This is a genomic window from Streptomyces sp. NPDC057702 (genome assembly GCF_042799315.1).
In the GTDB taxonomy this organism is placed as follows: domain Bacteria; phylum Actinomycetota; class Actinomycetes; order Streptomycetales; family Streptomycetaceae; genus Streptomyces.
Genome location: NZ_JBHVJC010000004.1, coordinates 119,035 through 176,705, shown reverse-complemented (window position 1 = coordinate 176,705; position 57,671 = coordinate 119,035). Strand labels below are relative to the sequence as shown.

Annotated in this window: 47 protein-coding genes and 5 tRNA genes (1 of these 52 running past the window's edge); 35 read left to right on the top strand and 17 right to left on the bottom strand. The window is 72.1% G+C overall.

All coding sequences use genetic code 11. The annotated features are described in order from the left end of the window. Positions 1–40 precede the first annotated feature (40 nt). Positions 41–1,639 carry a citramalate synthase gene (gene cimA, locus ACFVFR_RS04300; protein ID WP_383697940.1) on the top strand — a complete coding sequence of 533 codons (1,599 nt, stop codon included), beginning with the start codon at positions 41–43 and terminating at the stop codon, positions 1,637–1,639. Positions 1,640–2,103: 464 nt separating this feature from the next. Here cimA and ACFVFR_RS04295 read toward each other — a convergent pair whose 3' ends face one another. Continuing rightward, positions 2,104–2,769, bottom strand: a complete 666-nt coding sequence (locus ACFVFR_RS04295; protein WP_383697938.1) for a YceI family protein — start codon at positions 2,767–2,769, stop codon at positions 2,104–2,106. Positions 2,770–3,105: 336 nt separating this feature from the next. Between ACFVFR_RS04295 and ACFVFR_RS04290 the strand changes: the two genes are divergently transcribed. The 3 genes from ACFVFR_RS04290 (at position 3,106) to ACFVFR_RS04280 (ending at position 5,733) form a co-directional block, all read left to right on the top strand. Further along, on the top strand, positions 3,106–3,636 hold the full coding sequence (locus ACFVFR_RS04290) for a hypothetical protein (RefSeq protein WP_383697936.1): 531 nt from the start codon (positions 3,106–3,108) through the stop codon (positions 3,634–3,636). A 255-nt stretch (positions 3,637–3,891) separates the two neighbouring features. After that, positions 3,892–5,475 (top strand): acyl-CoA carboxylase subunit beta, encoded by a 1,584-nt coding sequence (locus ACFVFR_RS04285; protein WP_383697935.1) that lies wholly within the window; start codon positions 3,892–3,894, stop codon positions 5,473–5,475. 48 nt (positions 5,476–5,523) lie between these two features. Then, a complete protein-coding gene (locus ACFVFR_RS04280; protein WP_383698065.1) occupies positions 5,524–5,733 on the top strand; it encodes an acyl-CoA carboxylase subunit epsilon in 210 nt (69 codons plus the stop codon). 180 nt (positions 5,734–5,913) lie between these two features. On the opposite strand, the gene ACFVFR_RS04275 is transcribed toward ACFVFR_RS04280, so the two are convergent. The 8 genes from ACFVFR_RS04275 to ACFVFR_RS04240 all read right to left on the bottom strand — a co-directional run bounded on the left by ACFVFR_RS04275 (position 5,914) and on the right by ACFVFR_RS04240 (position 17,005). Next, a complete protein-coding gene (locus ACFVFR_RS04275; protein WP_176164313.1) occupies positions 5,914–6,492 on the bottom strand; it encodes an ATP/GTP-binding protein in 579 nt (192 codons plus the stop codon). Next, positions 6,473–7,279 (bottom strand): DUF742 domain-containing protein, encoded by an 807-nt coding sequence (locus ACFVFR_RS04270; RefSeq protein ID WP_383697933.1) that lies wholly within the window; start codon positions 7,277–7,279, stop codon positions 6,473–6,475. Before ACFVFR_RS04270 ends, ACFVFR_RS04275 begins: the two co-directional genes overlap by 20 nt. Positions 7,280–7,360: 81 nt before the next feature. Next, a complete protein-coding gene (locus tag ACFVFR_RS04265; RefSeq protein ID WP_383697932.1) occupies positions 7,361–7,774 on the bottom strand; it encodes a roadblock/LC7 domain-containing protein in 414 nt (137 codons plus the stop codon). Positions 7,775–7,784: 10 nt separating this feature from the next. Continuing rightward, positions 7,785–10,985, bottom strand: coding sequence for a nitrate- and nitrite sensing domain-containing protein (locus tag ACFVFR_RS04260; RefSeq protein WP_383697930.1), 3,201 nt, complete (start codon positions 10,983–10,985; stop codon positions 7,785–7,787). Positions 10,986–11,310: 325 nt separating this feature from the next. Further along, positions 11,311–11,889, bottom strand: coding sequence for an ATP/GTP-binding protein (locus tag ACFVFR_RS04255; RefSeq protein ID WP_383697928.1), 579 nt, complete (start codon positions 11,887–11,889; stop codon positions 11,311–11,313). Further along, the gene (locus ACFVFR_RS04250; protein WP_383697926.1) at positions 11,870–12,277 is read right to left on the bottom strand and encodes a DUF742 domain-containing protein; all 408 of its coding nucleotides are present in this window, start codon (positions 12,275–12,277) and stop codon (positions 11,870–11,872) included. Before ACFVFR_RS04250 ends, ACFVFR_RS04255 begins: the two co-directional genes overlap by 20 nt. Positions 12,278–12,375: 98 nt before the next feature. Further along, the gene (locus tag ACFVFR_RS04245) at positions 12,376–12,789 is read right to left on the bottom strand and encodes a roadblock/LC7 domain-containing protein (RefSeq protein WP_383698063.1); all 414 of its coding nucleotides are present in this window, start codon (positions 12,787–12,789) and stop codon (positions 12,376–12,378) included. A gap of 49 nt (positions 12,790–12,838) precedes the next feature. Continuing rightward, on the bottom strand, positions 12,839–17,005 hold the full coding sequence (locus tag ACFVFR_RS04240) for a nitrate- and nitrite sensing domain-containing protein (protein WP_383697924.1): 4,167 nt from the start codon (positions 17,003–17,005) through the stop codon (positions 12,839–12,841). 534 nt (positions 17,006–17,539) lie between these two features. Here ACFVFR_RS04240 and ACFVFR_RS04235 point away from each other — a divergent pair. From ACFVFR_RS04235 to ACFVFR_RS04200, 8 genes are all read left to right on the top strand, one after another. After that, positions 17,540–17,719: a hypothetical protein gene (locus ACFVFR_RS04235; RefSeq protein WP_383697922.1), complete on the top strand. Its 180-nt coding sequence runs from the start codon at positions 17,540–17,542 to the stop codon at positions 17,717–17,719. A gap of 1,367 nt (positions 17,720–19,086) precedes the next feature. Continuing rightward, positions 19,087–19,869 carry a fumarylacetoacetate hydrolase family protein gene (locus tag ACFVFR_RS04230; RefSeq protein WP_383697920.1) on the top strand — a complete coding sequence of 261 codons (783 nt, stop codon included), beginning with the start codon at positions 19,087–19,089 and terminating at the stop codon, positions 19,867–19,869. Continuing rightward, positions 19,862–21,328, top strand: a complete 1,467-nt coding sequence (gltX, locus tag ACFVFR_RS04225) for a glutamate--tRNA ligase (RefSeq protein ID WP_383697918.1) — start codon at positions 19,862–19,864, stop codon at positions 21,326–21,328. Before ACFVFR_RS04230 ends, gltX begins: the two co-directional genes overlap by 8 nt. A 460-nt stretch (positions 21,329–21,788) precedes the next feature. Beyond that, a tRNA-Gln gene (locus ACFVFR_RS04220) sits at positions 21,789–21,860 on the top strand. 38 nt (positions 21,861–21,898) lie between these two features. Continuing rightward, positions 21,899–21,971: transfer RNA gene (locus ACFVFR_RS04215), tRNA-Glu, on the top strand. 62 nt (positions 21,972–22,033) lie between these two features. Continuing rightward, positions 22,034–22,106 (top strand) — tRNA-Glu (locus ACFVFR_RS04210). Between the two features lie 13 nt (positions 22,107–22,119). Beyond that, positions 22,120–22,191, top strand: a tRNA-Gln gene (locus tag ACFVFR_RS04205). 12 nt (positions 22,192–22,203) lie between these two features. Next, positions 22,204–22,276, top strand: a tRNA-Glu gene (locus ACFVFR_RS04200). 491 nt (positions 22,277–22,767) lie between these two features. Here the strand turns inward: ACFVFR_RS04200 and ndgR are convergent. Next, complete coding sequence (gene ndgR, locus ACFVFR_RS04195; RefSeq protein WP_383697916.1) at positions 22,768–23,484, bottom strand: IclR family transcriptional regulator NdgR; 717 nt, start codon at positions 23,482–23,484, stop codon at positions 22,768–22,770. A gap of 146 nt (positions 23,485–23,630) precedes the next feature. On the opposite strand from ndgR, the gene leuC reads away from it, so the two are divergent. The 4 genes from leuC to ACFVFR_RS04175 all read left to right on the top strand — a co-directional run bounded on the left by leuC (position 23,631) and on the right by ACFVFR_RS04175 (position 26,842). Further along, positions 23,631–25,055 (top strand): 3-isopropylmalate dehydratase large subunit, encoded by a 1,425-nt coding sequence (gene leuC, locus ACFVFR_RS04190; protein ID WP_383697915.1) that lies wholly within the window; start codon positions 23,631–23,633, stop codon positions 25,053–25,055. A gap of 6 nt (positions 25,056–25,061) precedes the next feature. Then, positions 25,062–25,655 (top strand): 3-isopropylmalate dehydratase small subunit, encoded by a 594-nt coding sequence (leuD, locus tag ACFVFR_RS04185; RefSeq protein WP_383697913.1) that lies wholly within the window; start codon positions 25,062–25,064, stop codon positions 25,653–25,655. Positions 25,656–25,781: 126 nt separating this feature from the next. Continuing rightward, positions 25,782–26,027, top strand: coding sequence for a hypothetical protein (locus tag ACFVFR_RS04180; protein ID WP_383697911.1), 246 nt, complete (start codon positions 25,782–25,784; stop codon positions 26,025–26,027). Between the two features lie 125 nt (positions 26,028–26,152). After that, positions 26,153–26,842 (top strand): HU family DNA-binding protein, encoded by a 690-nt coding sequence (locus ACFVFR_RS04175; protein ID WP_383697910.1) that lies wholly within the window; start codon positions 26,153–26,155, stop codon positions 26,840–26,842. Between the two features lie 395 nt (positions 26,843–27,237). Here ACFVFR_RS04175 and ACFVFR_RS04170 read toward each other — a convergent pair whose 3' ends face one another. Together ACFVFR_RS04170 and cofC are read right to left on the bottom strand one after the other, a co-directional pair. Then, positions 27,238–27,441, bottom strand: coding sequence for a hypothetical protein (locus ACFVFR_RS04170; RefSeq protein ID WP_383697908.1), 204 nt, complete (start codon positions 27,439–27,441; stop codon positions 27,238–27,240). A gap of 402 nt (positions 27,442–27,843) precedes the next feature. Next, positions 27,844–28,524, bottom strand: coding sequence for a 2-phospho-L-lactate guanylyltransferase (cofC, locus tag ACFVFR_RS04165; protein WP_383698061.1), 681 nt, complete (start codon positions 28,522–28,524; stop codon positions 27,844–27,846). A gap of 179 nt (positions 28,525–28,703) precedes the next feature. Here cofC and ACFVFR_RS04160 point away from each other — a divergent pair, with 179 nt between their 5' ends. From ACFVFR_RS04160 to ACFVFR_RS04150, 3 genes are all read left to right on the top strand, one after another. Then, positions 28,704–29,477 (top strand): lysophospholipid acyltransferase family protein, encoded by a 774-nt coding sequence (locus tag ACFVFR_RS04160; RefSeq protein ID WP_383697906.1) that lies wholly within the window; start codon positions 28,704–28,706, stop codon positions 29,475–29,477. Further along, positions 29,474–30,475 carry an NAD(P)H-dependent glycerol-3-phosphate dehydrogenase gene (locus ACFVFR_RS04155; RefSeq protein WP_383697904.1) on the top strand — a complete coding sequence of 334 codons (1,002 nt, stop codon included), beginning with the start codon at positions 29,474–29,476 and terminating at the stop codon, positions 30,473–30,475. Before ACFVFR_RS04160 ends, ACFVFR_RS04155 begins: the two co-directional genes overlap by 4 nt. A gap of 364 nt (positions 30,476–30,839) precedes the next feature. Further along, on the top strand, positions 30,840–32,030 hold the full coding sequence (locus ACFVFR_RS04150; RefSeq protein ID WP_383697902.1) for a D-alanine--D-alanine ligase family protein: 1,191 nt from the start codon (positions 30,840–30,842) through the stop codon (positions 32,028–32,030). Positions 32,031–32,385: 355 nt separating this feature from the next. On the opposite strand, the gene ACFVFR_RS04145 is transcribed toward ACFVFR_RS04150, so the two are convergent. Beyond that, entirely contained in the window at positions 32,386–32,874 is a 489-nt protein-coding gene (locus ACFVFR_RS04145) for a DUF3515 domain-containing protein (RefSeq protein WP_383697900.1), read from the bottom strand. 20 nt (positions 32,875–32,894) lie between these two features. After that, entirely contained in the window at positions 32,895–33,128 is a 234-nt protein-coding gene (locus ACFVFR_RS04140; protein WP_349990187.1) for an Lrp/AsnC ligand binding domain-containing protein, read from the bottom strand. Between the two features lie 161 nt (positions 33,129–33,289). Between ACFVFR_RS04140 and ACFVFR_RS04135 the strand changes: the two genes are divergently transcribed. Together ACFVFR_RS04135 and thiD are read left to right on the top strand one after the other, a co-directional pair. Next, positions 33,290–34,264 carry a thiamine-phosphate kinase gene (locus ACFVFR_RS04135; RefSeq protein WP_383697899.1) on the top strand — a complete coding sequence of 325 codons (975 nt, stop codon included), beginning with the start codon at positions 33,290–33,292 and terminating at the stop codon, positions 34,262–34,264. A gap of 368 nt (positions 34,265–34,632) precedes the next feature. Beyond that, positions 34,633–35,457 (top strand): bifunctional hydroxymethylpyrimidine kinase/phosphomethylpyrimidine kinase, encoded by an 825-nt coding sequence (gene thiD, locus ACFVFR_RS04130; protein ID WP_383697897.1) that lies wholly within the window; start codon positions 34,633–34,635, stop codon positions 35,455–35,457. A 570-nt stretch (positions 35,458–36,027) separates the two neighbouring features. On the opposite strand, the gene rpmB is transcribed toward thiD, so the two are convergent. Further along, a complete protein-coding gene (gene rpmB, locus ACFVFR_RS04125) occupies positions 36,028–36,213 on the bottom strand; it encodes a 50S ribosomal protein L28 (protein WP_014628431.1) in 186 nt (61 codons plus the stop codon). Between the two features lie 244 nt (positions 36,214–36,457). Here rpmB and ACFVFR_RS04120 point away from each other — a divergent pair, with 244 nt between their 5' ends. The 13 genes from ACFVFR_RS04120 (at position 36,458) to ACFVFR_RS04060 (ending at position 53,986) form a co-directional block, all read left to right on the top strand. After that, a complete protein-coding gene (locus tag ACFVFR_RS04120) occupies positions 36,458–38,422 on the top strand; it encodes a DAK2 domain-containing protein (protein ID WP_383697895.1) in 1,965 nt (654 codons plus the stop codon). Between the two features lie 212 nt (positions 38,423–38,634). After that, positions 38,635–40,932, top strand: coding sequence for an ATP-dependent DNA helicase RecG (gene recG / locus ACFVFR_RS04115; protein WP_383697893.1), 2,298 nt, complete (start codon positions 38,635–38,637; stop codon positions 40,930–40,932). A 517-nt stretch (positions 40,933–41,449) separates the two neighbouring features. Beyond that, entirely contained in the window at positions 41,450–42,052 is a 603-nt protein-coding gene (gene rsmD / locus ACFVFR_RS04110) for a 16S rRNA (guanine(966)-N(2))-methyltransferase RsmD (protein WP_383697891.1), read from the top strand. Beyond that, the gene (gene coaD / locus ACFVFR_RS04105; protein ID WP_383697889.1) at positions 42,049–42,558 is read left to right on the top strand and encodes a pantetheine-phosphate adenylyltransferase; all 510 of its coding nucleotides are present in this window, start codon (positions 42,049–42,051) and stop codon (positions 42,556–42,558) included. Before rsmD ends, coaD begins: the two co-directional genes overlap by 4 nt. A 98-nt stretch (positions 42,559–42,656) precedes the next feature. Next, a complete protein-coding gene (locus ACFVFR_RS04100) occupies positions 42,657–43,853 on the top strand; it encodes a cell division initiation protein (protein ID WP_383698059.1) in 1,197 nt (398 codons plus the stop codon). 515 nt (positions 43,854–44,368) lie between these two features. Continuing rightward, on the top strand, positions 44,369–45,022 hold the full coding sequence (locus tag ACFVFR_RS04095) for a YceD family protein (RefSeq protein WP_383697887.1): 654 nt from the start codon (positions 44,369–44,371) through the stop codon (positions 45,020–45,022). 2 nt (positions 45,023–45,024) lie between these two features. Continuing rightward, positions 45,025–45,198: a 50S ribosomal protein L32 gene (gene rpmF / locus ACFVFR_RS04090; protein WP_009714764.1), complete on the top strand. Its 174-nt coding sequence runs from the start codon at positions 45,025–45,027 to the stop codon at positions 45,196–45,198. 19 nt (positions 45,199–45,217) lie between these two features. Further along, on the top strand, positions 45,218–46,111 hold the full coding sequence (rnc, locus tag ACFVFR_RS04085) for a ribonuclease III (protein WP_383697885.1): 894 nt from the start codon (positions 45,218–45,220) through the stop codon (positions 46,109–46,111). Positions 46,112–46,293: 182 nt separating this feature from the next. After that, on the top strand, positions 46,294–47,307 hold the full coding sequence (gene mutM, locus ACFVFR_RS04080) for a bifunctional DNA-formamidopyrimidine glycosylase/DNA-(apurinic or apyrimidinic site) lyase (protein WP_383697883.1): 1,014 nt from the start codon (positions 46,294–46,296) through the stop codon (positions 47,305–47,307). 211 nt (positions 47,308–47,518) lie between these two features. Next, positions 47,519–47,800 (top strand): acylphosphatase, encoded by a 282-nt coding sequence (locus tag ACFVFR_RS04075; protein WP_383697882.1) that lies wholly within the window; start codon positions 47,519–47,521, stop codon positions 47,798–47,800. A 360-nt stretch (positions 47,801–48,160) separates the two neighbouring features. Further along, on the top strand, positions 48,161–48,367 hold the full coding sequence (locus ACFVFR_RS04070) for a hypothetical protein (RefSeq protein ID WP_349990202.1): 207 nt from the start codon (positions 48,161–48,163) through the stop codon (positions 48,365–48,367). Between the two features lie 241 nt (positions 48,368–48,608). Next, a complete protein-coding gene (locus ACFVFR_RS04065; protein WP_383697880.1) occupies positions 48,609–52,322 on the top strand; it encodes an AAA family ATPase in 3,714 nt (1,237 codons plus the stop codon). A 236-nt stretch (positions 52,323–52,558) separates the two neighbouring features. Beyond that, on the top strand, positions 52,559–53,986 hold the full coding sequence (locus ACFVFR_RS04060; RefSeq protein ID WP_383697879.1) for a sugar porter family MFS transporter: 1,428 nt from the start codon (positions 52,559–52,561) through the stop codon (positions 53,984–53,986). 65 nt (positions 53,987–54,051) lie between these two features. On the opposite strand, the gene ACFVFR_RS04055 is transcribed toward ACFVFR_RS04060, so the two are convergent. Both ACFVFR_RS04055 and ACFVFR_RS04050 read right to left on the bottom strand, forming a co-directional pair. Then, complete coding sequence (locus ACFVFR_RS04055) at positions 54,052–55,083, bottom strand: LLM class flavin-dependent oxidoreductase (RefSeq protein WP_383697878.1); 1,032 nt, start codon at positions 55,081–55,083, stop codon at positions 54,052–54,054. Positions 55,084–55,164: 81 nt separating this feature from the next. Continuing rightward, positions 55,165–56,679, bottom strand: a complete 1,515-nt coding sequence (locus ACFVFR_RS04050; protein ID WP_383697876.1) for a purine-cytosine permease family protein — start codon at positions 56,677–56,679, stop codon at positions 55,165–55,167. Positions 56,680–56,867: 188 nt separating this feature from the next. Here ACFVFR_RS04050 and ftsY point away from each other — a divergent pair, with 188 nt between their 5' ends. Continuing rightward, positions 56,868–57,671, top strand: the 5' portion of a protein-coding gene (ftsY, locus tag ACFVFR_RS04045) for a signal recognition particle-docking protein FtsY (protein WP_383697874.1). It continues 411 nt past the right edge of the window; 804 of the gene's 1,215 nt are visible here — the first part of the coding sequence; its start codon is at positions 56,868–56,870; its stop codon lies beyond the right edge, outside the window.

Below are 57,671 nucleotides of genomic sequence, written 5' to 3'. Positions count from 1 at the left end.
CATTCCGGTAGACCGAGATCCCGACAGGAGCCAGATCAGCATGACGGATGCACTCGACGACAACTTCCACGTGTTCGACACCACGCTGCGCGACGGGGCGCAGCGCGAAGGCATCAACCTCACTGTCGCGGACAAGCTCACCATCGCCCGACACCTGGACGCGTTCGGCGTGGGGTTCATCGAGGGCGGCTGGCCCGGCGCCAACCCCCGGGACACCGAGTTCTTCGCCAGGGCCCGTGCCGAGATCGATCTGCGGCACGCGCGACTCGTCGCGTTCGGCGCCACCCGTCGGGCCGGGACGCGCGCCGAGGACGACCCGCAGGTGCGGGCGCTGCTCGACTCGCAGGCCCCCGTCGTCACGCTGGTGGCCAAGGCGCACGACCGCCACGTGGAACTCGCCCTGCGGACCACGCTGGAGGAGAACCTGGCGATGGTGCGGGACACCGTCTCCCACCTGCGCGCGCGGGGGCGCCGGGTCTTCGTCGACTGTGAGCACTTCTTCGACGGGTTCCGGGGCAACCCCGCGTACGCGACGCGGGTCGTGCGCGCGGCGCACGAGGCGGGCGCCGACGTCGTCGTGCTGTGCGACACCAACGGCGGCATGCTGCCCGCGCAGGTCCAGGAGGTCGTCGCCACCGTGCGCGCCGAGACCGGCGCGCGCCTGGGCATCCACGCCCAGGACGACACCGGCTGCGCGGTCGCCAACACCCTCGCCGCCGTGGACGCGGGCGCCACCCACGTGCAGTGCACCGCCAACGGCTACGGCGAACGCGTCGGCAACGCCAACCTGTTCCCGGTCGTCGCCGCGCTGGAGCTGAAGTACGGCAAGACGGTGCTGCCCGCCGGGGCACTGGCCGAGATGACGCGCATCTCGCACGCCATCGCCGAGGTCGTCAACCTCACCCCGTCCACCCACCAGCCCTACGTCGGCGTCTCGGCCTTCGCCCACAAGGCCGGCCTGCACGCCTCGGCGATCAAGGTGGACCCGGATCTCTACCAGCACATCGACCCGGAGCGGGTCGGCAACACCATGCGCATGCTCGTCTCCGACATGGCCGGGCGCGCCTCCATCGAGCTCAAGGGCAAGGAGCTGGGCATCGATCTGGGCGACGACCGCGCGCTGGTCGCCCGGGTCGTGGAGCGGGTCAAGGAACGGGAGCTGGCGGGTTACACGTACGAGGCCGCCGACGCCTCCTTCGAACTGCTGCTGCGCGCGGAGGTGGAGGGCAGGGAGCGCCGCTACTTCCGTGTCGAGTCCTGGCGCGGCATCGTCGAGACCCGCCCGGACGGCACGCACGCCAACGAGGCCACCGTGAAGCTGTGGGCCAAGGGCGAGCGCATCGTCGCCACGGCGGAGGGCAACGGCCCCGTCAACGCCCTGGACCGGGCGCTACGAGTGGGTCTGGAGCGGATCTATCCGCAGCTCGCCGGCCTGGAGCTGGTCGACTACAAGGTCCGCATCCTGGAAGGCCGGCACGGCACCGAGTCCACGACCCGGGTACTGGTCTCCACCAGTGACGCACGGGGCGAGTGGGCCACGGTCGGCGTCGGCGACAACGTGATCGCCGCCTCCTGGGAGGCGCTGGAGGACGCGTACACCTACGGGCTGCTGCGCGCGGGCATCGACCCGCAGGAGTAGGCGGTCCGGGTACGCGACACGGGGCGCGGTGGGGGACAGGCGGCGCGGTCGCACGAGGCGGGGCATGGCGGACGGCGCTGCCCGGACCAGGCGGCGGGGCACTGACGAGCGCGGGGTGCCTGGCGCGAGCGCGGGATCTCTGGCGGGAGCGGCGAGGGAGGACGACGGGAGCCGCCTCCCGCCGGTGACCCGTCCCTGGCCCCGTACGCGCGCCCGCTCCGTACCGGCGCGCCCCTCGTACCGGCCCCGTTTCCGTTCCCGTTCCGGCGGCGCCCCGTACCTGCCCCGTTCCCGTTCCGGCGGCGCCCCGTATGTCCTCGCCGCCGCCCCACCCTCCCGCCACTTCACGGGCGGCGCCGCGCCCCTCCCCGCGGGTGCGCCGCGCGGGTGCGGCACGCGGACATGCCACGGCCCCGGTCGGCCCACGGGGGGAGGGCTCGGCCGGGGCCGTGGCGGCTTGGGGGTCAGGCCGCGGGGGCGGCCTTGACGGCGGAGATGTCGAAGGTGAGCTTCACCTTGTCGCTGACCATGACACCGCCGGCCTCCAGCGCGGCATTCCAGGTCAGGCCCCACTCGGAGCGCAGGATGGTGGCGCTGCCCTCGAAGCCGACCCGCTCGGCGCCGTAGACGTCGGTCGCGGCACCGTTGAAGTCGAGGTCGATGCTCAGCGGGCGGGTGACGTCCTTGATGGTCAGGTCGCCGCTCACGCGGAAGCGCTCGTCGTCGACCTGCTCGACGCCGGTGCTGCGGAAGGTCATCAGCGGGAAGGTCTCGGCGGCGAAGAAGTCGTCACCGAGCAGGTGCGCGTCGCGGTCCTTGATGCCGGTGTCGACGCTGGCGACCGTGATGTCGATGGCGGCGGTGGAGCGGGCCGGGTCGGCGCCGTCCAGCCGCAGCGTGCCCTCGTGCTCGACGAACGAGCCCCGGACGTTGGTCACCATGGCATGGCGCACCGTGAAACCGACGCTGCTGTGCGCCGGGTCGATCGTGTACGTACCCGTGAGCCCCGCGAGAGCCGGGTTCGCCTGGGGCGCCGCGGCGTCGAGGACGCCGGTGCCGGTGGCCGTGCCGGCGGCGCCAACGGCCTGAGCGGTCGGAACGGTGTTGCGCTTGCGGTTGAACAGAGCCATGGCTCCTCCTCGGGGCGTTGTTGTTTAAGCTTCAACGAGATTCACCATAGAGGCATTCCGTTCAATTTTCAACCTTCTCTGGTTCGGGCGCTCGGATCGCGCCCCGGCGTGCCCGCAGATCCCCGCGCGCCGAACGCCGCGGGGGCGCCGCCCCGCCCCGCCGCGCGCGCCCGTCACCCCGCCCCCCACGCCCCTGGGATCGCGTCGCGTACCCGTGGTGCTCCGTTCACACGGGGGCCCTGGCGAACGCGCGCGGAGCTCGGGCATCATCCTGGGGCTCCACCTGCACCACAGACCCGCCCCACCGTCCGGTCCGTCCTCAGCAGGAGGTTCCCCGTGGATCACGTGTCGCCCGCCAGGCGTCGACCCCGTCGCGTCGTCCGTTCCCTGCTCACCGCTCTCGCGCTGGCGCTCGGCGCCCTGTTCGCGCCCGGCCTCGGCGCCGTCGCGAGCGCCACCGAGACCCAGGCGGTCGCCAAGCTCACCCACGCGCAGGCCGCCGACATGTTCCGCTCCTCCGGGATCACCTGGTCGTCCTCGGGCAACTGCTCCGACCGCAACAAGCCCAACTGCACCTCCTTCACGCAGCTGAACCGCAGCTCCGCGCAGGGCGCCCAGACGCTCAAGTCGGCCAGCCGCTGCGCGCTGAAGATCACCGGCGGCACCGAGACCGGGCACGCGAGCGGTACGTACAGCCACTGGAACGGCTACAAGCTGGACTTCAGCCTCTCCTCCTGCCTGACGAACTACGTCACCCGCACGTTCACCTCCATCGGCGGCTCGAAGTGGAAGTCGGCCTCCGGCAACATCTACTACCGTGAGAGCAACCACTGGGACGTGACCTTCCACAACTGCGGCGGCTGCTGACCCGGCACCCGGCCCACCGACCCCGCCGCCCACCCCACCGGGGCCGGAGGCGGGGTCGGCGCGTGCGGTCCTGTGGAGGTGGCACCAGGACGCCCCCTATGCTTTGTGGGGTATACACAGGGGAAAGCGGGGGTTAGCTTCTCGATAATGCGGGAACCGCGCCGTCCAGTTCTGCCGCCTGTGACACGAAAACGAGCACGACGTTGTAGGAAAACGACATGAGGTTCCCAGCCTCGGGGAACGTACCGTCTTGGCATGACCAATCTCGAAGGTGCGCCCGTAGCGGCGAGTGACGTCCGTGGGCGCGTCGCCGAGCTGCACGCCATTCGCGAGCAAGCTCGACGAGGTCCGAGCGAGCGGGCGACCGAGGCGCAGAAGGCCAAGGGCAAACTGACGGCCCGGGAGCGCATCGACCTCCTGCTCGACGAAGGCTCCTTCAACGAGGTTGAGCCCCTGCGGCGACATCGAGCGGTCGGCTTCGGTCTGGAGACGAAGAAGCCCTACACCGACGGCGTCATCACCGGCTGGGGCACCGTCCACGGCCGCACGGTCTTCGTCTACGCCCACGACTTCCGCATCTTCGGCGGCGCCCTCGGCGAGGCCCACGCCACCAAGATCCACAAGATCATGGACATGGCCATCGCGGCCGGCGCGCCGCTGGTCTCGCTCAACGACGGCGCCGGCGCCCGCATCCAGGAGGGCGTCTCGGCGCTCGCCGGCTACGGCGGCATCTTCCAGCGCAACACCCGCGCCTCCGGCGTCATCCCGCAGATCTCCGTGATGCTCGGCCCGTGCGCCGGCGGCGCCGCGTACAGCCCCGCGCTCACCGACTTCGTCTTCATGGTCCGCGAGACCTCGCAGATGTTCATCACCGGCCCCGACGTCGTGCAGGCGGTCACCGGCGAGAAGGTCTCCCAGAACGGCCTCGGCGGCGCCGACGTGCACGCGGAGACCTCGGGCGTGTGTCACTTCGCCTACGACGACGAGGAGACCTGCCTGGAGGAGGTCCGCTACCTGCTCTCCCTGCTGCCGCAGAACAACCGGGAGAACCCGCCGGTCGCCGAGGCGTCCGACCCCGCCGACCGGCGCGGCGAGGCGCTCCTCGACCTGGTCCCGGCCGACGGCAACCGGCCGTACGACATGCGCAAGGTCATCGAGGAGATCGTCGACGAGGGCGACTACCTGGAGGTCCACGAGCGCTGGGCGACCAACATCATCTGTGCGCTCACCCGCCTCGACGGCGCCGTCGTCGGCATCATCGCCAACCAGCCGCAGTCGCTGGCCGGCGTGCTGGACATCGAGGCGTCGGAGAAGTCCGCGCGCTTCATCCAGATGTGCGACGCGTTCAACATCCCGCTGATCACCCTGCTCGACGTGCCCGGCTTCCTGCCCGGCGTCGACCAGGAGCACGGCGGCATCATCCGGCACGGCGCCAAGATGCTCTACGCCTACTGCAACGCCACCGTGCCGCGGATCTCGGTCATCCTGCGCAAGGCGTACGGCGGTGCCTACATCGTCATGGACTCCCAGTCCATCGGCGCCGACCTCACCTACGCCTGGCCGACCAACGAGATCGCCGTGATGGGCGCCGAGGGCGCGGCCAACGTGATCTTCCGCAAGCAGATCGCCAGCGCGGACGACCCCGAGGCCATGCGCGCGCGCATGGTCAAGGAGTACAAGTCCGAGCTGATGCACCCGTACTACGCCGCCGAGCGGGGCCTGGTCGACGATGTGATCGACCCGGCCGACACCCGCGAGGTGCTGATCCGGTCCCTGGCGATGCTGCGTAACAAGCACGCCGACCTGCCGTCCCGCAAGCACGGCAACCCGCCGCAGTAACGCCGCAGTAATGGAGACGAAGAGCCTGTGAGCACCGCAGCCGACACCATCGCCCCCGCGCCGACCAACACCGTTGTCCGCGTGGAGCGGGGCCACGCCGACGCGGAAGAGCTGGCCGCCGTCACCGCGGTCCTGCTCGCCCGCGCCGCCGCCACCCAGCACCACGCGACGCCCCCCGCGCCCCGCCGCTCCACCGCGGGCTGGCGCCGACTGGAGCGCACGCCCGGCTTCCGGGCGCCGCACAGCTGGCAGGGCTGACCGCGCCCACACCCGCCGGCGCGTACCCCGCACCACACGAGAAGCCCCCGTCGCTCCAGGAGCGACGGGGGCTTCTCCGTCTCCTCGCCCACCGCGCGCGCCGGCACGCGGCCACGGGGCGCCGGACGGGCGCGCGGGACGGGCCGGCGCCCGGTTCGCGGTGGCCGCTGCCGCGAGGCGCTAGCGCAGACGGGCCATGAGGGCGTGCTCGACCAGGGTGATCAGCGCGCTCTTCGCCTCGTTCCGGTGCCGGGCGTCGGTGACGATGATGGGCGCGTCGGGCCCGATCTGGAGCGCCTCGCGCACCTCGTCGGGGGTGTACGGCTGGTGCCCGTCGAAGCCGTTGAGGGCGATGACGAAGGGCAGGCCGGAGTTCTCGAAGTAGTCGACGGCCGGGAAGCAGTCGGCCAGTCGGCGCGTGTCCACCAGGACGACGGCGCCGATCGCGCCCCGTACCAGGTCGTCCCACATGAACCAGAACCGGTCCTGACCGGGCGTGCCGAACAGGTACAGGATCAGGTCCTGGTCGAGCGTGATGCGACCGAAGTCCATGGCCACCGTGGTGGTGGTCTTGTCCGGCGCGTGCGTGAGGTCGTCGATCCCCGCCGATGCGGAGGTCATCACGGCCTCGGTGCGCAGCGGGTTGATCTCCGAGACCGCGCCGACGAACGTGGTCTTGCCCACGCCGAAGCCGCCCGCCACCACGATCTTCGCGGAGGTGGTGGAGCGAGCTGCACCGCTAGAGCTTGCGAAGTCCACTGAGCACCCTTTCGAGCAGTGTCACGTCAGGCTGACCGCCGGCGCTCTCGTCGCCGCCGGGCTGATGGATGGCGACGAGCCCCGCCTCGGCCAGGTCGGCGACGAGGATGCGGGAGACGCCAAGGGGGATGGAGAGGAGTGCGGAGATCTCGGCGATCGACTTGATCTCGCGGCACAGGTGGCAGATCCGCTGGTGCTCGGGCAGTTGGCCCTGGAGCTGGGACGGATCGGCGGTCGTGCTCACCAACGCCTCGATGGCGAGCTGGTAGCGCGGCCGGGTACGGCCGCCGGTCATGGCGTACGGGCGCACCAGCGGGTTGTGCGCGCCACCAGCCGGAGCCGGCTCCGGCTCGTACCGCTGCGGCGGCATCGGCTCGATGCGCGGACTGTGGGGCTGGTGCGGCCCCGTGGGCGGTTCGTAGCCCGGCTGGGGACGCTGCCGCGCCGGTCGGCGCGGCTGCTGGTAGGGCTGGCCGTAGTCCTGCCCGTACGGCTGCTGTCCGTACGACGGCTGCTCGTACGGCTGCTGCTCGTACGACTGCTGGGGGTACGGCTGCCGCTGTCGCGGGTCGGGGTTCCACGAACCGTTCGGCTGCTGAGCGGGGTACTGGCCCTGCTGGGGCTGGGCCTGGTGCGCCTGGTCGGCCGCGTCGGGCTGGTGCTGGGCCGTGGGCCGGACCCGACGGCTGGGCGTGGAGGGGAAGTTGAACCGGTTCAGCGGCGCCTGGCCCTGGGGGTCAGGCTGCTGCCCTTCGCCGTACGAATAGCCGCTCGGGGGCGTTGCCACGGTTCCTCCTCCAACTCGCCTGTCTGCCGGTCGCGCCACCGCACCCTATGGCGCGGTGGCGCGAAACGCACTGTTCGTTTGCTAGTTGAGAAGGCTCCCTTGCAGTTCCGCGCGGAGGTCCGGAGTGAGGACGCCGCCCGCGCGGTCGACGAGGAGAGCCATCTCGTAGCCGACCAGGCCGATGTCGCACTCGGGGTGAGCGAGCACGGCCAGCGAGGACCCGTCGGAGATGGACATGATGAAGAGGAAGCCGCGCTCCATCTCGACCACGGTCTGGTTGACGGAGCCGCCCTCGAAGATGCGGGACGCCCCGGAGGTCAGCGAGGTCAGACCGGAGGCTACGGCCGCCAGTTGGTCGGCCCGGTCACGGGGGAACCCTTCGGACATCGCCAGAAGGAGTCCGTCGGCGGAGACCACCACCGTGTGGGACACCCCTGGGGTGTTGTCCACGAAGTTGGTGATCAACCAGTTCAGGTTCTGCGCCGCCTGGCTCATCGGGCTCACACTAACGCTCCTGATCGTAGGTGCTGCCGGGGCCGAAGCCCTGTTGGTCATGCTGGTGGTGCGTGCTGTTGTCGACGCCAGCGTCGCGCCCCTGCTGGACCCCGCGGCGCAGGTTACTCAACCTGCCGCGGATGTCCTCCGGGGCCCGCGAAATCTGGGGTCCGCCCTGCTGGCTCTCCTCGGCGGTGCCCTCCACCAGGTTGGCCTTGGGGACGCGCCGGGGGAGGCCGGACGGGGTCACTCCGCCCGCCTTCGGCTCGCGGAGCTGCTCGGCACGGTGCCAGCGCTCGTCGTTCGCCGACTGCCAGCCGGAGTCCGTACGCCGCCGCTCCGGCTCCGCCCGCTCCTCGGGTGCTGGTTCGGTTGGCTCGGTGTGGTCCGCCGCCACGGCTGCGGAAGCGGCCCCGTCCGGAGCCCCCCACTGCTTGTCACGGCGCGGGAGGCCCGCCTCGGTGATCGAGTGGACGTCGCTGGGCGAGGGGCCCGGACGGTCGAACTCTACGCGCTCCGAGCCGTCTTCCGCAGCGCTCGAGAGGGGTTCCGTTTGGGCTCCGTACCCGTCGACGGGGCGCCGCTGGTACGGGTCCGCCGCCCCCCACTCACCCTGGTGACCCTGCCCGTCGTGGGCGGGGTAGGGCTGCTGTCCGGTCGTCGACTGATCCGCGTAGTCACCTTCCGGATACGTACCGTCGCCCAGGGCGTCGGTGGCGTGCCCGGCCGGCGCGGACGCGGCGTCCCGTGGCGCGGCGTACCCGGTGCCGTACCCGGCGGCGTATTCGCCCTCGTGCGCGTGCCCCGTGCCGAGGTCGCCGCTCCGCTCCGCGCCGTACGGGGCCGGCTGGGTCGCTCCGTACGCGCCGTCGTACCCGGCCCCGTACGGCGCGGCCGGGTCGCTGTCGTATGTCACCGGGCCGTTGTCGTACGCCGGGCTGGACTGGTCGGGGTAGGTGGCGTTGTGCGCGCCCGGGTCCGCGAAGCCCGGCTCGACGGCCGGGTGCGGGACGTCCGGTCCCCGCGACGCCGGGGGCGCGGGCTGCTCGGGGACGATCGGCGAGACGGCGAAGTCACCCGGGGACGGCTCGTCGTCGCCGCCACCGCCGTGCGTGATCGGCTCGGGCAGCATGACCAGCGAGGTGGTGCCGGCCTGCTCGCCCGCCGGGCGGAGCTGGACGCGGATGCCGTGCCGATTGGCCAGGCGACCGACCACGAACAGGCCCATGCGCTGGGAGACCGCCACATCCACGGTGGGCGGATGGGCCAGCCTGTGGTTGATGTCCGCGAAGTCCTCGGCGGTCAGGCCGATGCCCTTGTCGTGGATCTCGATCATCACGCGACCGTCGGGCAGCCGGGTGGCGGTCACCCGCACCTTGGTCTGCGGTGAGGAGAAGGTGCTGGCGTTCTCCAGCAGTTCGGCCAGCAGGTGCACCAGGTCCGTGACGGCGGTGCCGTGGATCTCGCTGTCCGGGACGCCGGCCAGCTCGATCCGCTCGTAGCTCTCCACCTCGGAGGCGGCGGCGCGCAGCACGTCCACCAGCGGCACCGGCTGGTTCCACCGTCGGCCTGGCTCCTCGCCCGCCAGGACCAGGAGGTTCTCCCCGTTGCGGCGCATGCGCGTGGCCAGGTGGTCCATCCGGAACAGGTTCTCCAGCTGGTCCGGGTCGGCCTCGTTGTTCTCCAGTGTGCTGATCAGCGTGAGCTGCCGCTCGATGAGGCCCTGGTTGCGCCGCGAGAGGTTGGTGAAGATCGCGTTGACGTTGCCGCGCAGCAGCGCCTGCTCGGCGGCCAGCCGCACCGCCTCCCGGTGCACCTGGTCGAAGGCGCGGGCGACCTCGCCGATCTCGTCCCGGCCGGCGATCGGGATCGGCGCGACCCGGGTGTCGGTGTGGCCCGGTTCGGCGCGCGAGAGCTGGTCGACCAGCTCCGGCAGCCGCTCCTCGGCCACCTCCAGGGCGGCGTTGCGCAGCCGGCGCATGCTCCGGCTCATCGAGCGGGCCATCAGCCCGGCCACGATGAACGCGGCCAGCAGGGCCAGCAGCACGATCGCGGAGTTGAGATAGGTGTCCCGCCGGGCGTCGGAGGAGATCTGCGCGGCCTCGTCCACGGCCTTGTCGACCAGGCTCACCTCGACCTCGCGGTAGGCGTCGAACTTCGCCGTCGAGAGGGTGAACCAGGACTCGGCGGTGATGCCCTGCTGGCGCAGCTCCGAGGGGGAAGCGCCGGTACCGATGGCCTTGGCCATCGTGTCCATCGACGGCGGGGTCTTGTACGTGTCCCCACGGGCCTCGGCCCGCTGCCGCGCGTCGGCCAGCTTCTTCGCGCCGCTCGCCTCGGCCTCCCTGAGGGCCTTGCGCAGATGCGCGGTGTCCTCGTCCATCCCGCCGGACTCGAACTCGAGCAGCGCGATCCGCTCCAGGTAGGCGTACGAGGAGAAGGCGGTGAGCTGGGCCTGTCGGTCCGCGTCGCCGGGGCCGGGCTTGGTCAGCAGGTGCGCGCCGATCGAGCGCTGCAACGATTCGGCGGCCTTGGCCAGGGACATGGCGTAGACCGTGCGGCCGTAGGAGGTGATGTTGCCGGTACCGAGGCCGAGCTCGTTGGCGAACTCCATCAGCGGGTGCTGGACGGTGACGTAACCCTCTTCGGTCTGCACACCGGGCAGCTGCGAGGTGAAGGCGTTCTGTCGCAGCGAGCCCAGCCGTGGCTCGACCGTGCGGAACGCCTTGAGGCGTCGTTCGAGGCCGGCCTCGCCCGGCATGTCGTCGGCGTACCGGTCGAAATCCCTGGCAGCCTCGTCGGTCTCCCGCCGCGCCTGCTTCATCTCGTCGGTCTCGCGGCCGGAGAGCAGGGGGACGGTGGACACGTCCCGCTCGTTGATCAGCGCCTGACCGTACGCCGCGGCGGCGCGCACCAGACGGGCGGTGCGCTCGGCGTCGCGTGCCTCGCGCCAGGTGTCCACGGACGAGGCGACGCGCAGGCCGCCGAAGACCAGTGCCACCAGGACCGGGATGAGCAGGATGACATTCAGCCGGACCGGGACCCGCCAGTTGCGCGGCGACCAGGGGCCGCCGTGGGGTGGTGGGGCCTCCGGTGCCTCGTCGGGCGATGCCCCCGTGCGCGTGGGCGGCGTGAAGTTGCCCCGTGCCCGACCCTGTGGGGTCCGTGGCTGGGGCGACCCCGTCGCGGGCGCCGTCGTGCTTCGCCTCACTAACCAACAACCTCTCGGCGTCGGCACTGGATGTCGTGCCGTTCTCTGCTGAGCCCCTACTGCTCAGTTCAGCGAATTCCAGCACGTGAGGCATGCGCATTCCAAACAGTGCCGCTTATGGATGGGACACTGTCGGCCACGCAGATAAAACGGGCGTTAAGGGCGAGAGTCAGCAAAACTGAGAGGATCCGCTTACTCGGTGGAGTCGCGAAATGGCTCAGGGTGATCGCTGGGCGGTAATTGCCTGTCGAAACGTTATGAATTTGCGGGCTAGCCGTGGCAAACGACACAACGTCGGCGCATCGCAACTGCCGGGTAACTCACGCTACTTGAGGCGGGCCATCAGAGCGTGCTCGACCAGGGTGATCAGCGCGCTCTTGGTCTCGTTCCGGTGCCGGGCGTCGGTGACGATGATCGGCGTGTCCGGACCGATCTGGAGCGCCTCGCGCACCTCGTCGGGCGAGTACGGCTGGTGGCCGTTGAAGCCGTTGAGGGCGATGACGAAGGGCAGGCCGGAGTTCTCGAAGTAGTCGACGGCCGGGAAGCAGTCGGCCAGTCGGCGCGTGTCCACCAGCACGATCGCGCCGATCGCCCCCTTGACCAGGTCGTCCCACATGAACCAGAACCGGTCCTGGCCGGGCGTGCCGAACAGGTACAGGATCAGGTCGTCGTCCAGGGTGATGCGGCCGAAGTCCATCGCCACGGTCGTCGTGGTCTTGTCCTGAACGTGGCTCAGGTCGTCGATCCCCGCCGACGCGGAGGTCATCACGGCCTCGGTACGCAGCGGACTGATCTCCGAGACCGCACCGACGAACGTGGTCTTGCCCACGCCGAAGCCGCCCGCCACCACGATCTTCGCGGAGGTGGTGGAGCGGGCCGCGCCGCTAGAGCTTGCGGAGTCCACTGAGCACCCTTTCGAGCAGTGTCACGTCAGGCGTGCCGCCCGCCTCCGAGCTGCCGGGCTGGTGGATCGCCACCATGCCGGCCTCGGCCAGGTCGGCGACGAGAATACGGGCCACACCGAGGGGTATCGCCAGCAGCGCGGAGACCTCGGCGACCGACTTCACCTCACGGCACAGGTGGCAGATCCGCTGGTGCTCGGGGAGCAGCCCCTGCAGGTGGGCGGGGTCCGCCGTGGTGCTCACCAGCGCCTCGATGGCGAGCTGGTAGCGCGGCCGGGTACGGCCCCCGGTCATCGCGTACGGGCGCACCAGCGGCTGGTCGCCCTCAACCCCGTACGACGCGTGATGAGAGGCGCCGTACGGGCCGGTCGAGGCTGCGGGCGGATTCATGGTTCCTCCGGTCGGGACAGCAAGCTGGTAGTGGTGCCGTCGGTCGGTGCCGGTGGGGGGCCTGGCAGTCAAGCTTGAGGACGGACGGTGGACGGGGGTCAGTTGAGCAGACTTCCCTGCAACTCCGCGCGCAGGTCAGGGGTCAGGACATTACCCGTACGATCGACGAGAAGCGCCATCTCATAACCAACGAGACCAATGTCGCACTCGGGGTGGGAGAGCACGGCGAGTGACGAGCCGTCGGAAATCGACATGATGAAGAGGAAACCGCGCTCCATCTCGACCACCGTCTGGTTGACGGAGCCGCCCTCGAAAATGCGCGAGGCCCCCGACGTCAGCGATGTCAGTCCCGAGGCGACCGCCGCCAGTTGATCGGCACGATCGCGCGGGAACCCCTCCGACATCGCCAGAAGAAGACCGTCGGCGGAGACCACCACCGTGTGGGACACCCCCGGGGTGTTGTCCACGAAGTTGGTGATCAACCAGTTCAGATTCTGCGCCGCCTGGCTCATCGGACTCAACTAACGCTCCTGCTGGTGAAGGGGACCGCGACCGCGAGACTCATGGCCGACCATCCGTTCCGGCCTGACGGCCCTGCTGAATGCCACGACGAAGATTGGTCAGCCGCCCGCGCACGTCGTCGGGCGCGCGGGAGACCTGGGGACCGCCGCGCCGCTGGCTGGGCTGCTCCTCGGCGGTGCCGTCCACGAGGTTGGCGCGCGGCACCCGACGGGGCAGACCGGAGGAGGTCACCCCGCCCGCGGCCGGCTCGCGAACCTGCTCGGCCCGCCGCCAGCGCTCGTCGTTGGGGGAGGAGCGCCAGGCCGCCGAATTGCCGTCGGCCCGGGTGTCCGTGGCCTCCGCCGCTCCGGCCCGCTGGCTCGGCTCGCGGCGCGGCAGCGGCGGCGCGGCGGGCTCGGGCGCGCGGTACGCGGCGCCCTCGTCCGGCGCGGGCTCGCCGGCCGGCACGGGGCCCTGCGGGCTCTGGAACCAGCGCGACTCGATCGTGTCGAAGATCGGGGTGCCGCCGTTGTCGAAGCCCTGCGGGAGCGGCAGTTCGCCGGTGAGGTGGTCGTCCTCGGGCGCGGGGCTCGGCTCCGGATCGACGGCGCCCGCTCCCAGCCCCACTCCGGGACCGCCCTGCGGCAGGTAGGCCCCGCCCCGTCCGGGCGGCGGGCCGTTGAAGTCCGGCCGCTGGAACTGGGTGGTGTCGCCGGACTCGCCCGCCGCGAGCTCCGGGCGCGGGTACTCGCCCGTGTCGCCCGGCCGCGCGTACTCGCCGGTGGCGGCGCCCAGGTCGTAGGCCGGCTGGGGGTAGCCGCCGGTGTCGGTGGGGCGCGCGTACTCGCCGGTGTCGCCGTACCCGCCCGTCCCGTTGGTCGGACGGGGGTACTCGCCGGTGTCCGCGGGGCCGTCGGGCCGCGCGAACTGCCCCGTGTCGGTGGGCCGCTGATAGGCGCCGGTGTCCTCCGGCCGCGGGTAGCCGCCGGTGTCCTCGGAGGTGCCCTGGGCGTACGCGTCGGGGTAGGCGTCAGGGGTCTCCGGCCGCGCGTACCCACCGGTGTCGTCCGGACGCGCGTACTCCCCGGTGTCGCCCGGGCCGGCGGGCAGGGCGAACTGGCCGGTGTCGGCGGGGCGCCGCGTCGGCAGCGCGTACTCGCCCGTGTCGCCCGGGCCGCCGGGCCGCGCGTACGCGCCGGTGTCGGCGACGTCGGGGCGACCGTAGCCGGCGTCCGCGCCACCGGGCCGTGTGTACGTCCCCGTGTCGCCGGCCCCGAGCGCGTCGTGCGGAGCGGTGGGGACGGCGAACTCGCCGGTGTCCCCGGGGCCGCCGGCGGCGCCCCGTGGGAAGGGCGGCGTGGTGTCGATCTCCTCGTGACCGCGCGGCGCGTCGCGGTCGGTGGGCCAGTCGTCCGCCGCGGCGGCACGCCGGGCGCCCCAGTTGGCACCCGGGGACTGCGGCTCACCGTCCGGAGCCGGCCCGTCGGAGGCGGCGGGGGACGGCACGGGGCCGGGGGTGCCGGGCAGTTCGGGCGCCGGGCCGCGCTGGGCGAGCTGCGGGCGCTGGCCGGACCCACCGGCGCGGCCCGCGTTCGCGGGGGCACCGGTCGGCGGGGCGACGGTGGGGCCGCCGTCCCGCGTGTCCTGGCCATCGCGCGTGGGCAGGGCGGGGCGGCCCGCGTCGGGCCGCTGGTCCTGGTCGGCCGCGCTGCGGGCGCCGGCCCGGCTGCCGCCGAAGAAGTCGCCGGTGGTCGCGGGGACGTTTCCGCCGCCGCTGGCCCGGTTGCCGCTGCCACCGCCGCCGAAGAAGTCACCGCCGCCCGGGTGGGCGCCGCCCGCCCCGTTGCCGTGCACCGAGGCACCCACGGGGCGCGTCGGCAGGCCGCTGCGGGTGGCGCCGCGCGTCGGCTGACCGCCGGTGCCCGTCGGGGGCACGGGGCCGGTCGGCGCCGGCTTGCTGCGCGGGCTCGCGCCGCCGCCGGCGAGCTCCGCGCGCGGGCCCGCGCCGGGCACCTGACGGCGCGTGCCGCTGCCCGCCGGGCCACTCGCCCCGTTGCCGCCCGGCTTGCCGAGCGCGGGAGTGCCCGTGGCGGGGGTGGCGGGCGCACCCGGGGCGCCGGGTGCGCCGCCGGGGTTCGCGGCGGGCTTCTTGCCGTTGCCCTGGGCCACGTCGACCGGGAGCATGACCAGCGCGGTCGTGCCGCCCGAGTCCGAGGGCCGCAGCTGGATGCGGATGCCGTGGCGCAGCGACAGCCGGCCGACCACGAACAGACCCATGCGGCGCGAGACCGAGACGTCCACGGTGGGCGGGCTGGCCAGCCGTTCGTTGATCGCGGCCAGGTCCTCGGGGGAGAGCCCGATGCCGGTGTCGTGGATCTCCACGAGCACCCGGCCGTCCGGCAGCGCGTGCCCGGTGACCTTGACCTTGGTCTGCGGCGAGGAGAAGGACGTCGCGTTCTCCAGCAGCTCGGCCAGCAGGTGCACGAGGTCGTTGACGACCCGGCCGGCCACCTCGGTGCCCGGCACGGAGCTGAGCTCGATCCGCTCGTACTGCTCCACCTCGGAGGCCGCCGCACGGAGCACGTCGACCAGCGGCACGGGGCGCGTCCACCGGCGCCCCGGCTCCTCGCCGGCGAGGACCAGCAGGTTCTCACCGTTACGACGCATACGCGTCGCCAGGTGGTCCAGCTTGAACAGCGAGGAGAGCTGGTCCGGGTCGGCCTCGCGGGACTCCAGTTCGGAGATGAGCGAGAGCTGGCGCTGGATCAGGCCCTGACTGCGGCGCGAGAGGTTGGTGAACATCGCGTTGACGTTGCCGCGCAGCAGCGCCTGCTCGGCGGCCAGTCGGACCGCCTCGCGGTGCACGTCGTCGAAGGCCGCGGCCACCTTGCCGATCTCGTCCCGGCTGTGCACGCCGACCGACTCGACGGAGGTGTCCACGTCCTGCGGGTCGTGCTCGGACAGCTCCTTGACGAGCTCGGGCAGCCGCTGCTGGGCGACGTCCTGCGCGGTGTCCTGGAGGCGGCGCAGCGAGCGCACCATGGAGCGGGAGACGACGAACGCGCCGACCAGCGAGATGCCGAGCACGAGGAGGATCAGCGCACCGTTGATGATGGCGTCCTGCTTGGCCTCGGAGCGCAGCTCACGGGCCTTCTGCTGCATCTCCGTCAGCAGCGTCTGCTCGATCTTGGACATCGCGACGAGCTTGATGCTGTCCTGGTCGTACCAGTCCATGTACGTGCGCTTGGCGGACGCCAGGCTCTCCGGGTTGCGTACCATCCGCTGCGCGTACTTGTTGGCCGCGTTGATGTCGCTGTTGCCACCGGTGAGGGGGTCGAGCAGCTCGGTGCTGTCGCCGCTGCGGATCTCCAGGAACCGGCGCAGCGCCTGGTCTTCCTTCTCCAGCGCCGTGGAGGTGTACCGGCTGTCGATCGCCGAGAGGCGGGGCTTGTCCGGGTGCGCCAGGGCCGCGCTGACCGAGGCACGCTGAATGGACGCGTACTCCTTGGCCGACGAGAACGTGGCCAGCGCCCGCGTCTTGTTGATCATCGCGCGGTTGCTGGTCGCCTGCGCCATGTCCTGGGAGAGCGAGAGCAGCGAGGTGATCAGCTCGTTGTACCCGAGGATCGTCTGCGAGGTGTAGTCGCGGTCCTTGTACGCCTGCTTACGGATCTCGACGACCTTGAGCAGCTGCTTCTTGATGTCGATCACCGTGGACTGCACACCGGTGATCGCCGGGTCGACGGGGTCGAGGTTGTCCGTGGCGTCGGCGAACGCGACGAGCGCCTGGTCGGTCGCCTCGCGGGGGGCGACCACCTGGTCGTCCTGGTCGTCGCCGACACCGGCCAGCGGGCCGGCCGACTGGTCGCGCTCCTCCTGGAGCGCGTTGGCCAGCTCGGTCGCCTGCTGCGTCATCTCGGTGAGCAGCTTCATCTGGTCGAGCTGCTCGATGTTGTCCAGCGAGTTGTGGATACGCAGGCCGCCCAGTGTGGTGGCGGCCACGACGGGAAGGGCGAGCAGCGACACGAGCCGGGTGCTGATCTTCCAGTTACGCAGGGCTATTCGCGGACCGGGCCCGGTGGGCCCCTTCGCCTTCGGCCGCTCGCCGGATGACTCTTCCCCGCTGGGCGCGGTCGACCGCGTACTGACCTCCGCACCGCGGTCGGTACCACCGCGCGGCTCGGAGTCCGCCGCGGCGTTGCCATCCTTCTTGAAACGTCCCTGCACTAGCGTCGCAACCTCTGGACCAGGCGTCCCGCCGTGCGTACGGCGAAACGGTGTCGAGTCGTGAGTGACCGGCGCGCTTGACCCTTTCCCTGTGGGGAGCGAGGCCGCCGCCGCTCGGCGCCCCGTCTGCGCCCCGCTGCGCGCCAGGTGAATCCTGTCGGCGGTCCGTGGAATTCCAGCACAGTGCCGGATGCTCCAACAAGAGCCGTGGGTCACGGTGTGGATGCGGTGACGGTACGTGGCAATAAAGTGACCGCATGTGGAAAACAATGGCCGTGATAACGGACTTTTATGCACGTTCCGCTCAGGAGTGGCGTGTGTCCGGGTCGCGATGATCAAGAGCGGAAAGTCGGCTTGAGCTAGGAATGCCGGATTCCGCCCAAGGTGATAGGTGCGCATGATGCGGCATTTGTCCGCCTCTTCGTGAGAGAACTCACATGCTGGGCGTGACTGGGCTCGCGGATTTCAGGGGAAGCGCGCGTTTAGCCTGACGCTTTACACCGTCCGCGACAACGACAAGACGAGGCAGATCCAGTGAAGACGACGATGCTGTTCCGCAACATAGCCAACCCGCGGCGCACCACCCTCGCCCACCTCAAGGATGCCGAAGAACTCCAGGCCGTGCCCGCCGAAGAGCAGCCGGCCCAGCGCGTTGAACTGCCCACTCAGACGGCCAACCCCCGTCGCACGATTCTGACCGAAGCCCCCGAGTAGCGGCCACCTCCCTGGTGGGCGGCGCCCCACGGCCCACTTGGAGCCCGCCGCCCCCGTCCGCCCCAACTCGATGCGCCCCCCAGCGCACGGTCGCAGGCCCCGCGCGTCCCAGAGCCTCTCTCCCTCGCCGCACCCCCCACTCACACCCCCGTACGCGGCCCGCGCCCACCCGTCTGGCGCCTGGCCCCGCGCCCGCCCGGCCTCTTTGCCCCCGCGCCCGCCTGGCGCCTGGCCGCGCGGCCGGCGCCGTGTCCACCCGGTCGGCCCCCGCACCCAGTCCGCCCCGGCTGGCGCGCCCACCCCGGGCCGCTTGGCCCGACCACCCCCGACCGCGACGGCGGCCCCTGCTGCCCAAGGCCGCGACGTACGCCTCTTGGCGCCAGCCCCACACCCCGCCGCGTGGACCCGAGGCGACGCGCCCCCGCTGCCCGCCGCGTCTCCCGGCCCGTCGACACGGCGTACGCCCCCGGTACGACGGCAAGCTGTCCCGGAGCCGACACCCACGCCCATGACACGGGCCAACCGACCTCCGGCGGCTCCATGCCGAGGCAGCGTGTTCCGCGCCCGAGTTCCGCGCCTGCGCTCCGTGCTCTGTCGTTCCCGCGTCTCGCGCCCACCTCTCGTGTTTCCGTGCGCGGCGCCGCGGGGATGCGGTGGGGCGCTGCGACGGCCCCCACGCGTCGCGCTCCGTGTCCCGGACCGGCTCCCGCCCCCGCGTCCGCGTGCTCCGGGCCGAAGCGACGCGCCCCGTGCCCCGTGCCTCGGCCTCTCGCATCGCGCTGCGGGGGCTTGCCCCGTACGCGTGCTCCGCCCCCCCGTTGCGAGGGATGCTCCCGCCCCGTGGCGCCCCGTGCCCCGGTGCGGGGGGCTGCCCTCCGTGTCCGCGCGGTGCCGAGCTCCGCGATGCCGCGTGGGCCGTCATGGGGTGCACTCGCGCGCCACCTCGCGCCCCGAACCCGCCGCCGCCCCGTGCCCCGTGCCCCGTGCCCCGTGCCCCGTGCCCCGTGCCCCGTGCCCCGTCTCGCGGTGGCGCGCCCTACCCCGCGCTCCCGTTTCGTAGTCTTCGCCCCCCGGCGGCGGGGGTGCCCGGGGTGGGACGGGGCGGTGTGGTCCCGCTCCGCCACTGGTCCGCTACGTTCCGCCATCGTGCTCGCGCGCGCCGTGTGGTGCTCCGTCGCGTCTCCTGGCGCCTGGCGTGGCTGGCCAAGTCCCGTCCGGTGTCGGGGGAACGGCGGGGCCGGGGGAGGGGGCGGCCGGGGAGCCGCCGAGGGGTGGCGTGCCGGGAGCGCGGCGGTGCCGAAACCGGAGCGATAGCCTGAAGCGGTCAGACCCCAGCCGGTGACCAGTAGTGAAGGGCAGCACTTCCCGTGCGCATCGCCAGATTCTCCATCGACGGCAACGTCGCGTTCGGAGTCGTGGAGGGGGACGCCGCCGCTGACGGCGGCCTCGTCCTCGACATCATCAAGGGGCACCCCTTCGCCGAATTCGAGCGCTCGGGCCAGAAGGTTCCCTTGGACAAGGTGCGCCTGCTGCCCCCGGTGCTGCCCAACAAGGTCGTGGGCATCGGCCGCAACTACGCGGAGCACGCCAGAGAGCTCGGCAACGAGGTCCCCGACGTCCCGGTCGCCTTCTTCAAGCCCTCCACCTCCGTGGTCGGCCCCGGCGACGCCATCGCCTACCCCTCCTTCTCGCAGGAGGTGCACTACGAGGCCGAGCTGGCCGTGGTGATCGGCCGGATGTGCCGGGAGGTCCCACGCGAGCGGGCCAGGGACGTCATCCTCGGCTACACCTGCGCCAACGACGTCACCGCGCGTGACGTACAGCGCCGCGAGCAGCAGTGGGCGCGGGCCAAGGGATTCGACACCTCGTGCCCGCTGGGGCCGTGGGTGGAGACCGACGTCGACCCCGGCGACCTCGCGATCATGTGCACCGTGGGCGGCGAGCAGCGACAACTGGGCCGCACCAGCGAGATGGTCCGTTCGGTCGAGGACCTGATCGTGCACATCACCGAGGCCATGACGCTGCTTCCCGGCGACGTCATCCTCACCGGCACCCCGGCTGGGGTCGGCCCGCTCAACGTCGGCGACGAGGTCGCCGTCACCATCGAAGGCATCGGCACTCTCACCAACAAGGTGATCAAGCGTGGCTAGCGCATCTCCCGTACGCGTCCGTTTCTGTCCCTCGCCGACCGGCAACCCCCACGTGGGCCTGGTCCGCACCGCCCTGTTCAACTGGGCGTTCGCTCGCCATCACGGCGGCACCCTCGTCTTCCGCATCGAGGACACCGACGCGGCCCGCGACTCCGAGGAGAGCTACGAGCAACTCCTCGACGCGATGCGCTGGCTCGGCTTCGACTGGGACGAGGGCCCCGAGGTCGGCGGCCCGCACGCCCCCTACCGACAGTCGCAGCGGATGGACATCTACGCCGACGTCGCCCGCAAGCTCCAGGAAGCCGGCCGCGCGTACGAGTGCTTCTGCACCACCGAGGAGCTCGACGCCCGCCGTGACGCCGCCCGCAAGGCGGGCAAGCCGTCCGGGTACGACGGGAAGTGCCGCGACCTGTCGGTGGAGCAGATCGCCGCCTACCGCGCCGAGGGGCGTACCTCGATCGTCCGTTTCCGGATGCCCGACACCCCGATCACCTTCACCGACCTGGTGCGCGGCGAGCTGACCTTCACGCCCGAGAACGTGCCGGACTTCGGCATCGTGCGCGCCAACGGGGCCCCGCTCTACACCCTGGTCAACCCCGTCGACGACGCGCTGATGGAGATCACGCACGTCCTCCGCGGCGAGGACCTGCTCTCCTCCACGCCGCGCCAGGTCGCCCTGTACGGAGCGCTCGCCGAGATCGGCGTGGGCAACGGCACCGTGCCGGCCTTCGGACACCTCCCGTACGTCATGGGCGAGGGCAACAAGAAGCTGTCCAAGCGCGACCCGCAGGCGTCCCTCAACCTCTACCGCGAGCGCGGCTTCCTCCCCGAGGGGCTGCTCAACTACCTGTCCCTGCTGGGCTGGTCGCTCGCCGAGGACCGGGACATCTTCTCCGTCGAGGAGATGGTCGCCGCCTTCGACCTGGGCGATGTGAACGCCAACCCGGCGCGCTTCGACCTCAAGAAGTGCGAGGCCATCAACGCCACCCACCTGCGCGCCCTGGCACCCGAGGAGTTCGTACGCCGCCTGGTGCCCTTCCTCTTCCCGGGACGGGGCCCCAGCGAGGCCGAGCTGGCCCTGCTCGCCAAGGCCGCCCCGCTCACGCAGGAGCGCATGGTCGTCCTCGGCGAGGCGGTCGGCATGCTCGGCTTCCTGTTCGTGAAGCCGGAGCACTTCCGGGTGGACGAGGCCGACGCGGCCAAGGTGCTCACCGAGGACGCCAAGCCGGTCCTGGAGGCCAGCGTCAAGGCGCTGGAGGAGCTGGCGGACTTCACGCCCGAGCCCATCCAGGCCACGCTGCGCGAGGCGCTGGTGGACGGCCTCGGCATCAAGCCCAAGTTCGCGTTCACGCCGCTGCGCGTCGCGGTCACCGGCCGGCGGGTCTCGCCGCCGCTCTTCGAGTCGATGGAGCTGCTCGGCCGCGAGGAGACGCTGCGCCGGCTGCGGGCCGCGCTGTAGCGACCCGACGGGGCCCCTCGGGGCGCGACGGCTGGCGCTGGCCCGGACAGGGCCCGGCGCCAGCCGTTCTGTACGGCCGCTGGCCACCGCCCCGTAACGGCCCCGTCGCCACGCCGTGCCACGCCCGCGTCCGCACCGCCACCCCTCCCGTGGGCCCCGTGGTGCGTGCCGCGGCCCCGTGAGCGACGGCGCGCGGTGGCGGTGTCGCGACACGGTCGGGGCCTGTGGGCGGCGCGTGGGCCGGTCTGGCGGGGTTCGGTCGAGCCGGTGGCGGCCGGGCCTCGCACGGGGCGTGAGCGCGCGCGGAGCGGTGGTGGGGCCGCTCGCACGGGCGGTATCGGTTTTGGTGCGCCGCCCCCTGTCGGGTAATGTTCTTCCTGCGCCGCTCGCGGGGGACCACAAAGCCCCAGCGAAAGCGCAGATCCAAACAAAGATCCCCAGTAGGGGGTTTGAGTTTTGGTGGGCTATGGTGTAATTGGCAGCACGACTGATTCTGGTTCAGTTAGTCTAGGTTCGAGTCCTGGTAGCCCAGCAAGAGACCTTCTCGGTCTCTTGAATATGCAGTGACAAGCCCCCGTTGTGTAGCGGCCTAGCACGCTGCCCTCTCAAGGCAGTAGCGCCGGTTCGAATCCGGTCGGGGGTACTGATCCTGACCCCGTCACCATCCGGAGAAATCCCGGAGGCGATGATGAATGGATCGCTAGGGCCCCCGTTGTGTAGCGGCCTAGCACGCCGCCCTCTCAAGGCGGTAGCGCCGGTTCGAATCCGGTCGGGGGTACTGGTCTATACCATGGGCTATGGTGTAATTGGCAGCACGAGTGATTCTGGTTCATTTAGTCTAGGTTCGAGTCCTGGTAGCCCAGCGCAGTACTCAGGCCCCCGTTGTGTAGCGGCCTAGCACGCCGCCCTCTCAAGGCGGTAGCGCCGGTTCGAATCCGGTCGGGGGTACAACAAGGAAAATCAGCCTCTCGCCTCGCGCGGGGGGCTTTTTCCGTTACGCGGCCTCGCCTCGACGCTGAGCCTCCGCCGCGCCCCGTTCCGCGCCGTGCGGCGACCCCCATCGAACGGGGCCAGCCCACCCCGGGACTTCCCCCACGGTCAGTGGCGACAGCCGCCCGCTCCCATGGTCGGGCCGGCGCCAGGGGGTCGCGAGCCAACTCTCTCCGCACCACGCCCGCTTGGATTCGGCGGACCACCTCCGCTCGGGCCCGGCCGCGCGCTCCCCGTCGCGGGGGGCGCGTCGAGGCGGCATCCTCCGTCGGGGCACGGGGCACGGGGCACGGGGCACGGGGCACGGGGCACGGGGCACGGGGCACGGGGCACGGGGCACGGGGCACGGGGCGGCGCTGTCGCGCGGCGCCGGACCGCGTCGGGTGCGGAGCGGCGCGCCGGTGGCATGGCGAGGGCGGTGTGGGGCCCGGCCCGGTCGGAAGCTCACCTCAGCCCGTGCGGCGCAGCGCCTCGGAGAGCCGTACGGCCGCGTCTATGACCGCCTGGGCGTGCATCCGGCCCGGGTGCCGGGTCAGGCGCTCGATCGGTCCCGAGACGGACACCGCCGCCACGACGCGGTTGGACGGGCCCCGTACGGGAGCGGAGACGGAGGCTACTCCCGGCTCCCGCTCGCCGATGGACTGGGCCCAGCCCCGGCGGCGTACGCCCGACAGCGCCGTCGCCGTGAAACGGGCGCCCTGGAGCCCGCGGTGCAGCCGCTCCGGCTCCTCCCAGGCCATCAGGATCTGCGCGGCCGAACCGGCCTTCATCGGCAGCGTCGAACCGACCGGCACCGTGTCCCGCAGGCCGGACAGTCGCTCCGCGGCGGCGACGCAGATGCGCATGTCGCCCTGGCGGCGGTAGAGCTGCGCGCTCTCGCCCGTCACGTCGCGCAGATGGGTCAGGACCGGGCCGGCGGTGGCCAGCAGTCGGTCCTCGCCCGCCGCCGCCGCGAGTTCGGCGAGCCGGGGGCCGAGGATGAACCGGCCCTGCATGTCACGTGCCACCAGCCGGTGGTGTTCGAGGGCCACCGCGAGGCGGTGCGCCGTGGGGCGCGCGAGTCCCGTCGTCGTGACCAGACTGGCCAGGGTGGCCGGTCCGGCCTCCAGCGCGCTCAGCACCAGAGCAGCCTTGTCGAGTACGCCGACGCCACTAGAGTTGTCCATGAAACGATACTCGCGTCTCACAGTATGAAACGCAAGTTCATATTTCCACGACAGCCGCCAGGCTGGAGGTGGCGTCGGGCACTCACGGCGGCGCTCCCGCGAACACACGAGTTGGGTCGGCAGCGACGCCGACCGGAGGGACAGCGATGGGACGGACACTGGCGGAGAAGGTCTGGGACGATCACGTCGTCCGGCGCGCCGAGGGCGAGCCCGACTTGCTCTTCATCGATCTGCACCTGCTGCACGAGGTGACCAGTCCGCAGGCGTTCGACGGGCTCCGCAAGGCGGGCCGGCGGGTGCGGCGGACCGATCTCACCATCGCGACCGAGGACCACAACACCCCCACCCTCGACATCGACAAGCCGATCGCGGACCCGGTCTCGCGTACCCAGCTGGAGACGCTGCGCAGGAACTGCGCGGAGTTCGACGTACGCCTGCACCCGCTGGGCGACGTCGAGCAGGGCGTCGTCCACGTCGTGGGGCCGCAGTTGGGGCTGACCCAGCCGGGCACCACGGTGGTCTGTGGGGACAGTCACACCTCCACGCACGGCGCCTTCGGGGCCCTGGCCTTCGGGATCGGCACCTCCCAGGTGGAGCACGTGCTGGCCACCCAGACGCTGCCGCTGGCCCCGTTCAAGACGATGGCCATCACCGTCGAGGGCGAGCTGCCCGCGGACGTGAGCGCCAAGGACCTGATCCTCGCGGTCATCGCGAAGATCGGTACCGGCGGTGGCCAGGGCTATGTGATCGAGTACCGCGGCGAGGCCATCGAGAAGCTGTCGATGGAGGCGCGGATGACCGTGTGCAACATGTCCATCGAGGCCGGCGCGCGCGCCGGGATGATCGCCCCGGACGAGACCACCTTCGCCTACCTCAAGGGCCGCGACCACGCGCCCCGTGGCGAGCGGTGGGACGAGGCGGTGGCGTACTGGCGCACGCTGCGCACCGACGAGGACGCCGTCTTCGATCACGAGGTGGTCATCGACGCCGCGTCGCTGGCCCCGTTCGTCACCTGGGGCACGAATCCGGGGCAGGGTGCCCCGTTGTCGGCGTCCGTGCCCGACCCCGCCTCGTACGCGGACGCCAGCGAGCGGCTGGCGGCGGAAAAGGCCCTGGAGTACATGGGGTTGACGGCTGGTCAGGAGCTGCGGGACATCCGGGTGGACACCGTCTTCGTGGGCTCGTGCACCAACGGCCGGATCGAGGACCTGCGCTCGGCCGCCGCCGTGCTGGAGGGGCGCCAGGTCGCCGGCGGCGTGCGGATGCTGGTGGTGCCGGGGTCCGTACGCGTGGCTCTGCAGGCGGTCCAGGAGGGGCTGGACAAGGTGTTCACCGCGGCCGGGGCCGAGTGGCGACACGCCGGCTGCTCGATGTGTCTGGGGATGAACCCCGACCAGCTGGCTCCCGGCGAGCGGTCCGCCTCCACCTCCAACCGCAACTTCGAGGGGCGTCAGGGCAAGGGTGGCCGCACGCACCTGGTCTCGCCCCAGGTCGCCGCCGCCACGGCGGTGCGCGGACACCTGGCCTCGCCCGCCGACCTCGCTCCGTCAACCGCTCCCGTAGGGGTCTGATCCGTCATGGAAGCATTCACCACGCACACCGGCCGCGCCGTTCCGCTGCGGCGGGGCAACGTCGACACCGACCAGATCATCCCCGCGCACTGGCTGAAGAAGGTGACCCGGGACGGCTTCGAGGACGGACTCTTCGAGGCGTGGCGCAAGGACCCCGCCTTCGTGCTGAACCGGCCCGAGCGCGTCGGGGCGACGGTGCTCCTGGCCGGCCCGGACTTCGGCACCGGCTCCTCCCGCGAGCACGCCGTCTGGGCCCTGCAGAACTACGGCTTCAAGGCGGTCATCTCCTCACGGTTCGCCGACATCTTCCGGGGGAACTCGCTCAAGAACGGGCTGCTGACGGTGGTCTTGCCGCAGGAGACGGTGGAGCGGCTGTGGGAGCTGACGGAGGCCGACCCCGACATCGCCGTATCCGTAGACCTGGTCGAGCGCCAGGTCCGCGCCGGCAACGTAACGGCTGATTTTGAGCTTGACGAGAACGCTCGTTGGCGGCTGCTGGAGGGGCTGGACGACATCAGTCTGACCCTGCGCCAAGAGGCGGAAATCGCTGCGTACGAGGCTGCTCGGCCGGCCTTCAAACCCCATACAGTGCAGGTCTAAGGCCCCCCGCCGCTCCTTGTACGGGGCACGTTTGGCACGATGCGTCGTCGGTCTCCGGACCGGCGGCGCATCGGTGTGTTGGGGCCCCGTGAGGCGACAACTCGCCGTAGATGGCACAATCAACGTATGGAACGCGACACCCAACTCCAGCTTTACGGGATTGTCGCGGTCCAACTGAAGGAAGCGCACGCAAGGGTGCGCGCACTGCAAGTCCCGGAGGGCGTACGGATGGCGCTGTCCCGGAAGCTGCTGGTCATCACGGCGGCGGCGAAGCACGATCTGGCGGACGCGGCGCGGCGTCTAGACCGGTTGATGAACGACCTCGACGAGGGCCGTTTCCCCCAGGATCTCGACAGCGACGGAACTCCGTGACGGTCGAGTTCGTTGCGGCACAAGGGTGATTAGCCCGTTTCGTGTTTGATTTGCGGTATATATCTGCCTAACGTGCGAAAAAGCTTGAACAGATTCGTTCCAGCAATGTCTCCGAAGGGGAAGACGTGAACAAGGCGCAGCTCGTGGAAGCCATTGCCGACAAGCTCGGCGGCCGTCAGAACGCCGCGGACGCGGTGGACGCGGTACTGGATGCCATCGTCCGTGCGGTCGTCGGCGGTGACCGTGTTTCGGTCACCGGATTCGGCTCGTTCGAGAAGGTTGACCGCCCCGCGCGGTACGCCCGTAACCCGCAGACCGGTGAGCGGGTCCGGGTCAAGAAGACCTCGGTGCCGCGATTCCGCGCGGGGCAGGGCTTCAAGGACCTGGTGAGCGGCTCGAAGAAGCTCCCGAAGAACGACGTGGCCGTCAAGAAGGCCCCCAAGGGCAGCCTCTCGGGCGGTTCTTCCACGCGTACGACCGCCAAGGCCGCGGCCAAGAAGGCCACCGCCAAGAAGGCGGCGACGGCGAAGAAGGTCACGGCCACCGCCAAGAAGGCGACGCCGGCGAAGAAGGTCACGGCCACCGCGAAGAAGGCGGCCACGGCGAAGAAGGCCACCGCCAAGAAGACCACGGCCACCGCGAAGAAGGCCACCGCGGTCAAGGCCACGCCGGCCAAGAAGACCACGGCCACCGCGAAGAAGGCCAGCGCGAAGAAGACGGCGCCCGCGAAGAAGGCGACGGCCAAGAAGGCCCCCGCGCGCAAGACGACGGCGCGCAAGACCACCGCCAAGAAGACCACCGCCAGGAAGAAGTAACCACGGCGGTCGTTACCTCTCGCGCGGTACCTCGCCGGGCCGGGCTCCCCCAGGGGAGCCCGGCCCGCGGTGCGTTCGCGACCGGATCGGCGCGCCTCTCCGCGCCACGCCGGACCACTCCACGACCCGGGGAGCCGGACGGGACGCGTGCCGCGCGCGGTGGCCCCGAACGGTGCGCGTCGGAGCGGGAGCGACGGGACGCACGGGGCGGCGCTGTGGCGCGATCTGTACGGTCACCGTCGACGCGCCTGAGCGGGGCGCACGACCGGCACGGGGCCACCCGGAGGCCGCGAACGGGGCGGCGGGTTGGGTGCCTGGCGCGGGCGAGCGGCACCGTGGCCCGTGTTCCGGTGTGGCGCCGCCACACGGGGCGCCGGGCGGCCCGGAACGGTGGCCTAGAACGTCTGCAGCGTCACCAGAACCACACGACGGGAGGCGCCCTCACCCTCGACATCGATCCGCACACGCTGGCCGGGCCGCAACAGCCGTAGCCCGCCGGCGTCGAAGGCCGCCGCGTCGAACTCCAGGGGCGTGCCGTCGTCGAGCAGCACGCTGCCCGCTCGGGTGTCGGGGTCGTACGTGTACGCGGTCGCCTGCATACGCAGCAGCGTAGCCGGCGCGGAGCACGGCGTGACGCGGCCCGCCCCGCCCCGTACGCCTCGGCTCGTACGGCGCGCCTCGTGCGGGGGTTCGCTCCCGGATCGGACGGCGCCTTCGGGCGGGTTCGTCCGTCGCGCCTCGTGCGGGGGCGCCCCGTGCTGCTCGTGGGCGCCGCGCGCATGGCGCCCCGTGTGGTGGCGCGGACTCGCCCGCCGCTCCGTGCCCCGTGGACCGACGCCGCGTTCGACTCTGCGTGCCCCGTGCCCCGTGCCCCGTCTCGCGGTGCGTTCGCTGGCTCCGTGCTCCGTGCTCCGTGCTTCGGCTCGTCGGGCGTTGTGTGGCTGGGCGGTGCCTGTTGGTGGCGGTGGTAGCGGTTGTGGCGGGTGTCGATGGCCGGCCGGTCAGGCGTGCGGCGTGGGGGAGGTGGTGGGTGGGGTGCCGGGGTGTGCCGGGCGGGTGCCGTCAGTGGCGAGGAGGGCGGCCGTGTGCGGCCCCACCCCCAGTTCCAGCGCGGCCCGCAGATCGCGCCCCGTATCTACGTCCTGGCGGACGCTGGCCACGTCCCGCAGGGAGATGTCGTGAGCTCCGGTGGCGCGGTGGCGTGCGCGGGAGGGGCCACCGAAAGCCGGATTCAGTTCCCATTCCGGTGCGGCGGTCAGCAATGTGGTGCCGATTCCGGTGGCGTCCGCGAGAAAAGCCCGGGGGAAATCCGCCGCCACGGTCAGAACGTGGTGGAGTTCCACGGGGCGGAGTGCCGGCAGATCGGCGTTGAGCGCGGCGACCGCCGCACCGGGGCGTCGCGCGCGCACCGTGGCGGCGCCGTGTGCCAGTGCCGCGTTCAGACCGGTGCCGGGCGTGTCCGGTACGGCGGTCGCGCCGAGCGCCGACAATTCGGCCGCCGCCAGCGGGTCGTCCGTGACAACCACCACATCCCGCACTCCGGGACACGCCAGCGCGGCGCTCACGGTGTCCTGCGCGAATGCGAGGGCGAGCCCGGGGCGTAGCGCGTCCGACGCGGCGTCCGCCAGCCGGCTCTTCGCGCGGGACAGCGGTTTCAGCGGCACCACCAAGCTCCAACCCACTCCCGCTTCCCCCGCTTCGTCTCTGCGCACGTGCATCATTCTTGCCTGCTGCCGAAGCCGCTTGAGACCCGCGGGGTTACGGTGTCCTCGACAGACCAGATACCTGGGGCGACACTTGTGCGGCTGCCCGGGTGGCAGCAAGCCAGCAGGTCAGCAGGCTCCAAGAGGAGGACGTCCGAGTGCCCCGCCACAGAATCGGCTTCTGGTACCGCCTTGCCGCGGTCCTCGCGAAGCCGCCGCTCGTGATTCTGTTCAAACGGGACTGGCGTGGAATGGAGAACATTCCGGCCCACGGCGGATTCATCACGGCCATCAACCACAACTCGTATCTCGATCCGCTGGCGTACGCGCACTTCCAGTACAACACCGGACGCGTGCCACGATTCCTCGCGAAGTCCGCCCTCTTCAAGGTGCCCGTTATCGGCAGGATGTTCCACGGACTCCAGTTGATTCCGGTCTACCGGGAGTCCACGGACGCCGCCAACGCGTTCCGCGCGGCCGTCAACGCGATCGACAAGGGCGAATGCGTCGCCTTCTATCCCGAGGGCACCCTCACCCGCGATCCGGACCAGTGGCCGATGCGCGCCAAGACCGGTGCCGCGCGCGTGGCCCTCCTGACCAAGGCCCCGGTCATTCCCGTCGCGCAATGGGGCGCCAATGCGGTCCTGCCACCGTACGCCGGGACAAAGCGCCTGCGGTTGTTTCCCCGCAAGACCTTCCAGGTCGTGGCCGGACCACCGGTCGACCTGTCCGCGTACTACGGCCAGGAGCCGACCGCCGAGGTGCTGCGCGCCGCCACCGACACGATCATGGACGCTGTCACCGAACTCCTCGCCGACGTGCGACAGGAGCCCGTTCCGGCGGGGCGACGTGAGCAGCCGAAGGGCGGCGCGGCCGAGGGGCTCGGCTCCGCCGACCGTACGGACCACCAGACCGAGGGAGATGCCACGTGACGCGCTGTGCCGTCTACGGCGCCGGCTCGTGGGGCACGGCCTTCGCGATGGTGCTGGCCGACGCCGGGTGCGAGGTGACGCTGTGGGCCCGCCGACCGGAGCCGGTGGAGGCCATCAACACGGGGCACGTCAACCCCGACTACCTGCCCGGCACCACGCTTCCCGACACGGTGCGGGCCACCACCGACCCGGCGCTGGCCGCCCGGGGCGCGCAGTTCGCGGTGCTGACGGTGCCGGCGCAGACGCTGCGCGGCAACCTCGCGGAGTGGGCCCCGTCGCTGCCGTCCGACGCCGTGCTGGTCAGCCTGATGAAGGGCGTCGAACTCGGCACCGCCAAGCGGATGAGCGAGGTCATCGAGGAGGTCGCCGGCGTCGGCCCGGAGCGGGTCGCGGTGCTGACCGGGCCCAACCTGGCCAAGGAGATCGCCGCCCGACAGCCCGCGGCGGCCGTGGCGGCCTGCCGGGACGAGACGGTGGCACAGCGGCTGCAGGCGGCCTGCCACACGCCGTACTTCCGCCCGTACACCAACACCGACGTCGTCGGCTGTGAGCTGGGCGGCGCGGTCAAGAACGTCATCGCCCTCGCGGTGGGCATCGCCGACGGCATGGGCCTCGGGGACAACGCCAAGGCGTCGCTGATCACCCGCGGGCTCGCCGAGACGACCCGGCTCGGGCTCGTGATGGGTGCCGACGCGCACACCTTCGCGGGGCTCGCGGGCATGGGCGACCTGGTGGCCACCTGCTCGTCACCGCTCTCCCGCAACCACACCTTCGGTGCCAACCTCGGACGGGGCATGACACTGGACGAGACCATCGCGGTGACCAAGCAGACGGCGGAGGGCGTCAAGTCCTGCGAGTCCGTACTCGACCTGGCGCAGCGGCACCAGGTGGACATGCCGATCACGGAGACGGTGGTGGGCATCGTCCACGGCGGGAAGCCGCCTCTGGTCGCGCTCCAGGAGCTGATGTCGCGGTCCGCGAAGCCCGAACGCCACTGAGAAGCCGCGCCCCCGCCACGGGCCGACCGTGACGTGCGTGCGGACGCGCGGCTCCGTTGATCGTGCGGCCACGGACCCGGGGGAGCTGTCGCCGAGCGGTGCCGGAACCCGCCACAGGTGTCGCGTACGCCACGGAGCGCGCGAAGGGGCGCGTGTCGGGCTCGTGCGCGACGCCGCCGTGCCGAGGCGTCCGCACGGCGTACGGGGCCCTGGGGCGGCAGTGGTTGGGACGGCGCGGACGCGTGGTCCGGGTGGCGCCCGGTCTGGCGGCGGGTCGCCCCGCGCGGCGGGCCCGTCGGGGCGCACGGCGGACACCGGCTGGTGAGACCTGACCTCGGGCAGCCCGCAAGGTAATCTCCATCCGATGAGCAGCGAGTCCACATCCCCAAGCCCCGTGCCCGCTTCCGGCCCCGGAACCGACGGCCGGAAGCCGCGCGTCGCCGTCGTGTTCGGCGGCCGTAGCTCCGAGCACGCCATCTCCGTGGTGACCGCCGGAGCCGTGCTGGCGGCCATCGACCGTACGAAGTACGAGGTGCTGCCGATCGGCATCACCGCGCAGGGGCGCTGGGCGCTGACCGCCGACGCGCCCGAGCGGATGGCCATCAGCGGCAGCACGCTGCCCAGCGTCGACCAGCTCTCGGAAACCCCGGACGGCGGCGTGTTGTTGCCGCTCGACCCCGGCAGCCGCGAGGTGGTCTACAGCGAGCCCGGCTCCGTCCCCAAGGCACTGGGCGACGTGGACGTCGTCTTCCCCGTGCTGCACGGCCCCTACGGCGAGGACGGCACCCTGCAGGGCCTGCTGGAGCTGTCCGGCGTGCCGTACGTGGGCGGCGGCGTGCTCGCCTCCGCCGTCGGCATGGACAAGGAGTACATGAAGCGCGTCTTCCACTCCTTCGGGTTGCCGGTCGGGCCCTACGAGGTCATCCGGGCCCGCGAGTGGGAGCTGGGCCCCGACGGTGACCGGGGCGCGGTGGCGCGTAGGAAGATCGTGGAGTTCGCGGCCGAGCACGGCCTGCCGATCTTCGTGAAGCCGGCCCGTGCGGGTTCCTCCATGGGCATCAGCAAGGTCGACGACCTGGCGGACATCGACGCCGCCGTCGAGGAGGCCCGGCGCCACGACCCGAAGATCGTCGTCGAGGCGCTGCTGCGCGGGCGCGAGATCGAGTGCGGCGTGCTGGAGTTCGAGGACGGCCCGCGGGCGAGCGTGCCGGCGGAGATCCCGCCGGTCACGGCCCACGACTTCTACGACTTCGAGGCGAAGTACATCGACTCCGCGTCCGGCATCGTGCCCGCGCCGCTGACCCCCGAGGAGACGGCGCGCGTGCAGGAGCTCGCGATCGCCGCCTTCGACGCCGTGTCCGGTGAGGGGCTGGCGCGGGTGGACTTCTTCCTCCTCGACAGCGGCGAGTTGGTGATCAACGAGATCAACACGATGCCCGGCTTCACGCCCATCTCGATGTACCCGCGGATGTGGCAGGAGAGCGGCGTCAGCTACCCCGAACTGGTGGATCGCCTCCTCCAGGCCGCCCTCAACCGCCCGACGGGCCTGCGCTAGACCACACCCACCCGACGCCATCCGCCCCTGTCGGACGCGCGGCAGCCGCTCCCCGGTGGTGCGCGCCCGACGGGGCCACCAAAGCGCACGGCGGCGATCCTCCCCGGGGGCACGGGGCACGGGGCACGGGGCACGGGGCACGGGGCACGGGGCGGCGTCTCGACGGCGCCCCGGCGTACGGAGCGTCAGCGCGCGGGAAGACGCGGCGCACGGGGCAGGGGTCGACTTCCGGCGCGTGAGCGCATCCGGCGGCGCTCAACGGCCGCATCCCGCTCGGCCCACAGAGCCCGTCCCTCACGAGGCCGGGCCCAGCGAGCCACCCGCCCCCCGGGCCTGTCACGGGGGCCGGGGGGCGTCAGATGCCGGACGGCACGGTCTTCTTGACGGCGTCGGCGAGGTCGGTCAGCGGATTGACCTCGGGGGCGTACTTCGACGGAACCGTGACCTCGACGTACGCCTTGCGCAGCGTGGTGGTGAACCGGTAGCCGTCGTGCTTCTTCTCCAGCAACCAGCCGACTCCGTTGACGTCCACGGAGTCGGCCAGGGGGTTGTAATGTTCACTGCCGGGCGTCAGTACATCGGGCCGTGGCACGCCGCACCGCAGTTGCACGGCGGGCTTGCCCCAGACAGCGGTGAACTCCGACGCGGGATCCGTCTCACGTCGGTCAAGCCCGTCCACTGTCGTGGGCAGTTCCTTGTGGAGAGCCTTGCAGAACGTGACGGCTCGGGCCGGCGGACTGGGAACCGCCGGCGCCGCGGGTTCGTCGCTGTCAGAGCAGCCCACGGCGGTCAAGAGCAGGATGACGGCGGGCAGACGGGGCCAACGGCGGGGTGCAAAACTCACCGGGCCGAGGATACGGGGAGCTACAAATGGACGACCGGGCAGGTGAGGGTACGGGTGATGCCGTCCACTTGCTGGACCTTGGCGACCACCATGTGGCCGAGCTCATCCACCGTCTCGGCCTGGGCGCGCACGATCACGTCGTACGGACCGGTCACGTCCTCGGCCTGGATGACTCCTGGGATCTTGGCGATCACGTCGGCGACGGCCGACGCCTTGCCGACCTCAGTCTGGATCAGGATGTACGCCTGTACCACGGAACCTCCAGGGCGGCGACGAGGATCATGTGGGAAGAAGAGACGCCACGGTACCGCGTCGCCGAGCGGCGCGGGGAGACCCGCGCGGCCCACGCGGCGTGGCGCCGGCCGGGGCGGACAGCGGAGCACAGGGCGGAAGAACAGTGCAAAGGGGCGATGGGATGAAGGGCACCGTGGGCGAGTTGGGCGAGTTCGGGCTGATCAGGGAGCTCACGTCGCGACTCACCAGCACCCCGGCGGTCCGCCTGGGGCCGGGGGACGACGCCGCGGTGGTCGCAGCGCCCGACCGGAGGGTCGTGGCCAGCACCGACGTACTCCTTGAGGGGCGGCACTTTCGCCGCGACTGGTCGACGGCGTACGACGTCGGACGCAAGGCGGCGGCGCAGAACCTCGCCGACATCGCCGCCATGGGCGCCGTGCCCACGGCGCTGCTGCTCGGCCTCGTCGTACCCGCCGACCTCCCCGCCACGTGGGCCAACGAGTTGATGGACGGCCTGCGTGACGAGTGCCAGGTGGCGGGTGCCGCGGTGGTCGGGGGCGACGTGGTGCGCGGCGAGACGATCACCGTGGCCATCACGGCCCTGGGGGACCTGCGCAACCACGAACCGGTCACGCGCTCCGGAGCCCGACCGGGCGACGTCGTGGCCGTCACGGGCTGGCTGGGCTGGTCGGCGGCCGGGCACGCGGTGCTCTCGCGTGGCTTCCGCTCGCCCCGTGCCTTCGTGGAGGCCCACCGTCGCCCCGAGCCTCCGTACCACGCCGGGCCGGCCGCCGCCGGGCTCGGCGCCACGGCGATGACGGACGTCAGCGACGGCCTCGTCGCCGACCTCGGCCACATCGCCGAGGCCAGCAAGGTTCGCATCGACCTCAGCTCCGCCTCGATAGACATCCCCTCCCAGATGTCGGACATCGGGCAAGCGGTGGGTGTGGACCCGTTGCAGTGGGTGCTCAACGGCGGTGAGGACCACGCGATCGTGGCGACCTTCCCCGCCGATGTGAAGCTGCCCGCTCGCTGGAAGGTGATCGGCGAGGTGCGCAACCCCTCCGCACTGCCCCAGGTGACGGTGGACGGGGCCCCGTGGGCCAAGGCCGGCTGGGACCACTTCAGCGACATCGAGGACGCCGGGGGGAGCTGAGGACAGCTCGGAGCCCGTACACGGGCGTCCTGTGGCGGCGCTCCGGACAACCGCCAACATCGCCTTCCGGGCGCGCCCTCGGCGGGCCACGGGGCCGGCCGGCACACACCGCGCGGGGCGCCGTGGGTGTGGGGCACGGGGCGACGCGGGTACGGAGCGCGGCCGGGACGGGGCGGCCACAGGCCGTCTCCCGGCACACCGGTGGCACACGCCCGCTCGGTACGGCGACCTGGCGGCCGGCAGTGGGCCCAGACGGGCCGGTCGGTCGGGCGACGTTCACATCCGGCCGGCCCGACCCGCCAACTCGTCGACCGCACAGGGCAAGGGGGCGGTGGGGCCCGTCGGCGGTGCCGCGTAAATTCGATGGCATGACCACTGACTCTGCCGGAGCGGGCCCCGTCCCCACCGCCGTGCCGCCCCGTGTCCTGACCGTCGCCGGGTCCGACTCCGGGGGCGGGGCGGGCATCCAGGCCGATCTCAAGACGATGCTGACCCTCGGCACGCACGGCATGAGTGTGCTGACCGCGGTCACGGCGCAGAACTCCCTGGGCGTGCGAGGCGCGTGGGAACTGCCACTGGAGGCCATCCGGGCTCAGTTCCGCGCCGTCGTCGACGACATCGGGGTCCAGGCCGTGAAGACGGGCATGCTGGCCTCACCCGCGATCGTCGAGACCGTCGCCGAACTGCTAGCCGATCTCAGCGTCCCGGTCATCGTGGACCCGGTCGGCGTCTCCAAGCACGGCGACGCCCTGTTGGCCGCGGACGCGCTCGACGCCGTACGCACCAAACTGCTGCCCCTGGCCACCGTGGCCACGCCCAACCTCGACGAGGTCGCCCAGCTCACCGGTGTCCGCGTGACGGCGGAGGCGGACCTGCCGCGCGCCGCGGCGGCCATCCTGGAGTTCGGCCCCCGCTGGGCGTTGGTCAAGGGCGGTCACCTGCCCGGGGACGCCGTCGACCTGCTCACGGACGGGGTCGAGGAGCACTGGCTCCGTTCCGTACGCCACGACAACCGTCACACGCACGGCACGGGCTGCACCCTGGCCAGCGCCGTCGCCGCGCACCTGGCCCACGGCATGCCGGTGCCGGAGGCCGTCGCGGCGGCCAAGGAGTACGTCACCGGAGCGATCGAGGCCGGCTTCCCCCTGGGGGCGGGCATCGGCCCCGTCGACCACGGCTGGCGCTGGCGCTGAGCCCGCCAGCCGCCCCCCTGGTCCATGTGCGAGGGCGGAACCCCGCTTTCCTACCGGGCCCATCGGACCCCGGCCCCGTAGTCCGGGCTCCCCGGCGCCGAGGGTGCTCCCGGTCGGGCCGTGCCGTACGTAGGGCTTGGGCATACGACGCGGGGCCGACGCGCAGGGCCAAGCACAGAGCCGCGTGGCGGCGTCGCGACGGGGCGCGGGACACGATCCTGCCTGGGGGCACGGGGCACGGGGCACGGGGCACGGGGCACGGGGCACGGGGCACGGGGCACGGAGCACGGGGCCGGACGGTGGCGCTGCCGCGAAGCACGGGGTCACGAGGGCGCGGGCCCGGACCGGATGGGTGTCCGGAGCGGGGGCTGGCCGAGCCGACGGCGCGGGCGGGCCGGTGGTGGCGTGTCGACTGGGCCAAAAGAGCCGGGCGGCGACCTGTGCGGTGCGGGCATGCGCGAGAGGCCACGGGGCCTCTCGGCTCCGTGGCCTCTCCGTGGAACAAAAAAGCCGGCCCGCACGAGGCGGGCCGGCCTTGGGCAACCGGCTGGCTGCGCTACGACGGGAACGTCAGCGCGCGACCTTGCCGGCCTTGATGCACGAGGTGCAGACGTTGAGCCGCTTCGGCGTCCGACCGACCACAGCGCGCACCGTCTGAATGTTGGGGTTCCAACGACGGCGAGTGCGGCGGTGCGAGTGCGAAATGTTGTTGCCGAAGCCCGGCCCCTTGCCGCAGACGTCGCAGTTGGCAGCCACGGGTCACTCCAAAGACTTCAGATGCACTTACAGTGAGTTCCCGGCATGCCAGATCATCGCTGAGTGGCATCGCCAGGGGTATTTGGCCCGATCCTGATCGGGCAACCGGAGCAGCATACAACGACCGCTCCCGTACAACGAAACTACCATGGCCACCTCGGCCCCCGCCCCAGACGGTCCCCCCGCAGCGCGACTACCCTGCGGGCATCCACGCTGCCACCAGCACCGTCCAAGGAGGCCATAGGTGCCGCACACGTTCGACGCCGAGGCGGTACGTACGTGGTGCGGGTTGGCACTGGAGGCGTTGGGACGGTCCCGCGAGGGGATCGACGCGATCAACGTCTACCCGGTGGCGGACGGTGACACGGGCACCAACCTCTACCTCACTGTCGAGTCCGCCGCGCAGGCCGTCGGCGCCGCCTTCGACGGCCACACGGCCACCGGCGCGACGTCCCGGCCCAGCCTCGGTGACGCGATGGGAGCCATGGCGCACGGAGCGCTGATCGGCGCGCACGGCAACTCCGGCACGATCCTGGCCCAGATGCTGCGCGGGATGGCGGACGTCCTCGCCGTGCGGGATGCGGCGGGCGAAGTGGTGGCGAGTGAGGCGCGCGACGCCGACGCCGCCGCGCTGTCGCGGGCCCTGCTCCGGGCCGCCGAGACGGCCCGGCACGCGGTCGCCCGCCCCGTCGAAGGCACGATCCTGACGGTCGCGGCGGCAGCGGCAGCGGCGGCGGCACGCGCCGTGGGCCACCCGGCCACGGAGCACGGGGCGGAGGCGGCCGGGGCACGCGGAGCCGAGGCGGCTACGGCGCGGGGGGACGGCACGGCGCACAGGGCCGACACGGGGCCACCGTCGACGCGAGGTGGCGCGTCGGTCGGCGCCGTGGCGCGCGCCGCGTACGAGGGCGCGTGTGCCGCCCTCGACGCGACCACCGGGCAGCTTGACGTTCTCGCGCGGGCCGGCGTCGTGGACGCGGGCGGCTACGGTCTGGTCGCCGTCCTCGGCGCGCTGGCCGAGACGCTGACCGGTGAACGCCCCGTCGCGCCCACCAGCCCGCTGCGACCGACCACCGGCGGTCACGGACGCGGAGCCGCTCGCCCCGACGCCGAGCCCCGGTGGGAGCGCCCCCCCACGGCGCCGGCCCCGTCCCCGAGCGCCCCCGCCGTCCCGGAGTGCCTGGCGGGCCCGGCGCCGGGGGAGCCCCTCGCGGAGCGCGACACGGCCGGTATGAGCCCCGCGTACGAGGTGATCTACCTCCTGGAGGCCGACGAGGCGGCCGTGGCTCGACTGCGGGTACGGCTGGACGCGCTGGGCGACTCCCTGGTGGTCGTCGGCGGCGACGGGCTGTGGAACGTCCACGTACACGTCGACGACGCGGGGGCGGCCGTCGAGGCCGGGATCCAGGCGGGGCGCCCGTACCGGCTGCGCGTCACCCACTTCGGCGCTGTGGCCGAGCGCCGGCTGAGCCGCGAGATCGCGGCCAGCGACCGCGAGCGGACGGATGGGGCACGGGGCACGGGGCACGGGGCACGGGGCGACCGTGCGGCGCGCTCCGTGGTCACGGTCGTGCCTGGCGACGGGCTCGCCGCCCTGTGCGCGGAGGCCGGCGCGACGGTGGTCACCGCCCGCCCCGGGGAGCCCCCCGCCAGCGGCGAACTGGTCGAGGCCATTCGGCGGGCCCACGCGCACGAGGTCGTCGTGTTGCTCAATGACGCGACACTGCGGCACACCGCCGCGGCAGCCGCGGCGCAGATGCGGACGGAGGGGGTGCGCGTCGCGCTCATCCCGACCCGCTCGGTCGTCCAGGGCATCGCCGCGCTGGCCGTACACGAGGGGGATCGCGGGTTCGACGAGGACGTCGTGGCCATGACGTCGGCGGCGGGCGCTACCCGTTACGCCGAACTGGCCGTGGCCGAACGTCAGTCGTGGACCATGGCGGGCGTGTGCCAGGCAGGCGACGTACTGGGCCTGATCGACGGCGACGTGGTGGTCATCGGGGCCGACCTGTTGGGTACGGCGCGCATGGTCCTCGACCGCATGCTGGCGGCAGGCGGCGAGCTGGTCACCCTGGTGCTCGGAGCGGGCGTACCCAGCAACCTCGCCGAGCGGCTCGAACACCACGTACGGGAACGCCATCTGGCGGTGGACACGGTCAGCTACCGCGGCGAGCAGCCGTCGGCCCCCCTGCTCATCGGCATCGAGTGACCACCGGGCCAGCCAGCCGCCCCACTCAGGAGCACGAAGCACGGAGCACGGCGGGATGATCCTGCCTGGGGGCACGGGGCACGGGGCACGGGGCACGGGGCACGGGGCGGTGAACCCTCCCGGTGGGGAGGGACCGTGCCGGCCGCCGCGTGGGCGGCGCGGGGGCGCGGCGGCGGGGAGCGTCGCACACGGTGTCAGTGCTGTGGTGTGCAATGGACCGCGTGCCCGCGCTCGATGAACCCCTGAAGAAGATCGTCGGCGGCAACACCGCGAAGGTGATGGCCGCCCACCTCGACCTGCATACCGTCGGGGACCTGCTGCACCACTACCCGCGCCGGTACGCCGAGCGCGGTGAGCTCACCCGGCTCGCCGACCTGCCCTTGGACGAGCACGTCACGGTGGTCGCGCGGGTGGCGAAGGCCACGAAGAAGACGTTCAACCACGGCAAGGGCGTACGGCTCGAAGTCGTGGTGACCGACGGCAGCGGAGCGCTGACCCTGGTCTTCTTCGGACGGAGCGTCTTCCACCACGAGAAGGCGCTGCTGCCCGGACGGCAGGGGATGTTCGCCGGCAAGGTCTCGGTCTTCAACCGCACCCGTCAGCTCTCCCACCCCGACTACGAGCTTCTGGACCAGGACCAGGCCGAGGACGCCGCCGGGGCCGTGGACGCCTTCGCGAACCAGCTGCTGCCGCTGTACCCCGCCTGCAAGCAGCTCGCCTCCTGGCAGTTGGCCACGTCCGTCGGCATGCTCCTCGACACCATGGAGGCGACGGGCTGGGAGGGCGTGGTCGACCCGCTGCCCGAGGCGCTCCGCGAGGGGCGCGGCTTCGAGACGCTGCCAGACGCCCTGCTGAAGATCCACCGGCCGCGTACCAAGGCGGACATCGCGGCGGCGCGCGACCGGCTCAAGTGGGACGAGGCGTTCGTCCTCCAGGTCGCTCTGGCACGCCGGCGGCACGCGGACGCCCTACTCCCCGCCGTGCCCCGTGCGCGGCGCCGTGACGGGCTGCTGGACGCCTTCGACGCCAAGCTGCCGTTCACGCTCACCGAGGGCCAGCGGCGGGTGTCCGCCGAGATCCTCCACGACCTGGCGACCGACCACCCCATGCACCGGCTGCTCCAGGGCGAGGTCGGCAGTGGCAAGACGCTGGTGGCGCTGCGCGCGATGCTCGCCGTGGTGGACGCGGGAGGGCAGGCCGCGATGCTCGCGCCGACCGAGGTACTGGCCCAGCAGCACCACCGCTCGATCGTCGAGATGATGGGCGAACTGGCCGAGGGCGGCATGCTCGGCGGCGCCGAACACGGCACCAAGGTCGTGCTGCTCACCGGCTCCATGGGGGCCGCTGCGCGGCGCCAGGCGCTGCTCGACCTGGTGACCGGCGACGCGGGCCTGGTGATCGGCACGCACGCGCTCATCGAGGACAAGGTGCGCTTCCACGATCTGGGACTGGTGGTGGTCGACGAACAGCACCGGTTCGGCGTGGAGCAGCGTGACGCGCTACGGGCCAAGGCGGACCGGCCGCCACACCTGTTGGTCATGACGGCCACACCCATCCCCCGTACCGTCGCGATGACGGTCTTCGGCGACCTGGAGACCTCGGTCCTCGACCAACTGCCCGCGGGGCGCTCGCCCATCGCCAGCCACGTGGTCCCGGCCAAGGACAAGCCCCACTTCCTCGCCCGCGCCTGGGAGCGCGTACGGGAGGAAGTGGAGTCCGGGCACCAGGCGTACGTGGTCTGCCCCCGGATCGGTGACGAGGAGGACGCCCCGAAGGAGCGCAAGGACACGAAGGCGGCACGACGCGGTGCGGGCGACCCGACCGGCCCCGCCGGGGACCACGGTGCGGGCGGCGAGGAGGACTCGGCGGAGGGCGCGGACGGGGCGGGGGAGCGACGGCCCCCGCTGGCCGTGCTCGACATCGCCGAACAACTCACCAGGGGCGCGCTCGCGGGACTGCGCGTCGAGCCGCTGCACGGGCGCATGCACCCCGACGACAAGGACGCGCTGATGCGCCGCTTCGCCGCCGGCGAGGTGGACGTGCTGGTGGCCACCACGGTGATCGAGGTCGGTGTCAACGTGCCCAACGCCACGGCCATGGTGATCATGGACGCGGACCGCTTCGGTGTCTCCCAGCTCCACCAGTTGCGCGGCCGGGTCGGCCGAGGCTCCGCGCCCGGGCTGTGCCTGCTGGTCACCGACATGCCCGAGGCCAGCCCGGCCCGTGGTCGGCTGGGGGCCGTGGCGGCGACGCTGGACGGCTTCGAGCTGTCCCGCATCGACCTGGAGCAACGCCGCGAGGGCGACGTACTGGGACAGGCCCAGTCCGGCGTGCGCTCCAGCCTGCGCATGCTGGCCGTCATCGACGACGAGGAGATCATCGCCGCCGCCCGTGAGGAGGCCGTGGCGACCGTCACGGCCGATCCGGAGCTGGAGCGGCTCCCCGCGCTGCGCACGGCGCTCGACGCCCTCCTGGACGCCGAGCGCGAGCAGTACCTCGACAAGGGCTGATCCCCGAGGCTCCGTCGCCACGGGGCACGGTGCGGCCGGTGAACCCGCCACCGAGCAGGGCGTAGGCAGCGCGAGACACGGAGCGCGCAGGGGCGATCCTGCCTGGGGGCACGGGGCACGGGGCACGGGGCACGGGGCACGGGGCCACGTGCCGGTGGTGTCGCGGCGTGCCGAGCGGCTGGCCCGCTGGGAGATACGCGACGGGGCGCGCCGTTCGTGACAGGCGCCGAGGACGACGCGTACGCCCTCGCGGCCCGGAGCGGGCGGCGCGCGGGAAGGGCGCCCCGTCGTCGCCCCCTCGCCTCCGTGAGACGGCGACTCACGGCCGCGCCGCCGCCCGCCCGACGTGGGTCCGTACGCTCGCGCCAGTGCCGTCGCCCGGTCCCGCCGCGCGTGCCCGTTCGCGACACCGCCCGGCCGGGTGCGGCCCCCGAGTCGTCCGTCGGGCGACGCCATATCGTGGGGGAGCGGTGGCCGACCGGGGCCACCTTCCCCACCACGAAGGGCCGACCAGCAGATGACCCGCGTGATCGCCGGAGCCGCCGGCGGACGTCGTCTCGCCGTACCGCCGGGCACCGGCACCCGACCGACCTCGGACCGCGCGCGCGAGGGCCTTTTCGCCACCTGGGGGTCGCTCCTCGGCTCGCTGACGGCGGCGCGGGTGCTCGACCTGTACGCCGGCTCGGGCGCCGTCGGCCTCGAAGCGCTCTCCCGGGGCGCCGCGCACGCGCTCCTGGTGGAGGCCGACGCCCGCGCCGCCCGGGTGGTTCGCGAGAACGTCCGGACGCTGGGTCTGCCCGGCGCCGAGGTGCGTTCGGGCAAGGCGGAGCGGATCGTCGCCGGCCCCGTCCCGGGAGCGCCGTACGACGTGGTGTTCCTCGACCCTCCGTACGCCGTCACCGACGACGATCTCCGGGAGATCCTCCTCACACTCCGCGGCAATGGCTGGCTCGCGGCACAGGCGCTGGTCACCGTGGAGCGGAGCACCAGGGGCGGCGAGTTCCGGTGGCCGACCGGTTTCGAGGGGCTACGGTCTCGTCGCTACGGGGAGGGCACGTTTTGGTACGGTCGCGCCGCTTCACGCAGCACCGCCACGACGAACCACCACAGCGCGTCATGACCGCACTGGAGAGCGAGGAACCACTCTTGCGCCGCGCCGTCTGTCCGGGGTCCTTCGACCCCGTCACCAATGGACACCTCGACATCATCGCCCGCGCCTCGAAGCTGTACGACGTCGTGCACGTCGCCGTGATGATCAACAAGTCCAAGCAGGGGCTGTTCACCGTCGACGAGCGCATCGACCTCCTGCGCGAGACGACCGCCGAGTACGGAAACGTCGAGGTGGAGTCGTTCCACGGGCTCCTCGTCGACTTCTGCAAGCAGCGCGACATCCCCGCCATCGTCAAGGGCCTGCGCGCCGTCAGCGACTTCGACTACGAGTTGCAGATGGCCCAGATGAACAACGGCCTGTCCGGGGTGGAGACGCTCTTCGTGCCCACCAACCCCATCTACAGCTTCCTCTCCTCCAGCCTGGTCAAGGAGGTCGCGGCCTGGGGCGGCGACGTCTCCCACCTGGTGCCGCCGCTGGTTCTCCGGCACCTGACGGAGCGGCTCGCCGAACGCTGAGGGGCTGACGGTTTGTCAGGAGGTGTCGGGCGGGAGCCCACTGCCCGTACAGTCGGTCCCGTCCCGACCCTTCGGCCTAGAGAGTGCGAGCACCCAAGGTGGACGTGCAGAAGAAGCTCGACGAGATCGTCGGCACCGTCGGCAGCGCGAAATCCATGCCCATGTCGGCCTCCTGCGTGGTGAACCGGGCCGAGCTGCTCGCCAGGCTCGAAGAGCTGCGGACGGCGCTGCCCGGCTCCCTCGCCCAGGCCCGTGAGGTGATCGGTGACCGCGACCAGATGGTCGAGGCCGCCCGACAGGAAGCCGAGCGGATCATCGAGACCGCCCACTCCCAGCGCGGCTCGCTGATCTCGCAGACCGAGGTGGCCCGCCAGTCGCAGGAGGAGGCGGACCGCATCCTCGCCGACGCGCGCCGCGAGGCCGAGGAGATCCGCGCCGAGGCCGACGACTACGTCGACAGCAAGCTCGCCAACTTCGAGGTCGTCCTCACCAAGACCATCGGCTCCGTCGACCGGGGCCGCGAGAAGCTCCTCGGGCGCGGTCCGGCCGGCGCGTACGGCGACGTCGACGAGAACGGCCAGTTCGACCAGGCGCCCGAGCGCAGCGCGGACCCGGAGACGCTGCGGCTGCGCGCGGACGAGTACGTGGACGCCAAGCTGGGCGCCGTGGCCGCCGTGCTCGCCAAGACCCTGGAGGCGGTCGGCCGGGGCAGGCAGAAGCTGCTCGGCACGCAGGAGGACGAGCTGGGCGCCCACATGGCCGCGCAGGACGCCGCGGGCGCCGCCGGTCTGCGTACCAGCGACGACGACTACCTGGCCGACCTCGCCACCAGCCAGCACGTCACCGACCCGCGCAGTGCCCCGCCGGCCCCCGTCCAGCAGCCGCCGATGCCCGACCAGCGGCCGATGCCGCCCCAGCAGCCCCCGGCCCCGCCCGAGGTGCCGGCCCAGCCGGAGTACGCGGACTACTACGCCCAGGCGGGATATCAGCAGGACGCGTACGGCTACCAGCAGCAGTACGCCCAGCCGGACCCGTATGCGGCCCAGCCTGCACACGACTACCAGCAGCAGCCCGCCGCCGCCCAGCCCGCGAGCGACTACGGCTGGCAGGAACAGCCGCCCCAGCAGCACGGCTACGACCCGCACGCCGGATACGCGGAGCCCCAGACGCTCGACGCGCACCAGCAACAGCACCCGCCCCGCCCCACGGGCACCCCCGCACTGGACGAGACCAGTCTCTTCGACACCAGCATGATCAACCTGGACCAGCTCCGTCAGTACGAACAGGGCCGCTGACCCGCGCCGTCGCCCAGCGAGCACCCTACGCGCCCCCGCTCCCGTCACCCGGGTGCGGGGGCGCGTGTCGTGGCACCGTAGGGAACAGCCCGCCCCCGGCCGGCCACGTCCCGGCCGACACGGCTCCCCCCTGCCCGCGTACCGTGCGGGGGCCCAGAGCGCCCCGGAGCGCACGATGGAGCTGCCATGCGCTCCGGGGCGCGAAGCCGGGGGCTCGACTCGAACCGATCGAGCCCGCGCGCGAGGGTGCTCCAGCTCGAACCGCCGCGAGCTGGAGCATCGAGAGCCCCGCGCCCGGGCGCCGCCCCGCAGCCCCGTCGGTGCGGTCGTGCGGTGAACGTACGGAGGCGCGACAGGGCCCGGGGCGCGTGCGGGAGCGGTGGGCGGACGACGGGGGCGATCGGCGCGGATTGGGTCAACGGCGACCCGTCCAGTATCCTGGCTCTTCGGCCGCACGTACATCTGCGGTTTCGGCTGCCCGCTTCGTCTCGTACCACCGCGACAAGGGGCTGCCCGTGCCGCAGCGTAGAAAGCAGGAAGCCCTGAACGCCCGCCTCGACCATCGATCCCCGCTCGTGTTCGACACACGAGAGCTGGGGCGGAGTCCTGGTGCGCTCAAGCGGCTCTCCCGTTCGATCGAGGCCCCGAGTGATCTCGGTGTCGAGATGATCGGCGTGCGCAAGGGTGCGGCCATGGAGCTCGACCTCCGGCTGGAAGCGGTCATGGAGGGAGTGCTCGTTACGGGCACCGCCCGTGCGCCGCTCACAGGGGAGTGCGTAAGGTGTCTGGAGCCGCTGGGGCGTGAGCTCGAAGCGGACTTCCAGGAGATGTACTCCTACCCCGACGCCGACGACCGGAGCCGCACCGCGGAGACCGGCGACGACGCCGAGGAGGAGGACACGCTCTTCCTCGAGGACGACCTGTTCGACCTTGAGCCCGTGCTGCGGGACGCGGTGGTGCTCGCACTGCCGTTGCAGCCGGTGTGCCAGGAGGACTGCCCTGGCCTGTGCCCCGAGTGCGGAGTACGGCTGGCGGACGACCCGGACCACCATCACCAAGAAGCCGTCGACATCCGTTGGGCGGCACTGCAGGGACTCGCTGAGACCGTCCAGGACGGCGAGAAGGACAACACCCCTCGCGACAGCGGGGATGACCCACAGGAGAAGTAGCCGTGGCTGTTCCGAAGCGGAAGATGTCGCGCAGCAACACGCGCCACCGCCGGTCGCAGTGGAAGGCTGCGGTCCCCACCCTGGTGGCGTGCGAGCGCTGCCACGAGCCGAAGCAGCAGCACATCGCGTGCCCGAGCTGCGGCACCTACAACCGCCGCCAGGTCCTCGAGGTCTGATCGGCGGGTGACAGGCTTCATGTCAGACGCCAAGACGCCGCTCCGCAAGCGCGGGGAAGATGTATCGGCGACGGCAGACACGGCCTCGTCTCATACCGTTCTGGAAGGGCGGCTCGGGTATCACCTGGAGTCCGCCCTTCTGGTGCGTGCGCTCACGCACCGCTCCTTCGCGTACGAGAACGGCGGGTTGCCCACCAACGAGCGGCTGGAGTTCCTCGGGGACTCGGTGCTCGGCCTGGTGGTCACCGACACGCTGTACCGCATCCACCCCGATCTGCCCGAGGGCCAACTGGCCAAGCTGCGGGCCGCGGTGGTCAACTCGCGCGCGCTCGCCGAGGTGGGTCGCGGCCTGGATCTGGGCGCGTTCATCCGGCTCGGTCGGGGCGAAGAGGGCACGGGCGGCAGGGACAAGGCATCCATCCTGGCCGACACCCTGGAGGCGGTGATCGGCGCGGTCTATCTCGACCAGGGCCTCGACGCCGCCGCCGAACTGGTGCATCGGCTCTTCGATCCACTGATCGAGCGTTCGTCGAACCTCGGCGCGGGCCTCGACTGGAAGACGAGCCTGCAGGAGCTGACGGCGACCGAGGGGCTCGGCGTGCCCGAGTACCTGGTCTCCGAGACGGGCCCTGACCACGAGAAGGTCTTCACGGCTGCCGCTCGCGTCGGTGGTGTCGCGTACGGCACCGGCACCGGCCGCAGCAAGAAGGAAGCCGAGCAACAGGCGGCCGAGGCCGCTTGGCGGGCGATCCGCGCGGCGGCCGACAAGGCCGCCGCCGCTGCCGCGGAAGGAGCCCCCGCTGGCGGCTCCGACGCGCGTGGTGCGACCGCGGCCACGGCGTCCCCGGACGGGGCCGTCGCCCCGTCCGCGCCGGCCGGCCCTCCTGGAGAGGCTGAACCCACCGCACGGTGACGGCGCGCGGACGGCGCCGTTCACGCGCCGCGCCGCACGAGCCGATCCGTGTTCGACGGGCCCACCGGTCACCACCGGTGGGCCCGTACGCGTACCCCCGCGCCGCGCGGCCCTACCGTGTGCCGCGCGGGCCGATCACCCTCCGACCCGTAGGACGGGTCCCGACCTCCGTGGAGGATCACGTGCCGGAACTCCCCGAAGTCGAGGTCGTCCGTCGCGGTCTGGAGCGCTGGGTCACCGGTCGCGTCATCACCGAGGTGCAGGTCCTGCATCCGCGCGCGATCCGACGCCACCTGGCGGGCCCCGTCGACTTCGCCGACCAGCTCGTCGGGCACCGCTTCGCCGCGGCCTGCCGGCGCGGCAAGTACCTCTGGCTGCCGCTGGACGCGGTGGGTGCCACCGCCCCGGGTCGCCCGTCGGCGCGGAGCACGGAGCACTCCCACGGTGTGACGGAGCACGGGGCACGGGGCGTGGCGCACGGAGCGCTCGACCTACGCCCCGGGGCCGCTGACGGCGCGGGCGACGGGGCCACGGGACGGTCCGTCCTGGGCCACCTCGGCATGAGCGGCCAGCTGCTCGTACAGCCCGAGACGGCTCCCGACGAGAAGCACCTGCGCATCCGCGTGCGGTTCGCCGATACGACGGGGACCGAACTGCGCTTCGTCGACCAGCGGACGTTCGGTGGCCTCTCGCTGCACGACCAGTTGCCCGGAACCCTCGACGGCCTGCCGGACGTCATCGGGCACATCGCCCGCGACCCCCTGGATCCGGCCTTCGACGACGCGGCTTTCTTCGCGGCCCTGCGCCGCCGCCGCACCACCGTCAAGCGCGCCCTGCTGGACCAGTCCCTGATCAGCGGCGTGGGCAACATCTACGCGGACGAGGCGCTGTGGCGCGCGCGGTTGCACTTCGAGCGCCCCACGGCGAGCCTCCCCCGCCCCCGTGCGAGCGAACTGCTCGGCCACGTCCGGGACGTCATGCGAGCCGCGCTGGCCGTGGGCGGCACGAGCTTCGACAGCCTGTACGTGAACGTCAACGGCGAGTCCGGCTACTTCGATCGCTCCCTGGACGCGTACGGGCGCGAGGACGAGCCGTGCCGCCGGTGCGGGGCGGCGATGCGTCGCAGCCCCTGGATGAACCGGTCCAGCTACTTCTGCCCCCGCTGCCAGCGCCCGCCCCGCCCCGTGGCGGCCTGAGCGACACGCCAGCCCCCGGCCGGGAGGCTCGCGGCCGGCACGCAGGGCCTCGCGGCTCCCTCCAGTCGTACCGGCCGTCGACGCGACGCCGCCTCACCGGCCCTCGGCTTCGCCCGCGTGGCGAGGCCGGCCGCGCGCTACCCGACGCCTCACCTCGGTCAGAGGCCGGGCCGGGGCGAACCTGGCGGGGCCAGCCGGCTAGCGTGCCGGTATGAACGAGAACGTGCGCCTCACCGCCTGGGTGCGGGGTCGGGTCCAGGGGGTCGGGTTCCGCTGGTTCACGCGGGCCACCGCCCTGCGCATCGGTGGGCTGGTCGGCTTCGCCTCGAACCTGGAGGACGGGCGGGTCCAGGTGGTGGCTGAGGGGCCCAGGGCGGGCTGCGACGAACTGCTGGAGTGGCTCCGCACGGGCGACACGCCCGGACGGGTCGACGGAGTCACTGAGATTTGGGACACCCCGCGAGGCGGATACGCGACCTTCGAAATTCGCTGACAGGAGTGTCAGCGCGAGGCCGTGCCCCGCGTGCCCCGGGATGTGCGCCGGACAGAAATAGCCTGGTGGTTGCCAATACGGCGCGTCCGTGGAAGGCTGCGGAACTAAGGATGATCTCCACGCCCTGATGGGTCACGAGACGGAGTTGCGCCGCACGGTCCGTTGCCGCGCCCGCTCGACCGCCCTGCCGATACGGGGCGTGATCGTGTTGACCGTCAAACTTTTTGGTGAGACGCTGGAAACCCCGCGCACCTTAACTGTTTGGCATTGAAGTCAGTAGTGATGGCAGACACCGCGGGTGCGAATCCCTCACGACCCAAACCGCTCCGGTCGGTCACTCATTGTGGAGGACCATCCATCATGGCAAAGGCGCTTCTCGGTTACGTCGGCGGCTCCGACCCCCGAGTCCTCGCCGAGATGCGACGGCTTCAGCAGCGCGTACAGGACCTCGAATCCGAGCTCATTCGGATGCAGGCCGAGAATGACGCGCTGTCCGCCGCCGCCCAGCACAGCGACTCGCTGCTCGACAGCATCGACGTACCCCAGGCGGAGCCTGCGCTTGCCTGACCCGTTGTTCCCCCAGGGGACGGTCGGGCAGCATCGCCACCCGCTTGAGAATCTGCAAGGGACGCTTCGGCGTCCCTTCGTCGTTTTCGCTCCGCTGTTTCTCGTCCAGTCATTCGAGTTTTCCCTACCGTCTGATGTGCCCTTCACTTTCCCCGGTGAAACCGAAAAGGCTGTCGCGGCGCGCCCGGGTGCGCGCCGCGGACGGCTGTCGCTCGACGGGTGAGCGGTAAAGTCCGACGGCGTGCACCTCAAGAGCCTGACCCTGCGAGGCTTCAAGTCCTTCGCCTCCGCCACGACGCTGCGTTTCGAACCGGGCATCACCTGCGTCGTGGGTCCCAACGGGTCCGGCAAGTCCAACGTGGTGGACGCCCTGTCGTGGGTCATGGGCGAGCAGGGCGCCAAGTCGCTGCGCGGCGGCAAGATGGAAGACGTCATCTTCGCGGGCACCACCGGCCGGCCCCCGCTCGGCCGCGCCGAGGTCTCCCTCACGATCGACAACGCCGACGGCGCGTTGCCGATCGACTACGCCGAGGTCACCATTACGCGGATCATGTTCCGCAATGGCGGCAGTGAGTACCAGATCAACGGCGACACGTGCCGGCTGCTCGATATCCAGGAACTCCTCTCCGATTCCGGCATCGGCCGCGAGATGCACGTCATCGTCGGACAGGGCCAACTCGACTCCGTGCTCCATGCCGACCCGATGGGGCGCAGGGCGTTCATCGAGGAGGCGGCCGGCGTACTCAAGCACCGCAAGCGCAAGGAGAAGGCGGTTCGGAAGCTGGACGCGATGCAGGCCAACCTGGCCCGCGTCCAGGACCTGACCGACGAACTGCGCCGCCAGCTCAAACCGTTGGGACGGCAGGCGGCCGTCGCCCGCCGGGCCGCCGTCATCCAGGCCGACCTGCGCGACGCCCGGCTGCGGTTGCTCGCCGACGACCTGGTGGCGCTGCGTCAGGCACTGCGGACCGAGGTCGCCGACGAGGCCGCGCTCAAGGAGCGCAAGGAGACTGCGGAGAGCGCGCTGCGTACCGCGCGACAGCGCGAGGCCGCACTGGAGGAGCAGGTCCGCGCGCTCTCGCCCCGACTGGTACGCGCCCAGCAGACCTGGCACGAACTGTCGCAGCTCGCCGAACGCGTACGGGGCACGATCAGCCTCGCCGACGCGCGGGTCAAGAGCGCGACCTCCGCGCCGGTGGAGGAGCGACGGGGCCGCGATCCCGAGGAGATGGAGCGCGAGGCCCAGCGCGTCCGCGAGCAGGAGGCCGAGCTGGAGGCCGCTCTGGAGGCGGTGAGCCGGGCGCTGGAGGACACCGTGGCCCACCGTGCCGAGCTGGAGCGTCAGCTCGCGCACGAGGAGCGCAGGCTGCGTGACGCGGCCCGCGCCCTGGCCGACCGCCGCGAGGGCCTGGCCCGGCTGCACGGCCAGGTGAACGCCGCCCGCAGCCGCGCCACCTCGGCCCAGGCCGAGATCGACCGGCTGACCCACGCCCGCGACGAGGCCAGGGAGCGGGCGGTGGCCGCGCAGGAGGAGTACGAGGAGTTGAAGGCCGAGGTCGACGGCCTCGACGAGGGCGACGCGGAGCTGGCCGAGCAGCACGAGCGGGCCAAGCGGGATCTGGTCGACGCGGAGTCCGCGCTGAGCGCGGCCCGCGAGGCGGCGACGGTGGCCGAGCGCAAGCGCGCGGCGACGATGGCCCGCCACGACGCGCTGGCCATAGGGCTACGCCGCAAGGACGGCACGGGGGCACTCCTCGGCGCGGGCGACCAACTCGGTGGGCTGCTGGGCCCCGTCGCCGAGCTGCTGGCCGTCGCTCCCGGGTACGAGGTGCCGCTGGCCGCCGCCCTGGGTGCCGCCGCGGACGCCGTCGCCGTCACCGATCCCGCGACGGCGGCCCACGCCCTGCGGCTGCTGCGCAAGCAGGATGCGGGCCGAGCGGCCCTACTGCTGAGCGCCACTCCGTACGCCCCGGAGCGCGCGGCAGACGACCCGGAGCGTACGAGAGAGAGCGCGGATGCGGCCCGGGGCGCCAGTGTCGAGGCGAGCGCCCCCGGGGCCGCCACCGCGACGGTCGGACAGGTGGGCTACGCCGCGACCGGCGGTGGCTCGACGGCGGGCGGCGGGGACGAGTCGGCGGCGCCGCTGTGGGCCGCCGACCTGGTGAGCGGGCCCTCCGAGCTGCTGCCCGCGGTGCGGCGGCTGCTGCGGGACGTGGCCGTCGTCACGGCCCTGGAGGACGCCGAGGACCTGGTGGCGGCGCGGCCCGAGCTCATCGCGGTGACCGCCGAGGGCGATCTGCTGGGTGGCCACTTCGCCCAGGGGGGCTCGGCCGGGGCGCCCAGCCTCCTGGAGGTACAGGCCCAGGTGGACGAGGCGGCGGGGCAGCTCACGGAGCTGGCGGTGCGTTGCGAGGAACTCGCCGCCGCGCAGGGCGCGGCACAGCACCGGCGAGCCGAGGCGGCGACGCTGGTGGAGGAGTTGGCGAGCCGGCGCAGTGCCGCCGACCGGGAGAAGTCACGGGTGGCCCAGTCCCTCGGGCGGCTCGGCGGCCAGGCACGGGGCGCCGCGGGTGAGGCGGAGCGGATGACGGCCGCCGCCGCCCAGGCCGAGGAGGCTCTCGTGCGGGCGCGGGACGAGGAGGCGGAGCTGGCCGAGCGGTTGCGCGTGGCGGAGGAGGAGTCGCCGTTCGGTGAGGACGGGGCGGACGAGCCCGACACCGCCGTACGCGACCGGCTGGTCGCCGACGGGGCCAACGCCCGGCAGACGGAGATGGAGGCCCGGCTCCAGGTCCGTACGCACGAGGAGCGGGTCAAGGGTCTCGCCGGCCGCGCGGACGCCCTGGACCGGGGAGCGCGGGCGGAGCGCGAGGCGCGGGCGCGGGCCGAGCAGCGCCGGGCCCGGCTGCGCCACGAGGCGACCGTCGGCGCCGCGGTGGCCGCCGCCGCCCGGCAGCTCCTGGCGCATGTGGAGGTCTCGCTGCACCGCGCCGACCAGGAGCGGCGGGCGGCCGAGCGGGCGAAGACGGAGCGCGAGGCCGAGCTGGTCACGGAGCGGGAACGGGGCCGCGGCCTGGCCACGGAGCTCGACAAGCTGACGGACTCCGTCCACAAGGGCGAGGTCCTCGGTGCGGAGAAGCGGCTACGGATCGAGCAGTTGGAGACGAAGGCGCTGGAGGAGCTGGGCGTGGAGCCGGCCGGGCTCGTCGCCGAGTACGGCCCCGACCAGCTGGTGCCGCCGTCGCCGCCCGCCGAGGGCGAGGAGCTGCCACCGGACCCGGAGCACCCGCGAAACCAGCCGGTGCCCTTCGTACGGAGCCAGCAGGAGAAGCGACTGCGGGCCGCGGAGCGCGCGTACCAGCAGCTCGGCAAGGTGAACCCGCTGGCGCTTGAGGAGTACGCGGCGCTGGAGGAGCGACACAAGTTCCTGACGGAGCAGCTCGAGGACCTGAAGAAGACCCGGGCCGACCTGCTCCAGGTGATCAAGGACGTGGACGAACGGGTGGAACAGGTCTTCACGGAGGCGTTCCGGGACACGGCGCGCGAGTTCGAGGGCGTCTTCTCGCGGCTGTTCCCCGGGGGCGAGGGCCGGCTGATCCTCACCGACCCCGAGAACATGCTGACCACCGGCCTGGACGTGGAGGCGCGCCCGCCGGGCAAGAAGGTCAAGCGGCTGTCGCTGCTGTCCGGCGGCGAGCGCTCGCTGACCGCCGTCGCCCTGCTGGTGTCGATCTTCAAGGCTCGACCGAGCCCGTTCTACGTGATGGACGAGGTCGAGGCGGCGCTGGACGACACCAACCTCCAGCGGCTGATCCGGATCATGGAGGAGCTGCAGGAGAGTTCGCAGCTCATCGTGATCACGCACCAGAAGCGCACCATGGAGGTCGCCGACGCGCTGTACGGCGTGTCCATGCAGGGCGACGGAGTGTCGAAGGTCATCAGCCAGCGGCTGCGCTGAGGGCCCCACGGGCCGCCCCGTGGGTCGTGCCGCCGACACATCCCACGGGGCGGTCTCGCGCCGGGGCCGCGACCGGCGCGAGGGTCCGCCACCCCGCGCCACCAAGCGGGCGACGGGGCGGCGCCGGCCGCTTCGGCCCGGCAGCCGCCTCCGAGTGGTGGTCCGCGCCCCGTCGTGCCCCACTGGGAGTGCCCACCCCCACACCCGGCGGCGTCGCCGGGCCCCAGGAGTACACGTTGACCCACAGCGCGCAGCCGCCGACGCCGGACGGCCGGGAGGCCGCACCCGAGCACCTCGGCCACGTCATCTTCATCACCGCGGCAGCCGCCATGGGCGGCTTTCTCTTCGGCTACGACAGTTCGGTCATCAACGGGGCGGTCGAGGCGATCCGCGACCGGTTCCACATCGGCTCCGGCGCCCTGGCACAGGTGATCGCGGCGGCCCTCATCGGCTGCGCCGTCGGTGCGACGACCGCCGGTCGCGTCGCGGACCGGATCGGCCGCATCCGCTGCATGCGGATCGCCGCCGTGCTGTTCACCGTCAGCGCGGTCGGCTCGGCGCTGCCGTTCGCCCTGTGGGACCTGGCTCTGTGGCGCGTGCTCGGCGGCGTCGCCATCGGCATGGCCTCCGTGATCGGCCCCGCCTACATCGCCGAGGTCTCCCCGCCCGCCTACCGGGGCCGGCTGGCCTCCTTCCAGCAGGCGGCGATCGTGACCGGCATCGCCGTCTCGCAACTGGTCAACTGGGGCATCCTCCATCTGGCCGGCGGCGACCAGCGCGGCACCGTCGCGGGTCTCGAGGCATGGCAGTGGATGCTCGGTGTGATGATCGTGCCCGCCCTCCTCTACGGGCTCTTCTCACTGGTCATCCCCGAATCGCCCCGCTACCTGATCTCCGCGGGCCGGCACGACCAGGCCCGGCGGGTGCTGTCCGAGATCGAGGGGACGGCCGTGGACGTCGACGTACGCGTCGCCGAGATCCAGGAGGCCATGCGCCGCGAGCACCGTCCCACGTTCCGGGACCTGCGCGGTGGCCGGTTCGGGTTGCTGCCGATCGTGTGGATCGGCATCGGACTCTCGGTCTTCCAGCAACTTGTCGGCATCAACGTGATCTTCTACTACTCGTCGTCGCTGTGGCAGTCCGTGGGCATCGACCCGAGCAGCTCGTTCTTCTACAGCTTCACCACGTCGATCATCAACATCATCGGCACCGTGATCGCGATGAGCTGCGTCGACCGACTCGGCCGCAAGCCGCTGGCGCTCGTCGGATCGGCCGGCATGGCGCTCTCCCTCGGCGTCGCCGCCTGGGCGTTCTCGGCCAAGACCGGCACCGGTGAGGACATCAGGATGCCGGACACCCAGGGCGCCGTGGCCCTGGTCGCCGCGCACTTCTTCGTGCTCTTCTTCGCCCTGTCCTGGGGCGTGGTGGTCTGGGTGCTGCTCGGCGAGATGTTCCCCAACCGGCTGCGCGCCGCCGCGCTCGGCGTGGCCGCCTCCGCCCAGTGGGTGGCCAACTGGGCGATCACCGTCAGCTTTCCGACCCTGTCCGACTGGAACCTCTCCGGCGCGTACGTGATGTACACGGCCTTCGCCGTGCTCTCGATCCCCTTCGTCCTCAGATGGGTACCGGAGACCAAGGGCAAGACACTGGAGGAGATGGGCTGAGCCCGCCCGACCCGCTCCCGGGGCCCGGCCCCGTGGGCGCGCGCCTTGGGGCCGGCGGCGCCCCGTCACCGGGACGTGGCCGAGCCGATCTTCGGCAGTACGGCGCTCGCGAACAGGTGCAGGGAGCTCCACCCCTCCTCGACGGGGATGCCGCCACACAACGGGTGCAGGACCAGCCGCCCGCCCTCCCCGAGGCTGCCCGCCAACTCCACGCACTCGTCGGGCGTCACCACGCGGTACCGGCCCTGACGGCGGAGCGTGTCCACATCACTGACCGGTGGATGCGCCCCGGAGCGCGCGGGGGGCACCTGCCACGAGGCGTGCACCCGGGCCTCGTGCAGCAGATGCTGCCCGAACGTGGCCCAGGTGCGGTCGGGGTCCTCGGACAGGTGCAGCACCGGGGTACGGGGCGCGGGCATCACACACCGCCCCGCCGTGCCGTACTCCGCGCACCGCGCCCGGTAGTACGCCGCCAACCGGGGCAGATGCGCGTTCAGGAACATCGGCAGCCCCAGGCGCGCCGCGCGCCGCGCCGCCGGCCGGGAGCCGCCGCCGATGTACAGCGGCGGGTGTGGCTGCGTGTACGGACGCGGGGTGACGCGTACGGTGCGGCCCCGGTATCCGAACGGCTCGCCGGTCCAGGCCGCGAGCAGCGTCTCCAGGGCCTCGTCCTGGAGCTTGCCGCGCCAGCGCCAGTCCTTGCCGTGCGCTCCGTACTCCGCGCGGCGCGAGCCAAGGCCCGCGACCGTGACCAGCCTGCCGCCGCTGAGCAGGTCGAGTACGGCGATGTCCTCGGCGAGCCGCAGCGGGTCGTACAGCGGGGCGAGCAGCGCGGCGACGGTGACCGAGATCTGACGGGTGGCGCCGAAGACGGTGCCGGCGAAGGTGAGGGGGGAGGGCAGCCACCCGTTGACGGCGCCGTGGTGCTCCTCGACCTGGATGGTGCCGATGCCGCGGTCGTCGGCGAAGGCGGCCATGTCGATGGCCGCGCGGTAGCGCCGGGAGAGGGACTCCGGGGTGGCCGTCGGGTCCACGAGGTTGAACCGCACGGCGGTGGTCGGCGCCGTCGGCGGGCCAGTGGGCAGGGCAGCGGACATGGGTATCCCCTTCGCCATGGACGGTCCGAGGACGGCGAAGGGGACGGTAGCCGGCGGGGCGGTCGGGTGGTAGGGCGCGGATCAGCCGGCGGGGTTCCACTTCTGGCCATCGCCGGCCGCTCCGTGTGAGGCGGCGCCGGCGCTCTCGCGAGGGCGTGGGAGGAGCGCGAAGCTCACCGCGGCGATCAGGATCGTGGCGGCCCACCCGAGGCCGTTGCGCCCGATCCAGCTCGTCGCCAGCGGCCCCGTGAACCAGTCGACGCGGGTGAAGCACAGCCCGAACGTCAGGGCCAGCGCCCAGGCGACCATGGCCTGCCAGCAGAAGCCGCCTGTGTACCAGTAGCGGCTGCCACGGCCGGTGTCCATCAGCCCTCGCGCGTCGTAGCGCACGGCCAGCGCGCGGCGGCGGAACATGTCCACCGCGTACACGCCGATCCAGGCCGAGAACGAGACGGCGAGCAGGGTGAGGAAGGTGATGAACGAGCCGTAGAAGCTCTTGGCGACCAGCATCAGGAGCAGTCCGCCGACCAGGCTGATCACGGCGTTGACGGAGACAGCCAGCGCGCGCGGCAGCCTGACGCCCATGGTCTGCGCGGTGAAGCCGGCCGAGTACATCGAGAGGCTGTTGATCAACAGCATCCCCACCAGGGCGGTGATCAGGTACGGCACCGCGAGCCAGGTGGGCAGCACGTCCCCGAGGAAGGACACGGGGTCGACGGCGGAGGCCAGGTCCGGCGTCGCGACGGCCATCACGGCGCCCATGAGCACCATGGGGACGAACACCAGGGCCGCGCCGGAGACGGTGGCGCCGACGATCCCGCGGCCGGACGCCGCGTGCGGCAGGTACCGCGTGAAGTCCGGCCCCGTGGGCACCCAGCTGATGCCGCCGGCCGCGATGGTCCCGATGCCCGCGATCACCATGGCGGTGCTGCCGGCGGGGCGGTCGAAGACGGAGCCCCAGTCGGTGTCGGCGATCAGGTAGCCGAGGACGAGCACGCTGAAGGCGCCAAAGACATAAGTCGACCAGCGGTTGCACACGTTCAGCACCGCCCGACCCATGCCGCTCACCGCGAAGGTGGTGGCCACGAAGGCAACCAGCGTGACGACGACCAGCAGGTTGTTCTGCCGCACGCCGAACAGCAGGTCCAGGATCGTCAGCACGGCGTACGCCCCGGTGACGGCGTTGATCGTCTCCCAGCCGAAGCGGGCCACCCACAACACGGCGCCGGGGAAGTAGTTCCCGCGCACCCCGAACGTCGCGCGCGAGAGCATCGCGCCCGGCGCGCCGCCCCACTTCCCGGAGACCGACAACACCCCCACCATGCCGAAGGAGACGGTGGCGGCGCACACGGCGACGAGCAGCACCTGCCAGAGGCTGAGCCGGTTGAAGACCACCAGCCCCGCCCCCATCGTGAGCAGCAGCACGCTGATGTTGGCGGCCACCCAGGTCGGGAACAGCTCACGCACCCGGCCGTGACGCTCGTGGGCCGGCACCGGCTCGATGCCGCGGGTCTCGACGGCGCTCGCGGCGGTGGCCCTGACGGAGTCGGCCGGCGTGGCGCGGGGGGTGGTGGACGCGGCGGACGTCTGGTCCATGGATGAGGGCTCCGTGCGTGCAAACGGTGGCGGTGGCAGCCGCCGGAGGGAACGCGGGGGACTCTACGCGCGTTGCATCGTCGCATGCCATCGTACTTTGCTCCAAGTTCGATGGTTAAGCGGCTTTGGTCCTCGCCACCAACTGATGGCGCCGTGATTCCGGACGCGTGGCCGATACTGGGTCCGTTATGGAAATCCTCATCCTTGCTGTAGTCATCGCTGTGGTCGCGCTCGGCGCGATCAGCGGGCTCGTCGTCAGCAGCCGCAAGAAGAAGCAGCTGCCCCCGGCCCCGCCGAGCAGCCCGTCCGTCACCGCGCCGCCCGCCGAGCCACACGTCGGTGAGGAAGCCGAGACCCCGCGCGAAGAGCCCCGTCGCACCATCGAGGAGGTGGATCTGCCCGGGGCCGCCACGGCGGAGCCCGAAGCGCCAGCGGCGCCACCCGCGCCCGAGATCGAGGTGCCGGAGCCGAGCGCGGGCCGCCTGGTGCGGCTGCGCGCCCGCCTCTCGCGCTCGCAGAACAGCCTCGGCAAGGGGCTGCTGACCCTCCTCTCGCGCGAGCACCTCGACGAGGACACCTGGGAGGAGATCGAGGACACGCTGCTGACCGCGGACGTCGGCGTCGCGCCCACCCAGGAGCTGGTGGAGCGGCTGCGCGAGCGCGTCAAGGTGCTCGGCACCCGTACGCCCGAGGAACTGCGCGACCTGCTCCGTACCGAACTGCTGCAGCTCATCGGCAGCGACAGCGACCGCACCGTGCACACCGAGAGCGGCGTCACCACCGACGGCCAGGACAAGCCGGGCGTGGTGCTCGTCGTCGGTGTCAACGGCACCGGCAAGACCACCACCACCGGCAAGCTCGCCCGTGTACTGGTCGCCGACGGCAAGTCCGTGGTGCTCGGCGCGGCCGACACCTTCCGCGCCGCCGCCGCCGACCAGCTCCAGACGTGGGGCGAGCGCGTCGGCGCCCGCACGGTGCGCGGCCCGGAGGGG

Bases quoted from the DNA above. Each gene is read 5' to 3' on its own strand.
- ACFVFR_RS04170 (WP_383697908.1), bottom strand. From the start codon at position 27,441: ATGCAGGCGACCGCGTACACGTACGACCCCGACACCCGAGCGGGCAGC.
- ACFVFR_RS04070 (WP_349990202.1), top strand. From the start codon at position 48,161: ATGGCAAAGGCGCTTCTCGGTTACGTCGGCGGCTCCGACCCCCGAGTC.
- leuD (WP_383697913.1), top strand. From the start codon at position 25,062: ATGGAAGCATTCACCACGCACACCGGCCGCGCCGTTCCGCTGCGGCGG.
- ACFVFR_RS04180 (WP_383697911.1), top strand. From the start codon at position 25,782: ATGGAACGCGACACCCAACTCCAGCTTTACGGGATTGTCGCGGTCCAA.
- ACFVFR_RS04265 (WP_383697932.1), bottom strand. From the start codon at position 7,774: ATGAGCCAGGCGGCGCAGAACCTGAACTGGTTGATCACCAACTTCGTG.
- ACFVFR_RS04285 (WP_383697935.1), top strand. From the start codon at position 3,892: ATGACCAATCTCGAAGGTGCGCCCGTAGCGGCGAGTGACGTCCGTGGG.
- rnc (WP_383697885.1), top strand. From the start codon at position 45,218: ATGTCAGACGCCAAGACGCCGCTCCGCAAGCGCGGGGAAGATGTATCG.
- ACFVFR_RS04295 (WP_383697938.1), bottom strand. From the start codon at position 2,769: ATGGCTCTGTTCAACCGCAAGCGCAACACCGTTCCGACCGCTCAGGCC.
- ACFVFR_RS04055 (WP_383697878.1), bottom strand. From the start codon at position 55,083: ATGTCCGCTGCCCTGCCCACTGGCCCGCCGACGGCGCCGACCACCGCC.
- rsmD (WP_383697891.1), top strand. From the start codon at position 41,450: ATGACCCGCGTGATCGCCGGAGCCGCCGGCGGACGTCGTCTCGCCGTA.
- leuC (WP_383697915.1), top strand. From the start codon at position 23,631: ATGGGACGGACACTGGCGGAGAAGGTCTGGGACGATCACGTCGTCCGG.
- thiD (WP_383697897.1), top strand. From the start codon at position 34,633: ATGACCACTGACTCTGCCGGAGCGGGCCCCGTCCCCACCGCCGTGCCG.
- ACFVFR_RS04050 (WP_383697876.1), bottom strand. From the start codon at position 56,679: ATGGACCAGACGTCCGCCGCGTCCACCACCCCCCGCGCCACGCCGGCC.
- cimA (WP_383697940.1), top strand. From the start codon at position 41: ATGACGGATGCACTCGACGACAACTTCCACGTGTTCGACACCACGCTG.
- ndgR (WP_383697916.1), bottom strand. From the start codon at position 23,484: ATGGACAACTCTAGTGGCGTCGGCGTACTCGACAAGGCTGCTCTGGTG.
- ACFVFR_RS04250 (WP_383697926.1), bottom strand. From the start codon at position 12,277: ATGAATCCGCCCGCAGCCTCGACCGGCCCGTACGGCGCCTCTCATCAC.
- ACFVFR_RS04075 (WP_383697882.1), top strand. From the start codon at position 47,519: ATGAACGAGAACGTGCGCCTCACCGCCTGGGTGCGGGGTCGGGTCCAG.
- ACFVFR_RS04135 (WP_383697899.1), top strand. From the start codon at position 33,290: ATGAAGGGCACCGTGGGCGAGTTGGGCGAGTTCGGGCTGATCAGGGAG.
- ACFVFR_RS04245 (WP_383698063.1), bottom strand. From the start codon at position 12,789: ATGAGCCAGGCGGCGCAGAATCTGAACTGGTTGATCACCAACTTCGTG.
- coaD (WP_383697889.1), top strand. From the start codon at position 42,049: ATGACCGCACTGGAGAGCGAGGAACCACTCTTGCGCCGCGCCGTCTGT.
- recG (WP_383697893.1), top strand. From the start codon at position 38,635: ATGGACCGCGTGCCCGCGCTCGATGAACCCCTGAAGAAGATCGTCGGC.
- ACFVFR_RS04150 (WP_383697902.1), top strand. From the start codon at position 30,840: ATGAGCAGCGAGTCCACATCCCCAAGCCCCGTGCCCGCTTCCGGCCCC.